Source organism: Pedococcus bigeumensis (genome assembly GCF_039531795.1).
Classification (GTDB): domain Bacteria; phylum Actinomycetota; class Actinomycetes; order Actinomycetales; family Dermatophilaceae; genus Pedococcus; species Pedococcus bigeumensis.
This window is the reverse complement of the sequence record NZ_BAAAQS010000003.1, coordinates 565,951-623,621: the sequence shown is the minus strand read 5'-3', so window position 1 is coordinate 623,621 and position 57,671 is coordinate 565,951. Positions and strand designations below refer to the sequence as shown.

The 57,671-nt window shown below is 71.6% G+C and carries 42 protein-coding genes (1 of these 42 running past the window's edge); 11 read left to right on the top strand and 31 right to left on the bottom strand.

Annotation, left to right across the window (positions count from 1 at the left end; translation table 11 throughout):
• Nucleotides 1-143 precede the first annotated feature (143 nt).
• On the bottom strand, nucleotides 144-713 hold the full coding sequence (locus ABD262_RS13515) for a hypothetical protein (protein WP_344136991.1): 570 nt from the start codon (nucleotides 711-713) through the stop codon (nucleotides 144-146).
• 113 nt (nucleotides 714-826) lie between these two features.
• On the bottom strand, nucleotides 827-1,855 hold the full coding sequence (locus ABD262_RS13510; RefSeq protein ID WP_344136987.1) for a nuclease-related domain-containing protein: 1,029 nt from the start codon (nucleotides 1,853-1,855) through the stop codon (nucleotides 827-829).
• Nucleotides 1,856-2,060: 205 nt separating this feature from the next.
• On the opposite strand from ABD262_RS13510, the gene ABD262_RS13505 reads away from it, so the two are divergent.
• Complete coding sequence (locus tag ABD262_RS13505; protein ID WP_344136985.1) at nucleotides 2,061-2,375, top strand: hypothetical protein; 315 nt, start codon at nucleotides 2,061-2,063, stop codon at nucleotides 2,373-2,375.
• 224 nt (nucleotides 2,376-2,599) lie between these two features.
• On the opposite strand, the gene ABD262_RS13500 is transcribed toward ABD262_RS13505, so the two are convergent.
• The gene (locus tag ABD262_RS13500) at nucleotides 2,600-6,496 is read right to left on the bottom strand and encodes a replicative DNA helicase (protein ID WP_425564871.1); all 3,897 of its coding nucleotides are present in this window, start codon (nucleotides 6,494-6,496) and stop codon (nucleotides 2,600-2,602) included.
• A gap of 401 nt (nucleotides 6,497-6,897) precedes the next feature.
• Here ABD262_RS13500 and ABD262_RS13495 point away from each other — a divergent pair, with 401 nt between their 5' ends.
• From ABD262_RS13495 to ABD262_RS13480, 4 genes are all read left to right on the top strand, one after another.
• Nucleotides 6,898-7,170, top strand: a complete 273-nt coding sequence (locus ABD262_RS13495) for a DUF2277 domain-containing protein (protein ID WP_056921413.1) — start codon at nucleotides 6,898-6,900, stop codon at nucleotides 7,168-7,170.
• A 181-nt stretch (nucleotides 7,171-7,351) separates the two neighbouring features.
• Nucleotides 7,352-8,098 (top strand): hypothetical protein, encoded by a 747-nt coding sequence (locus tag ABD262_RS13490; RefSeq protein ID WP_344136981.1) that lies wholly within the window; start codon nucleotides 7,352-7,354, stop codon nucleotides 8,096-8,098.
• 87 nt (nucleotides 8,099-8,185) lie between these two features.
• Nucleotides 8,186-9,793 (top strand): DHA2 family efflux MFS transporter permease subunit, encoded by a 1,608-nt coding sequence (locus ABD262_RS13485; protein ID WP_344136978.1) that lies wholly within the window; start codon nucleotides 8,186-8,188, stop codon nucleotides 9,791-9,793.
• 118 nt (nucleotides 9,794-9,911) lie between these two features.
• Nucleotides 9,912-10,601 (top strand): DNA alkylation repair protein, encoded by a 690-nt coding sequence (locus ABD262_RS13480; protein WP_344136975.1) that lies wholly within the window; start codon nucleotides 9,912-9,914, stop codon nucleotides 10,599-10,601.
• On the opposite strand, the gene ABD262_RS13475 is transcribed toward ABD262_RS13480, so the two are convergent.
• Nucleotides 10,588-11,787, bottom strand: a complete 1,200-nt coding sequence (locus tag ABD262_RS13475) for an MFS transporter (RefSeq protein WP_344136972.1) — start codon at nucleotides 11,785-11,787, stop codon at nucleotides 10,588-10,590. The genes ABD262_RS13480 and ABD262_RS13475 overlap by 14 nt on opposite strands.
• Nucleotides 11,780-12,592, bottom strand: coding sequence for a PIG-L family deacetylase (locus ABD262_RS13470; RefSeq protein WP_344136969.1), 813 nt, complete (start codon nucleotides 12,590-12,592; stop codon nucleotides 11,780-11,782). Before ABD262_RS13470 ends, ABD262_RS13475 begins: the two co-directional genes overlap by 8 nt.
• A 109-nt stretch (nucleotides 12,593-12,701) precedes the next feature.
• Here ABD262_RS13470 and ABD262_RS13465 point away from each other — a divergent pair, with 109 nt between their 5' ends.
• The 3 genes from ABD262_RS13465 to ABD262_RS13455 are packed head-to-tail and all read left to right on the top strand — an operon-like array spanning nucleotide 12,702 to nucleotide 17,237.
• A complete protein-coding gene (locus tag ABD262_RS13465; RefSeq protein WP_344136966.1) occupies nucleotides 12,702-15,200 on the top strand; it encodes a beta-glucosidase family protein in 2,499 nt (832 codons plus the stop codon).
• Nucleotides 15,197-15,847: a TetR/AcrR family transcriptional regulator gene (locus ABD262_RS13460; protein ID WP_344136963.1), complete on the top strand. Its 651-nt coding sequence runs from the start codon at nucleotides 15,197-15,199 to the stop codon at nucleotides 15,845-15,847. The genes ABD262_RS13465 and ABD262_RS13460 overlap by 4 nt, the downstream gene beginning before the upstream one ends.
• Nucleotides 15,848-15,881: 34 nt before the next feature.
• Nucleotides 15,882-17,237, top strand: a complete 1,356-nt coding sequence (locus tag ABD262_RS13455) for an MATE family efflux transporter (RefSeq protein WP_344136960.1) — start codon at nucleotides 15,882-15,884, stop codon at nucleotides 17,235-17,237.
• Here the strand turns inward: ABD262_RS13455 and ABD262_RS13450 are convergent.
• The 8 genes from ABD262_RS13450 to ABD262_RS13415 all read right to left on the bottom strand — a co-directional run bounded on the left by ABD262_RS13450 (nucleotide 17,234) and on the right by ABD262_RS13415 (nucleotide 26,267).
• The gene (locus ABD262_RS13450) at nucleotides 17,234-17,710 is read right to left on the bottom strand and encodes a hypothetical protein (protein ID WP_344136957.1); all 477 of its coding nucleotides are present in this window, start codon (nucleotides 17,708-17,710) and stop codon (nucleotides 17,234-17,236) included. The two genes, ABD262_RS13455 and ABD262_RS13450, sit on opposite strands and share 4 nt — an antisense overlap.
• Nucleotides 17,711-17,958: 248 nt before the next feature.
• Nucleotides 17,959-19,482 carry a gamma-glutamyltransferase gene (locus tag ABD262_RS13445; RefSeq protein WP_344136954.1) on the bottom strand — a complete coding sequence of 508 codons (1,524 nt, stop codon included), beginning with the start codon at nucleotides 19,480-19,482 and terminating at the stop codon, nucleotides 17,959-17,961.
• A 54-nt stretch (nucleotides 19,483-19,536) separates the two neighbouring features.
• On the bottom strand, nucleotides 19,537-21,483 hold the full coding sequence (iolD, locus tag ABD262_RS13440; protein ID WP_344136951.1) for a 3D-(3,5/4)-trihydroxycyclohexane-1,2-dione acylhydrolase (decyclizing): 1,947 nt from the start codon (nucleotides 21,481-21,483) through the stop codon (nucleotides 19,537-19,539).
• A gap of 10 nt (nucleotides 21,484-21,493) precedes the next feature.
• Nucleotides 21,494-22,414: a 5-deoxy-glucuronate isomerase gene (gene iolB / locus ABD262_RS13435; RefSeq protein WP_344136948.1), complete on the bottom strand. Its 921-nt coding sequence runs from the start codon at nucleotides 22,412-22,414 to the stop codon at nucleotides 21,494-21,496.
• The gene (locus tag ABD262_RS13430; protein WP_344136945.1) at nucleotides 22,411-23,334 is read right to left on the bottom strand and encodes a Cgl0159 family (beta/alpha)8-fold protein; all 924 of its coding nucleotides are present in this window, start codon (nucleotides 23,332-23,334) and stop codon (nucleotides 22,411-22,413) included. The genes iolB and ABD262_RS13430 overlap by 4 nt, the downstream gene beginning before the upstream one ends.
• Nucleotides 23,331-24,269 (bottom strand): 5-dehydro-2-deoxygluconokinase, encoded by a 939-nt coding sequence (iolC, locus tag ABD262_RS13425; RefSeq protein WP_425564885.1) that lies wholly within the window; start codon nucleotides 24,267-24,269, stop codon nucleotides 23,331-23,333. The genes ABD262_RS13430 and iolC overlap by 4 nt, the downstream gene beginning before the upstream one ends.
• Nucleotides 24,270-24,348: 79 nt before the next feature.
• Nucleotides 24,349-25,260, bottom strand: a complete 912-nt coding sequence (locus tag ABD262_RS13420; protein ID WP_344136940.1) for a sugar phosphate isomerase/epimerase family protein — start codon at nucleotides 25,258-25,260, stop codon at nucleotides 24,349-24,351.
• Nucleotides 25,261-25,262: 2 nt separating this feature from the next.
• A complete protein-coding gene (locus tag ABD262_RS13415; protein ID WP_344136937.1) occupies nucleotides 25,263-26,267 on the bottom strand; it encodes a Gfo/Idh/MocA family protein in 1,005 nt (334 codons plus the stop codon).
• Nucleotides 26,268-26,486: 219 nt separating this feature from the next.
• On the opposite strand from ABD262_RS13415, the gene ABD262_RS13410 reads away from it, so the two are divergent.
• Entirely contained in the window at nucleotides 26,487-27,224 is a 738-nt protein-coding gene (locus ABD262_RS13410; protein ID WP_344136934.1) for a GntR family transcriptional regulator, read from the top strand.
• Between the two features lie 86 nt (nucleotides 27,225-27,310).
• Here ABD262_RS13410 and ABD262_RS13405 read toward each other — a convergent pair whose 3' ends face one another.
• From ABD262_RS13405 to ABD262_RS13375, 7 genes are all read right to left on the bottom strand, one after another.
• Nucleotides 27,311-28,915: a DUF3352 domain-containing protein gene (locus ABD262_RS13405; protein ID WP_344136931.1), complete on the bottom strand. Its 1,605-nt coding sequence runs from the start codon at nucleotides 28,913-28,915 to the stop codon at nucleotides 27,311-27,313.
• A 183-nt stretch (nucleotides 28,916-29,098) separates the two neighbouring features.
• Nucleotides 29,099-29,545: a 50S ribosomal protein L9 gene (gene rplI / locus ABD262_RS13400; RefSeq protein ID WP_056921398.1), complete on the bottom strand. Its 447-nt coding sequence runs from the start codon at nucleotides 29,543-29,545 to the stop codon at nucleotides 29,099-29,101.
• 26 nt (nucleotides 29,546-29,571) lie between these two features.
• Nucleotides 29,572-29,808, bottom strand: coding sequence for a 30S ribosomal protein S18 (rpsR, locus tag ABD262_RS13395; RefSeq protein WP_056884210.1), 237 nt, complete (start codon nucleotides 29,806-29,808; stop codon nucleotides 29,572-29,574).
• Nucleotides 29,809-29,965: 157 nt separating this feature from the next.
• On the bottom strand, nucleotides 29,966-30,514 hold the full coding sequence (locus tag ABD262_RS13390; protein WP_344136923.1) for a single-stranded DNA-binding protein: 549 nt from the start codon (nucleotides 30,512-30,514) through the stop codon (nucleotides 29,966-29,968).
• Nucleotides 30,515-30,581: 67 nt separating this feature from the next.
• Nucleotides 30,582-30,869: a 30S ribosomal protein S6 gene (gene rpsF, locus ABD262_RS13385; RefSeq protein ID WP_056921396.1), complete on the bottom strand. Its 288-nt coding sequence runs from the start codon at nucleotides 30,867-30,869 to the stop codon at nucleotides 30,582-30,584.
• A gap of 159 nt (nucleotides 30,870-31,028) precedes the next feature.
• Nucleotides 31,029-32,414, bottom strand: coding sequence for a glycosyltransferase 87 family protein (locus ABD262_RS13380; RefSeq protein WP_344136919.1), 1,386 nt, complete (start codon nucleotides 32,412-32,414; stop codon nucleotides 31,029-31,031).
• Nucleotides 32,411-34,708, bottom strand: a complete 2,298-nt coding sequence (locus ABD262_RS13375) for a transglycosylase domain-containing protein (RefSeq protein ID WP_344136917.1) — start codon at nucleotides 34,706-34,708, stop codon at nucleotides 32,411-32,413. Before ABD262_RS13375 ends, ABD262_RS13380 begins: the two co-directional genes overlap by 4 nt.
• 278 nt (nucleotides 34,709-34,986) lie before the next feature.
• On the opposite strand from ABD262_RS13375, the gene ABD262_RS13370 reads away from it, so the two are divergent.
• Both ABD262_RS13370 and ABD262_RS13365 read left to right on the top strand, forming a co-directional pair.
• Nucleotides 34,987-35,634, top strand: coding sequence for a PadR family transcriptional regulator (locus tag ABD262_RS13370; protein ID WP_344136914.1), 648 nt, complete (start codon nucleotides 34,987-34,989; stop codon nucleotides 35,632-35,634).
• 11 nt (nucleotides 35,635-35,645) lie between these two features.
• Nucleotides 35,646-36,737 (top strand): inositol-3-phosphate synthase, encoded by a 1,092-nt coding sequence (locus ABD262_RS13365; RefSeq protein WP_344136911.1) that lies wholly within the window; start codon nucleotides 35,646-35,648, stop codon nucleotides 36,735-36,737.
• A 452-nt stretch (nucleotides 36,738-37,189) separates the two neighbouring features.
• On the opposite strand, the gene ABD262_RS13360 is transcribed toward ABD262_RS13365, so the two are convergent.
• From ABD262_RS13360 to ABD262_RS13310, 11 genes are all read right to left on the bottom strand, one after another.
• Nucleotides 37,190-37,666 carry a hypothetical protein gene (locus ABD262_RS13360; RefSeq protein WP_344136908.1) on the bottom strand — a complete coding sequence of 159 codons (477 nt, stop codon included), beginning with the start codon at nucleotides 37,664-37,666 and terminating at the stop codon, nucleotides 37,190-37,192.
• Between the two features lie 140 nt (nucleotides 37,667-37,806).
• Nucleotides 37,807-39,054: a hypothetical protein gene (locus ABD262_RS13355; RefSeq protein WP_344136905.1), complete on the bottom strand. Its 1,248-nt coding sequence runs from the start codon at nucleotides 39,052-39,054 to the stop codon at nucleotides 37,807-37,809.
• A 111-nt stretch (nucleotides 39,055-39,165) separates the two neighbouring features.
• The gene (locus ABD262_RS13350) at nucleotides 39,166-39,465 is read right to left on the bottom strand and encodes a WXG100 family type VII secretion target (protein WP_344136903.1); all 300 of its coding nucleotides are present in this window, start codon (nucleotides 39,463-39,465) and stop codon (nucleotides 39,166-39,168) included.
• Between the two features lie 135 nt (nucleotides 39,466-39,600).
• The gene (locus ABD262_RS13345; protein WP_344136901.1) at nucleotides 39,601-39,870 is read right to left on the bottom strand and encodes a WXG100 family type VII secretion target; all 270 of its coding nucleotides are present in this window, start codon (nucleotides 39,868-39,870) and stop codon (nucleotides 39,601-39,603) included.
• Nucleotides 39,871-40,088: 218 nt separating this feature from the next.
• Entirely contained in the window at nucleotides 40,089-44,576 is a 4,488-nt protein-coding gene (locus ABD262_RS13340) for a type VII secretion EssC family protein (RefSeq protein WP_344136898.1), read from the bottom strand.
• Nucleotides 44,573-47,002: a transglutaminaseTgpA domain-containing protein gene (locus ABD262_RS13335; protein ID WP_344136895.1), complete on the bottom strand. Its 2,430-nt coding sequence runs from the start codon at nucleotides 47,000-47,002 to the stop codon at nucleotides 44,573-44,575. Before ABD262_RS13335 ends, ABD262_RS13340 begins: the two co-directional genes overlap by 4 nt.
• Nucleotides 46,999-48,522 carry a DUF58 domain-containing protein gene (locus tag ABD262_RS13330; RefSeq protein WP_344136892.1) on the bottom strand — a complete coding sequence of 508 codons (1,524 nt, stop codon included), beginning with the start codon at nucleotides 48,520-48,522 and terminating at the stop codon, nucleotides 46,999-47,001. The genes ABD262_RS13335 and ABD262_RS13330 overlap by 4 nt, the downstream gene beginning before the upstream one ends.
• Nucleotides 48,523-48,538: 16 nt before the next feature.
• Nucleotides 48,539-49,507, bottom strand: a complete 969-nt coding sequence (locus tag ABD262_RS13325) for an AAA family ATPase (protein WP_344136889.1) — start codon at nucleotides 49,505-49,507, stop codon at nucleotides 48,539-48,541.
• Between the two features lie 109 nt (nucleotides 49,508-49,616).
• Nucleotides 49,617-55,916, bottom strand: a complete 6,300-nt coding sequence (locus ABD262_RS13320; protein ID WP_344138215.1) for an Ig-like domain-containing protein — start codon at nucleotides 55,914-55,916, stop codon at nucleotides 49,617-49,619.
• Nucleotides 55,917-55,932: 16 nt separating this feature from the next.
• On the bottom strand, nucleotides 55,933-56,649 hold the full coding sequence (locus ABD262_RS13315) for a hypothetical protein (protein WP_344136886.1): 717 nt from the start codon (nucleotides 56,647-56,649) through the stop codon (nucleotides 55,933-55,935).
• 2 nt (nucleotides 56,650-56,651) lie between these two features.
• A protein-coding gene (locus ABD262_RS13310) for a serine/threonine-protein kinase (protein ID WP_344136883.1) crosses the window boundary here: on the bottom strand, nucleotides 56,652-57,671 show its 3' portion. It continues 612 nt past the right edge of the window; only the last 1,020 of its 1,632 coding nucleotides appear in the window; its start codon lies off the right edge, out of view — the gene reads right to left on this strand; its stop codon occupies nucleotides 56,652-56,654.

Below are 57,671 nucleotides of genomic sequence, written 5' to 3'. Positions count from 1 at the left end.
GGCCATGGAACCCACGACAAGGAAGCAGGCTGCGACGCCGATGCCTTCGCGTGCTCCAGTACGTGCGGACCGTATGGCCGGGTGCCAGGACGCTGCCACACAGAGGCAGAACAGGGCGACGACCCACCAAGGCACTCGGTCGATCACGTCTCCCATGAGTGCCCACTCGACTGGTGCTGCTTGCGGCGGCGGATCCTGCGCTGGGCTCGGTGCACTCCCCAGGCCTCTTTCACACAGGCAAGCACGGCGGCGATCACGGTCGTGACGAGCCCGACGATCCCTGCCATGCCGAGCCATTGCCCGGCGCTCTCGATCGGGTCGATGTAGATGTCGTCCTGCCCGAGCCCGGTGCGGCGGACCTCGACGAGGTCTCCGGGATGGTCGTCCCAGTCGGGGCAGTGGTTGATTCTGAACTCTGCAGGTAGCCCAGTGGGCGGGTCCGTCGAGCGGTAGGTCGTCTGTTCGCCGGGGGTGTCCGGCGTGAGGGCGCGGGGCCCGCACGTCTCCTTGGTGCCGGACGGCCCCTGCGAGATCACGACGGCGCGCTCTGTGGGTTTGTCGCGCACAGCGAAGTAGTCGAACCCCATGAACACCGCGGCGATGAGGAATGCACCGAGACCGAACAGCAGGCCCATCGCCATGGATGCCGACGCCAGCCCTCGGTAAGGAGGGTCGTTGTGGCTGGCCGCACGCTTACCCGATGCGGCACTCATGCGACCACGTGCTGTCCAGACCGCAGCCCGACCGCCCGCCTGACAGGCTCGTCTCGATCGGAGTCATGCACGCATCCTGACAGGCGAACTGGACTGGTCCGAGCACACAAGGTCTACCGCCACGTGGTGGATCGTCGAGCGACCTCGTAGATCGCCTCCATGGTGTCCGTGGAGAGGATGTCCCCGTGCCGCAGAAGCCATCTGGCGACCTGCATGCGCGGCGTGACGGAGACGCCCTCGGGCTGGCTCTTGATCACGACATCGCAGGCGTTAACCGTGACGATGACACCTTCGACGTGGACGGGGAACCCGCACATGTCGGTGAGGATGCTGGCGGCCCGCTGGGCTTCGTGCCGGGCGTTGCGGATGTAGGGCTGCTTCGTGCCGTTGACCATGAAGGTGTTGCCGCCGACCCAGATCTTGGCGTTGGGGTGGTGCTTGGCGTTTGCGGTGAAGACGCCGCCGGGGCCGATGATGATGTGGTCGATGTCCGAGCCGCGGTTGCCGACGGGAACGGCGTGCAGGAAGCGCCATCGCGGGTCTTTCTTGGCGACCTTCGCGAGTTGGGCGGCGACCTTCTCTTCGCCGTCCGCGCCGATACGCCAGGCCCGCTCGTTGGTGTGGACGCCGAGGACGCGCGCGAGCACGGCTTTGACGGGGGCTGAGTCGCGGGCGGCTTGGGCTCGCTCGCGGGCTTCGGCTCCGGCGGTGTTGGTGGCCAGGTCGACCCAAGGGCGCACCAGTTCACCTGCCGGGACGGGTACGGGCGCGTCCACAACGAGGGTCGGAACCGGTTGGGCGAGGTCGCTGCCGTCCTTCTGCTCGTCAGCAGGTGCGCTCAGGACGGCCGGGTCGCCGTCTGGCATGTCGGCGTCGGGGATGCGGGGTGACTCTGGTTCATCGCCATCCTCGGCGGCGAGCGTCGGCGCCGAAGCGGTGGCGCCTTCCACCACCAGCGCGACGGCCTCGGAACCGTTGTCCCCAAGGCATGCCGACGACTTCCAGTTGGCGATGGTCGCCAGCAGGGTCTGTTCGCACTCGGGCGACTCGGGGTGGGCCGTCTCCGTAACGAGGTCCCAGACCCGACCTTGGTCCCGTCCGGGGTTTCGACGTAGAGGCGGTCCTTGCCGTACCGGCGCCACCTGGTCACCACGAGGTCCTGACCGCTCACGCACAGATCATCGACGGGTGCACCGGATCGCTGCAGGGATTTCGCCACATTACGGCACGGACTAGTGGGCCGAGGCCCCTGCCCGGCGGGTATCGCCGTGCCCACTTTTCTGGGCACGTCTGCACTTTTTCTGCACACCGGGAGCGGCGCCGGGACCGGCACGGCACCAGTCGAAGGTGGTGCAGTGCGCGTCCCGCATACCCGTAGCCGGCGCGAAGGTCGTCGCGGGCTTGCAAGATCAGTCGGAAAGCGCGGCCATCGTCGCCGAGGGCCAGGGCGTCGTTGACGAGCCGGGCTGTGTCGTCTGGAGTCATGCGACCGGCGTGGCGCGCGGCGCCTACCAAGCCATGACAGGAGCCGACGTCCTACCCCGCCGCGTCGGCCACCGACGCCACCTCGTCATAGGACGGCTGGCCAACCTCGGCATCGTCACCGGCCACAAAGCAACCCCGACCCTGACCGAAGCGGCGAAAGAGGCCTTCCCCACCTAAGCTGCGACCGAATCAGCAAACGCCTCGACCCACCTTGGGTCGGGGCGTTCTTGCTGCCCGCTGTGGACAAACGACACGAGGTGTCACCGGTGACACTCCATGTCACTTATCCACAATCACCGGTGACACTCATACGTCGCGACAAGCGACACTTCCGTGTCGTCAGCGGTGACACTCGATGTCGCGAGTGGTGACACTGCGGTGTCGCTACACAACGCGATCGGTCAGAAGCCGTCGCGGGCCATGTTGGCGAAGCGCGAGTAGTGGCCCTGGAAGGCCAGCACGATGTCCTTGGTCGGACCGTTACGGTGCTTGGCCACGATCACGTCGGCCTCGCCCTCGCGACCGGGGTCGGCCTTGTCGCGGTGGAGCAGGATGACCATGTCGGCGTCCTGCTCGATCGAGTTGTGCACGGCGATGCCATTGGCGATGAAGTTGTGACAGTCGAGCACCGTCGCGTCGTAGACCTCCTCGACACCATCCAGCTCGACGGAGACGACGCTGTCCCAGAAGACGTCGTTCACAGCCATCAGCTCGAGGTCGGCGTCTCCGAGCACCTCCGCCACCCGGGACAGCCGCTCCCGCGACGGAGCACTCGCGTAGAGAGCCGAGCCGCAATAGGTGGTGCCCAGCCCCGCCTGGAACGCGCGGGTGGTGACGCCAGCCTCCGACATCGACGCTCGGACCTCGTTCCACACCTGCTTCGGCACGGTGTCCACGTTGGTGTTGGCCTTGGTGGTGCGGACGATCTCCAGCAGACGCGCAGCGGCCACGCCGCGCTCGCCGTGGACGCCGATCTCCTGGAGGAACCTGCGCTGGCTGTCGACTCCTGAGATGTCAATGGTGTAGCCGTTGCGGTATCCCGCCTTCTTCGTCACGCGGGTGCGGGTCTGGATGCCGAAACGCAGCAAGAGGCGTGACACGTCGTCCACCAGGCGCCGCGACGTGGAGGCGTAGTAGATCCGACCACCACGGTCGTCCTTGCGCACGGTGACCGAACCGTCCGTTGCCCACAGGTGCCGGAGGAACAGCGCGATCTGCTCCTTGCTCACCGAGAAGATGTCCTCCGGAACGAACTTCTCGTGCGACCGCAGGCCGAAGAGCCCCAGGCCGTCGAGCCACTCGGCGATCGGGTTGCGCTTGCCGTGCGTGAGGTGGAATGGCGACCGCAGGCGCAGGGTCGTGCACCGCGCCGCCGCGTGGTCGTCTCGAACCGCAGCCACCCCGAACGTCAGGGCAGCCTTGGTCACTGCGTCGAGGTTGGCTTCGTCGATGCTGGCGTACCGGAGCGGCTGACGCTTGACGAACGAACCGTCGCCGATCAGGTGGGCAAGCAGGATCACCTGCGGGTTGGTCCACTCGGCCAGCTGACGCGGTGACGGAACGTGACGCGGCACAGCGACGCGGTCACCGGTGCGCAGCGACGCCAACGGCTCCCAGCCGGCATACGTGAGGAAGGGATGGTTCTCGGTGGCACGCACGGTCTTGCCCGACGCCAAGGTGAGCCGGAAGACGGGCGCCATCCCCGTGGAGAAGGCGTGCGTCATCAGGCGCTTCGTGTAGCGGAGCCCGTCATCGAGCGACCAGACCTCGATGTCGCGGACGTTGTCCGCCGCGAGCTGACCGATCGTCGTCTCCGCCCCGGTGTCGGCGCGGAGGATCCGGGTCTCGGCCGGCAGGCAGCCCGACTCACGCAGGTCGGACATCTGCGGCCGCTTGTCGGTGCGCTGCTCGGGCCCACGGTTCAGCTGGCTGATCGCGATGACCGGGACCTCGAGCTCCTTGGCGAGCAGCTTGAGCGCACGCGAGAACTCCGAGACCTCCTGCTGGCGCGACTCGACCTTCTTGCCCGAGCTCATCAGCTGGAGGTAGTCGATGACGACGAGCTTGAGGTTGTGCTGCTGTTTGAGGCGCCGGCACTTGGCGCGGATCTCCATGAGCGACATGTTGGGTGAGTCGTCGATGAACAGCGGGGAGTCGGTGATCTGACCCATGATGCGCGCGAGCTTCTTCCAGCCCGCGTCGCCGATCGTGCCCTTGCGCAGGTCCTGGAGCTGGATCTGGGCCTCGGCGGACAGCACACGCATGGTGATCTCGGAGCGGCTCATCTCGAGCGAGAAGACGGCGGTGGCCATCTTGTGCTTGATCGCGGCGGCTCGGGCGATGTCGAGACCCATCGTGGAGTTGTGGGTCGCGATCATCGACTCGCCCGCGAGGAAGAGGTGGTCCTCATTGTCGACCTGGATGCACCTCACCGGCACCGACTCGATCGGGCGCACGCTCGTCACGAACCGTGCGTTCCGCCGGTGGAACTGTCGCTGACGCAGTTCCTTGTGCCGCATCTTCTTGCGCGCCAAGCCGAAAACATCCTCGTCAGCGCTGAAAGTCAGGATGATGGCAGTCGAGCTCTGCGGTGAGCGACCCGCCACGACCTTGCGACTCCGGCCGCACCGGTAGCCAAGGCTCACGATCAGCTCGTAGACATCGCGCCCAAGGACCTCGTTCGTCGTCGTGAACTGTGCGCAGCCGCCCGTGGTCACGGTGCCGTCAGTGTCGAGCAGGCCTGCCAGCAGGGCGCGTCGCTGTCGCTCGCTACCTCGCAGGTACTCCGTCGGAATGTGCTTGTTCCCCAGGACCCCGATCTGGCGCAGCAAGGCGCGCACCGTGCCGTGGTCGTTGTGGCATTCCTGACAGCGTCGAAGGCCCACCGACGGACGCCCGCAGTCAGGACAGGTCGGAGCCGGCATTGGCTCGCTGCACTTGGCGCGGCCACCGCAGGACCGACCGCAGCTCTTGACCTGGCTGGTGGCCGGCGTGAACTCCACACCGCAGACGACGCAGAGCCGGCTGGCGATCCCTTCGGACGGTAGGCGGAGGGAATAGCGGTACTTGCCCGACGTCGGCGTGACCGTCAGTCCCTCCGCCTCGAGGAGCACGACCATCTCCGTGTCCGCACTGGTCAACACGGCGGCGTCGGCTGACCCATCGCCGAGCCATGCGCCCAGGACGTACGGCGGCAGGACGAAAGGCCGCTCGGGCAGCCGCAGCGGAGCCGCCAGACGGATCGAGTGGTTGAGGCGCTGCTCTGCGGTGTCAGTCCGCAATGTCGCGGCGATCTCCATGGTGGTTCGCACAGCCGGGAGCGACCGCTGGGTCCTCGTGCCGTTCCGCTGATCACGGGCGGCCTGCTCGGACTTGCGCGACGCGCGGGTGTCGGTCAGCCACTGGTGCTCGGCGTCAGCGACGATCACCGAGCCGTCGGAGAACTCGACCTCGAAGCACGGCCTCCCCGACATCACCTCCGTCGCAGCGGTCACGAGGGTCGGGCGACCCTGAGCATCGAGGAGCGCGTCGCCGACACGGATGTCGCCCATCGTCGTCCAGCCGCGGGGGGTGGGGAGCGGCGTGTCGAGCGCCAAGGCCTTGCCGACGGCCGGTCGGGCGGCGAGGACGATCATCTGGCCGGGGTGCAGGCCGTGGGTGAGCTCGTCGAGCTCGATGAAGCCGGTCGGCACCCCGATCATCTCGTCGGTGCGCCCGGCGGCCACCTCGATCTCGTTGAGGGTCTCCTCGAGGATGTCGCCGAGGACGTGGTAGTCCTCACCGCCGCGCTTGTCGGCGACCGCATAGACCTCGGCCTGGGCCGCGTTGACGATGTCCTCGACGTCGCCGTTGCCCTGCTGGTAGCCGAGCTGCACGATGCGCGTGCCGGCCTCGACCAGCCGCCGCAGCACGGCCCGCTCGCTGACGATCTCGGCGTAGTAGCCGGCGTTCGCGGCCGTGGGGACGGCCTGGATGAGGGTGTGCAGGTAGGCCTGGCCGCCCACCCGCTGCAGGTCGCCGCGCTTGGACAGCTCGTCGGAGACGGTGATCGCGTCGGCGGGCTCACCGCGACCGTAGAGGTCGAGGATCGCGTCGTAGATGAGCTCGTGGGCCGGGCGGTAGAAGTCGGTGCCGCGCAGGCCCTCGACGCAGTCGGCGATGGCGTCCTTGGACAGCAGCATGCCGCCGAGGACGGACTGCTCGGCGTGCACGTCCTGCGGCGGAACCCGCTCGTCACTCGGCGGCGGACCATCGCCACCGGTGCCGAACGCGCTCGTGCTCAGCTCCGCAAGAGACACTCGGGCAACTCCCCTGTCACAACTCACCGACGCCACCTGCGCCGTCCGACGGCCACCGGCGACGAACTCCACCTGTGTGATTCGAGTACACCAGTCGGCACCGACAGAACTGCGCCGACACCACGGGACCCGTGCTCGGCACAACGTATGGCTGCCGGACCCCCAGCTCAAACCAGCCCTGTGGAAAGGCTGGGGACAAGGTGTGCGCAACGCCCGGATGCCTTGTGCACAGTCGGGGGATAACCCTGTGGATTTCGCGACGGTCCGTCCGACATCAGCACCCTGACCTGCGGTTTCTTGATCCACGGGGTGTGGACCCAAGAAAGTTCCGGGCGTGTCCGCGACGGCGGTCTTCCACATGACGCAGGACACACTCGAGCCCTGCGACGTAGCCTGAGGGCATGTGCCGCAACATTCGCCAACTGCACAACTTCGAGCCCGCCGCCACCTCGGACGAGGTCCGCGCCGCCGCCCTCCAGTACGTCCGCAAGGTCAGCGGCAGCACCAAGCCGAGCGCAGCCAACCAGGCGGCCTTCGACGAGGCGGTGGCCGAGGTCGCCCACGCGACCCAGCACCTGCTCGACCACCTCACCACGAGCGCGCCGCCCAAGGACCGCGAGACCGAGGCGGCGAAGGCGCGCGCCCGCGCGCAGGCGCGCTACGGCGCAGCCTGACCCGCCCGACCGGTCCCTGACCCGAGCCGCCCCTGCTCGAGCTGCCCCTGCCGGAGCCGCCCTGACCCGGGCGGCGCGGCATCCGGTCGCTGTATGCCGCCGGTGCGGGTCTCGCACGCCCGTCGAGTGGGGCTGTGGATATCCGGGAGGCGCGTGGCCGGCGCGCTGCCATCGTGGGGCCATGCGCTCAGCCAGCACCGACCCGGCCACCCGCCGCCCTCGCATCACCCACCTCGTCCTGGTCGACGGGCTGCCGGCCGACCACTGGGTGGAGGAGGGGGTGGACGTCGCCCGGTCCTTCCCTGCGCCCCTGACGAGCGGCCGGGCCAGGCGCACCGGCGCGCCGACCACCGACGGCGAGCAGCGTGCAGCCGAGGTGCGCTGGCTGGAGGTGCTCGTCGGTGGACGCGCCGCTCTGCTCGCCCTCGACGCCCGCCCCCTCGAGCAGCACCCGCTGGCGGTGCCCGACCTGGGTCCGGAGCACACCGACCGGGCCCGGGCGATCGGTGCGGAGTGCGACCGGCTCGCGGTCGACGTCTTCGACGACGAGGAGCTGGCGGTCGCGCTGCGTCGCCTGTGGGAGGCAGTGCTGGCCGCCGACCCGGGGATGCTCGCGCGGAGCACCCGCGACGACACGGCTGTGGGAGCGCTGGTCTGGGCGGCCGCCCGGGCCAACGGGCTGGTGGGACCGGAGGGGCGGATGCTGGCCCGCGACCTGTGGCCGCGGCTCGGGGTGCCGGCCTCCGCTGCAGGTCGCGGGTCGGCGCTGCTCGAGCGACTGGCCCCCGGCGCCGACCTGCTGGTGGCTCCCCCGGGTGCGCCCCGGCTGCGCCCGACCGGACGCCCCGACGTCCTCCTGGCCTCGACCCGGGAGCTCCTCGTGACCCGGCGCGACGGGCTTCGTGAGCTGCTCGCGATGAGTTCCTGAGCGGGCCGGGGTCAGTAGGGGTGAAGCCGGTTTCAGAGGACCGCAGCCAGCAGACCCCCAGGGGCACCACACCACGGAGGACATCCCATGAGTGACACCACGTGCACCACCGACGCCGACACCGACCGCACCGACCGCACCGGCAGAACCGCGAGCACCGACCGCACGAGCCGCGCCGACCGCACCCACACCGCAGCCACCACCGGCGCCCCCACCACGGGAGTCCCCACCACCGCCAACGCCACCACCGCCACCGCCACCACCGCGGCGAGTGCGACCAGCGCGGCCAACGTCACCCTGGTGATGCGGATCCTGACGCTCTCGACGTTCGTGGTCATCCTCAACGAGACGATCATGGTCAACGCGATCCCGCGGCTGATGCGCGACTTCGCCGTCCCGGCCACGAGTGCCCAGTGGCTGTCGACCGCATTCATGCTGACGATGGCGGTCGTCATCCCCGCCACCGGCTGGTACCTCCAGCGGGTGACCACCCGCACGGCCTACGCGCTGGCGATGGGACTGTTCCTCGCCGGCACCGCGGCCGCCACCCTGGCGCCGAGCTTCGCCGTCCTGCTGGTCGCGCGCGTGGTGCAGGCCAGCGGCACCGCCGTGATGATGCCGCTGCTGATGACGACCATGATGACGCTGGTCCCGCCGGCCGAGCGCGGCAAGGTGATGGGCAACGTCACCCTCGTCATGTCCGTCGCCCCGGCACTCGGGCCGGCCGTGTCCGGCCTCGTGCTGGAGCTCGGGTCGTGGCGGCTCATCTTCGCGGTCGTCCTGCCCATCGCGGGGGTCGTGGGCACGGTGGGGCTACGCGCGCTGGTCAACATCGGCGAGCCCACCAGCACCCGCATCGACCTGCCCAGCGTCGCGTTGTCGGCGATCGGCTTCGGCGCGCTGGTCTGCGGGCTGAGCGGACTCGGTGAGGGGGCGCGCGCCACGCACACGATCCCCCCGGCCGTGGTCACGGTGGTCGGCGTCCTCGCCCTCGTCGCGTTCGTCCGCCGCCAGGTCGTGCTGCAGCGCGCAGGCGGTGCACTGCTCGACCTCCGGACCCTGACCTTCCGCCCCTTCGCCGTCTCCCTCGGCGTGATGTGCTTGGCCTTCATGGCGATGATGGGCGCGATGATCCTGCTGCCCCTCTACCTCCAGGACGTGCTCCACCTCAGCACCCTGATGACCGGGCTCCTGCTGATGCCCGGCGGGCTGGTGATGGGGCTGCTCGGTCCGGTGGTCGGCCGCGCCTACGACCGGGTCGGCGCGGCGCGGCTCGTGGTCCCCGGCGCGGTCGTCATGGCGGCGACGCTCGCCCTCTTCACCCGCGTCGGCACGGACACCTCGCCCTGGCTGCTCCTGGTCGACTACGTCGCACTGATGGCGTCGCTGGGGCTGGTCTTCACCCCGGTCTTCACGTCCGGGCTGTCGGTGCTGCCACCGCACCTCTACGCCCACGGCAGCGCGGTGCTCGGGTCGCTCCAGCAGGTCGCCGCCGCGGCCGGCACGGCCATCGTCGTCAGCGTGATGGCCGGCCGGGCCGCCACCGCCACCGCGGGCGGGTCTGCTCCCCTCGACGCGCTCAGCACCGGCGTGCGCTGGGGCTTCGGGGTCGGTGCGTGCCTCGCCCTCGCAGTCGTGGCGGTCTCCCTCGCCGTCCGCACCCCGGCCGGCGAGCACGCTCCGGCACACCACTGACCACTCGTCCGAAGCCCTGACCGTGCGCGGTCAGGGCTTCGCCGGGCAGCACCCGTGCCCAGACGTCGGGGGTCGACCGGCGACGACAGCGTGGCGCGGCAGCAGGCATGCTGGCTCCGTGACACACCCCGTCGTCGCGGCGATCCGGACCGCTCTCGCAGCCGTCGGAGACCCCGAGCGCGCCGCCGCCCAGCAGGCGTACATGAAGTCGCAGATGCCCTACCGCGGCATCACCTCGCCCGAGCTCAAGGCGCTGCTGCGCCCGATCCTGGCCGACCCGGCATACCGGATCGCCGAGCGCGGCGAGTGGGAGCGGGCGGTGCGCGACCTCTGGGACGGCGCCACCCACCGCGAGGAGCGGTATGCCGCGACCGCCCTCACGGGGCACCGCACCTACCGCGCGTGGCAGGACCCGGACACCATCCCGCTCTATCGGCACCAGGTCGTCACGGGCGCATGGTGGGACCTCGTCGACGAGGTGGCGAGCAACCGGATCGGGCCGATCCTGTTGGCGCACAAGCCGGAGGTCACCCCTGTCGTCGAGCAGTGGATCGAGGACGAGGACCTGTGGCTCCGGCGGACCGCGATCATCTGCCAGCTGACCTTCAAGGAGCGCACCGACCTCGGCCTGCTGCGAGCCGCCATCGAGCCCAACCTCGAGGACCCCAGCTTCTGGATCCGGAAGGCGATCGGGTGGGCCCTGCGGCAGTACGCCCGGACCGACCCCGACTGGGTGCGTGCGACGGTCGCCGAGTATGACGGCAGGCTGAGCGGGCTGAGCCGGCGCGAGGCGCTCAAGCACCTCTGAGCGAGGGCTCGTCGGCCCTGCGGCCGACCACGGCGCGGGCGATCGCGAGGGCGGCGAGCGAGGCGGCCGCCGCCACCAGGAAGGCGCCACCGATGTGGTCGGCGTCGGACAGCCAACCCGCCGCCGCGGCCCCGACCGACGAGCCGACGAGGAACGCCGAGATCAGCCAGGCGAAGGCCTCGGTCGTCGTCCCGAGCGGCGCGAACCGGTCGACGAGCTGGAAGACACAGGTCAGCACCGGCGGCAGCCCGAGTCCGCTGGCGACGGTGAGGAGCCCCATCACCCAGGCGTTCGACGGGACCACAGCCAGCGCGGCATACGTGCCGACGAGGAGACCGAGCCCGAGCAGGAGGTCGCGGCGCGGATCGCGGTGGGGCGCGCGCGGGCTGTAGGCGACGCCACCGACCAACGCACCCAGGGCGTTGGCGGCCACCAGCCAGGGCGCCAGCCCACGGTTGCCGAGCGACTCGGCGTAGGCGACCAGGGCGACCGCGGGCACCCCGACGGTCAGCCCCACCATGACGATGGAGGAGTAGAGCACGCACAACCGGCGCGAGCGCAGTGGGCCCAGCCAGTGCCGGTCCTCGTGGGCCGGGGGCGTCCACGCGCCGGACGCCCGGGACCCGACGAACCACAGCGTGCCGAGCAGCCCGACCACCCCGGCAGCCACCAACCCACCGCCGTCGCCACCGGTCTGGGCGAGCAGCACCGCGAGCGGGCCCAGCACGAAGATCAGCTCCTGGGCCGCGGCGTCGAGCGCGAACGCCGAGGGCACCTGGCGCGGCGACAGCACCGACGGCCAGAGGGTGCGCAGCGCCGGCTCGAGCGGCGGGGTCGCCAGCCCGGCGACGAGGGCCACGACCAGCGCGCCGCCGGGCGGCACCCATGGCAGCACCGCCAGGGCCAGGGACGAGACCATCCCACCGAGGACCAGGGCCGGGCGCTGCCCGCGCAGGTCCATGACCCGCGACAGGGCCGGTCCGCCCAGGCAGCAGCCGAGCGAGTAGGCCGCGGTGAGCAGGCCCGCTCGCCCGTAGCCGCTGCCGGTGTCGCGGGCGAACAGCACGAGGGCCAGCGGCACCATGCCGTTGGGGAGTCGCCCGACCAGGGCGGAGCAGAGCAGGCGGGCGACCTGCGGCAGTCGCAGCAACGCGCCGGGGCGCAGCGACGGCGCGGGGTCAGTCACCGAACGGCCACCCGACCTGCATGGTGGGGTGCTCGCCGCGGTCGAGGCCCGGCTCGATGTAGTGCTCCTTGCCGAAGAAGGTGGCGAAGAACTCGTCGGGCATCGAGAGCATCCCCTCGATGTCCGTGGCCTGGCTGCGGTGCGCCTCGAGCGACGCGCGCCGCTGGGCGAGGTAGTCGGTGGCGTCGACCTGCCAGGTGATCTCGGCCTCGGGGGTGCCGAGCGGGTTGCCGTCGTCCATCGGGGTGTCGGGGTCGAAGGCCTGGTCGCCGGCACCGGCGGCCACGGCGGCCTGGAACACCGCGCGCACGATGTCGCGGTTCATCGTGGACTCGAGCAGCCGGGGACGCCTGGCGGCGAGGTCGGCCGCCCGGTGCACGACCGCGTGGACCTTGACGTGGTCGGGGTGGCCGTAGCCGCCGTGCCAGTCGTAGCCCACCAGGACGTCGGCGTCCTCCTCGTCGAGGATCGCTGCCAGTCGCCCGGCCGCCTCGTCGACGTCGGCGCCGTGGAAGGCGTTGTCGTGGGCGTTCTGGTCCCAGCCGCGCATCCCCGAGTCGGCATAGCCCAGCCACGCGATCCGCTGCACGCCCAGGGCGTCGGCACTGGCCTGGGCCTCGCGGCGACGCCAGTGGACCAGCGTCTCCCCCTCGGGCAGTCCGGCGGCGGGGAGCTCGCCGTGGTCGCCGTTGGTGGCGAACACGGTGACGACGCGGTGGCCCTCGGCGACGGCGCGGGCCATCGCGCCGGCCGTCTGCGAGGCCTCGTCGTCGGGGTGGGCGTGGAGGAAGACGATCGTGGACACGAGGCCATCATGCCAACGCCCCCCGACGTACCCCGCCGTCCTGTCTCAGTCTTCGAAATAGTTTGCGCTAACTATTTACGTGGACACCCGTCGCCCGGACACTGGCCGGGTGACCACCACGACTGACCTCTCCACCCTCGTCGCCCGGCTCGACCTCGAGACCAAGGTCCGGCTGCTGACCGGCGCCACGTCGTTCACCCTCCACGGGGAGGACGAGATCGGCCTGGCGCCGATGGCCTTCTCCGACGGCCCCACCGGGGTCCGTGGGCTGAAGTTCGTCGGCGGCGACCACGTGGCCCTCTTCCCCAACGCCACCCTGCTCGCGAGCGCCTGGAGCGAGGAGACCGCCCGCGAGGTCGGCGAGCTGCTGGCCGAGGAGGCCGAGCGCCAGCAGATCCACGTCGTGCTCGGGCCGACCATCAACCTGCACCGGTCGCCGCTCGGCGGCCGGCTCTTCGAGGCCTACTCCGAGGACCCGCTGCTCACCGGGCGGCTCGCCGCGGCATACGTGCAGGGCTTGCAGGGCAAGGGGATCGGCGCGTGCCTCAAGCACCTCGTGGCCAACGAGTCCGAGACGCTGCGCAACTACATGAACTCGGTCGTGGCGGAGGACGCGCTGCGCGAGGTCTACCTGCTGCCCTTCGAGATCGCGGTCGAGGAGTCGCAGCCGTGGTCGATCATGGCGGCCTACAACGACGTCAACGGGGTGCCCGCGACCGAGCAGGTCCACGTCAACACCGAGGTCGTGAAGGACGAGTGGGGCTGGGACGGCCTCCTCATGAGCGACTGGTTCGCGACCAAGACCTCCGCCCCGGCCGCGCTCGGCGGTCTCGACCTCGTCATGCCCGGTCCGGACGGACCGTGGGGCGAGGCCCTGGTGGCCGACGTGCGCTCTGGTGCCGTGGACGAGTCCGTCATCGACGAGCACGTATGCCGTCTGCTCCTGCTCGCGCAGCGCGTGGGCGCGCTCGCCGCACCGGGCTCGACCGACGGACACCGCCGCTGGCCGACCGACTCGCTGGCCGCGGACGCACCGGAGCGCCGGGCCCAGCTCCGGCGCCTGGCGACGGACGGCATGGTGGTCCTGCGCAACGCCTCCGGGGTCCTTCCCCTGGCCGCCGGCCCGACCGGCGGGACGGTCGCGCTCGTCGGTCGCCACGCCGTCGAGACGGTCTGCATGGGCGGCGGCTCGGCCCAGGTCAACCCTCCCCACCAGGTCTCCATCGCCGAGGGGCTGCGCACGCAGCTCGGCGACGGGCTCGTCGTCGTCGACGGCGTCGACGTCCGCGAGAGCCCGCTGCCCGCCGCGCTCGACGCCATCCGCGACCCGTCCACGGGCGAGCCGGGGATGCGGGCCGAGCACGTGGACGCCGAGGGCGTCGTCATGCTCGAGGAGCACGTCGACGGGGCGGAGGTCACGACGGGCTGGGACGACACCCTGCCCCGGCAGACCGAGCAGGTGCGGCTCAGTGCGCGGCTGGCCACGGGTGGGCGGGTGCGCCTGGGGGTCAAGGGAGCAGGTGCCTGGCGGATTCGCCTCGACGGCACCGAGATCGGCCGCGCCGACCTCGTGTCCACCGGGGCCGACCCGGGCGAGGCGATGTTCAAGCCGCCGGTCTGGACGGCCGACCTCGAGGCCGACGCCGGCGCGCTGGTCGAGGCCGAGCTCACCGTGGTCCGCTCCGAGCCGCAGCCCGGCCCCGACGGCACGATGAGCACCCTGTCGCACATCCTCGCCTCGGGCATGGGCGCCAAGACCCTCGTGGTCGCACCCGTGCCGGCCCCGGTCGACCAGACCCTCGCAGCGGCGGTCGCCGCGGCGCAGGGGGCGGACGTCGCCGTCGTGGTCGTCGGCCTGACGCCCGAGCAGGAGACCGAGGGCAGCGACAAGACCACGCTCGTCCTGCCGGGTGAACAGGACGCGATGGTCCGCGCCGTCGCTGCGGTGGCCCCGCGCACGGTCGTCGTCGTCAACGCGGCGACCCCGGTGCTGATGCCCTGGGCCGACGAGGTCGACGCCGTCCTCGTCGTGGGACTGCCCGGCCAGGAGGGCGGCGATGCGGTCGCCGACGCGCTGCTCGGCGTCCGGGAGCCCGCGGGCCGACTGGTCACGACCTGGCCGGCGGCCGACGGGGCGGCACCCGCCTGGACCGTCGAGCCGACTGACCTGCAGCTCGACTACGCGGACGGCACCTTCGTCGGGTACCGCGGTTTCCATGCCGGCCGCGCGCCTGCGCCGGCCCACTGGCTGGGCGAGGGCGAGGGCTACGGGGCGTGGGAGTACACCGCGGCGTCGCTGGCCGAGCCTGGCGCGGACGGCTCACCCAGGGTGTCGGTGACGGTGCGCAACACGGCCGATCGCGACTCCCGTGAGGTGGTGCAGGTCTACCTCCAGCCGCACGAGACCGACCAGCCCGTGCGGCTCGTCGGGTGGTCCACCGTCGACGTCGCGGCCGGCGGTTCGGCCACGGTCGAGGTCACCACCGACGCCCGGCTGTGGCGTCGCTGGGACACCGCCGCCGACGCCTGGGCGAGCCTCGCCGACGGCGGCGAGCTGCTCGTCGCCCGCGGTCTCGGTGACATCCGGTCCCGGCTGCCGCTCGCGTGACCACCCGGCATACCGACGCGCCGGCTCGCCGGGGACGCGGTCGACCCCGGGGTCCGGGCGGCGAGGCGACGGCCGCCACGCGGGAGCGGATCGTCGCCGCGGCCGCCGAGCTCTTCGCCGAGCGCGGGTTCCACGCGACCCCGATGACCGCAGTCGCCGAGGCGTCCGGCCTGTCGCAGAGCGGGCTGCTCCACCACTTCCCCACCAAGGACGGGCTGCTCGCCGAGGTGCTGCGCGAGCGCGACGTCCGCGACCTGGCCATGCTCGCCACCGCCCGCGACCACGCTCCTCGCGGCTGGGAGGTGTGGGACGACATGACGCGACTGGTGCGGCTGAACAGTGACCGCGCGGCCATCGTCCGGTTGTTCACCAGCCTCGCGGGCGAAGCCGTCGACCCCGACCACCCGGGCCACGGCTGGCTCGGTGAGCACCACCGCAGTGCCGTCGACGCCCTCGCCCGCGCCCTGCACGACGCCGTCGCGGACGGCACGGCCGACCCGGCCGTCCCCGCCGAGAGCCTGGCCCGGCAGGCGGTCGCCCTCATGGACGGCCTGCAGGTGCAGTGGTTGATGCGGCCCGCCGAGGTCGACATGGCCGGCGACTTCGCCTCCTTCGTCGACGCCGTCCGCACCCGCTGGACGCCCTGACCCCCGCCCGGATGGTCGCGGCTACCGTGGCGCGGTGAGCAGCAGCCCCAGCGACCCGGTCCGGACGCAGAGCCGCGAGATCCTGCGGCTGGCCGTCCCCGCCTTCCTCGCCCTGGTCGCCGAGCCGCTCTTCCTGCTGGCCGACTCCGCGATCATCGGCCACCTCGGCACGGCCCAGCTGGCCGGGCTGGGGGTGGCCAGCGCGACCCTCATCACCGCGGCGAACATCTTCGTCTTCCTCGCCTACGGCACCACCTCGATCGTGGCCCGCCAGATCGGGGCGGGCAGCGAGCGCGGCGCCCTCGAGGCCGGCATCGACGGCACCTGGCTGGCCGTCGGGCTCGGCGCCCTCACCTCCGTCGGGGTCGCCGTCGCCGCCGAGCCGTTGTGCCGGCTCTTCGGCGCCTCCCCCGACGCGATCGGGTATGCCGCGACGTACCTTCGCATCTCGGCCCTCGGCATCCCCGCGATGCTCGTGGCGCTCGCCGCCACCGGCGTGCTGCGCGGGCTGCAGGACACCCGGACCCCGCTGGTCGCCTCGGTCGCCGGCTTCTCGGCCAACGTGGTCCTGAACCTCGTCTTCGTCTACGGGTTCGGCTGGGGCATCGCGGGCTCGGCGTGGGGCACCGTCATCGCCCAGACGGCCATGGCCGCGGGCCTGGCGACCGTCATGGTCCGGCACGCCCGGCGCGCGGGGGCCGCCCTGCACGCCCACCCCGGACGCGTGCTGCGGGCCGGGCTCACCGGCATACCCCTGCTCGTGCGCACGCTCGCGCTGCGCGCGATCATCCTGCTCACCACCTGGGTCGCCGCAGGGCTCGGCGACGTGCCGCTGGCCTCGCACCAGGTCGCTGCGACGGTGTGGACCTTCCTGGCCTTCGCCCTCGACGCGCTGGCCATCGCGGCCCAGGCGATCACCGGCCGGGCGCTGGGCGCCGGTGACGTCGGCGCGGCCCGCGCGGCGACGACCACCATGCTCCGGTGGGGCGTCTGGGGTGGCGCCGGTCTCGGGGCGCTCGTCCTGGCGGTCCACTCACTCCTGCCCGCGCTCTTCACCACCGACCCCGCGGTCCGGTCCGCGCTCTCGGCGGCACTGGTCGTCGTGGCCCTCGGCCAGCCCCTCGCGGGCTTCGTCTTCGTGGTCGACGGGGTGCTGATCGGCGCGGGCGACGGCCGGTGGCTCGCCAAGGCCATGGCCGCCACGCTCATGCTCTACCTGCCGCTGGCCCTGTGGGTGCACGCCGGCGGAGACGACCTCGTGGCCGTCGGCGCCCCGCGGGCGGTGACCGTGCTGTGGGTCGTGTTCACGGCGTTCATGGCCATCCGGGCGGCCTTCTTCTGGTGGCGCATCCGTGGCGACGCCTGGGTCGTCACCGGCGCCGCCCGCTAGGCAGCGGAGTCGAGCAGCGGCAGCAGCCCGGACAGTCGCGCCCACGTCGCCGGGAAGACCGTGTGGGCCACGTGGACGGCGATCAACGGCGCCGACCCGCCGGTGAGCCGGACCCGTGGGTTGATGCCGACCGGGTGGAGGTCGAGGTGCCAGTGCCCGTCGGCCCGCCGAAGCTGGAGGTTCTCGACGTCGACGTGCCACAGGCTGGTCCCGCCCCGCCAGTCATGGTTGACGACGATGCGGCGGTTGGTGACGAGGACCTGCGCCGGGGAGACCTCGCCCCACACCGGCTCGGGACCGCCCGCGCGCCACTGGTCGAAGCGCGCCCTGGTGTCGAGCGTGGCCAGCTCGCCGATCCGCAGGTCGCGCCGATCGAGGGTGGGCAACGACTGGCCCAGCTGCAGTCGCCCCGCCTGCGCGACGGCAGCGCTCCAGCCCGGGTCGACCGCTGCTGCGCTGGTGTGCTGTGCCATGACTGCTCGACTCCTCCCCCAAGGTCTACGTCGAGGAGTGAGACCAGGCACTCCCTGATCCATGACGCCACCGATCCAGCCCCCCACCGGACCCCCACCGGACCCCCGCCGGACCTCCACCGGACCCGATCCGGGCCGCCCGTCAGCCCCCACCCGTTGCGGACCGGTGGTCACCCGACACCGGTCTCGCGGAGCTCATGACGACCTGGGCGCAACACGTGCAGGAGCGCGTGGCGGCTGGGGCGACCTCAGGAGACGCGGGTCGCGGCCGCGCGGCGGGGGTCTCCCGCTGCATCGAGCGAACCGTCGGGCAGTCGGCGGGCCGCGCCGACCCCGCCGAAGAACATCGAGGTCGCGCCGTGCGAGAACGACTGCAGCCCAAGGCTTTCGATGGCGCCCGAGATCTCCGGGTCGTCCTCGTGGTCGACCCGCGGCGTGCCGTCGTCGAGGATGCGCACGTGCACGCGGGGTGCGTCGATGGCCTCCTGCACCGGGGTGCCGATGAGGCAGTGCCGGCCGAGCACCTGCATCAGTGCCGTGGTGATGCGGTCTGCGCCGGGGCTCCCGATCGCCAGCACCGACCCCGCCGACGACCTCGCGACGGAGGGCGCCATGTTGGAGGCGAGTCGCGTGCCGGGGGCCAGCGCGTGCAGCCCCAGCCGGTTGAGCTCGGGCTCGCCGAGGCAGTTGTTGAGCATCAGGCCCGTGCCGGGAACCGTTGCGCCGGAACCGTATCCGCTCGACGCAGTGATCGCGCAGACGGTGCCGTCGCTGTCGACCGCCGACACGTGCGCGGTCGAGGACGAGGTCGGCAGGCCGGCCAGCCCGTTGCGGTCGATCGACTCCAGGAGGGCGTAGCCGTCCTCCTCCAGGTCGGTCGAGAGGTCGTGCACCTGGTGACGGAACGACAGGACCCGTCGCTGGATGTCGATGATCCGCGACCAGTCCCAGCCCCCCGCGGCCAGCTCGCGGAGCATCACCGCCAGCATCGGGCCACCCACCGAGGGCGGCGGGTTGAGCGCGAGGTCCCACTCGCCGAGTGCCAGCCGGAGCGGTGTGCGGACCACCGCCCGGTAGGCCGCGAGGTCGTCGGCCGTGACCAGTCCACCGCGGGCGTCGCTGTCCGCCGCGATCCGCACCGCGAGGTCGCCGGTGTAGAGCGACCGCGCGCCCTCCACCGCGATCTGCTCCAGGGTGTCGGCCAGGTCGGGGTTGGTCACCTCCTGACCAGCGGTCACGATCGCCCCGTCGGCCCCCCTGACCAGGGGACGGGTGTGCTCGTCCCAGCCGAAGACCGAGTCGCCGGTGATCGCGAGGTAGCTCGCGGCGGCCCCGCCGATGGCGTAGCCACCGCGGGCCGCGTCGATGCTGGGCGCCAGGACCTCGCGCCAGGGCGCCGACCCGTGCCGGTCGTGGGCGACCCCCAGGGCGGCGAAGGCACCGGGCGTCGCGACCGAGCCGTGCCCGGCATACAGGGTGAGACCGCCCCCGTAGGACGTGCGCACCTCGCGCAGGCCGGCCCCGAAGCGGTCGGGGTCCTGACCGCGGCCGGGCATCTCGACGTTGCCGTCGATGAGCTCGGGCTCCCCGCCTGCCGGCCAGATGCTGACGAACGCGCCCCCCGCGGCTGACACGATGCCGGGCTCGGTGGTCATCGCCGACACCATCGCCGCGATGGCGACGTCGACGGCGTTGCCCCCGGCGGCAGCCGCGGCCAGGCCGGCCTCAGCAGACGCGGGACCGGTCGCCGCGATCGCCACGCGTCTGTCCATGCGCTCGATTCTGTCCCATGCCCCCTGCGGGTGCCACGGCTGCCGGCTACGCGGCTAGCTGGTGGATCCTTCCGAGGGCGCCACGAGGGCGCGCTGCTCACGCTTGTGCGCGAGGTATGCCGCGTGGGCCGCCTGCGTGCTCTCCAGCTCGCTCACCTCGGCGACGGGCACGTCCCACCACGAGCCGCTGTCGGGCGAGTGCACGGTCGGGTCGGTCTGTACGTGGATGACGACGGGGCCGGGGAAGCTCGAGGCTTTCGCCTGCCCCACCGCGTCAGCGAGCTCGGCCCGGGAGTGCACCTCGATGACGTGGGCACCGAGACTGCGCGCGTTGGCCGCCAGGTCGACAGGGAGGGGAGCGCCGTCCAGCCGTCCGGAGATGTCGTCGCGGTAGCGGTAGCGGGTGCCGAACCGCTGGGAGCCCAGGCTCTCCGAGAGCGACCCGATCGAGTGGAAGCCGTGGTTCTGCACCAGCACCACGATCACCTTGACCCGCTCCTGGACCGCGGTGACGAGCTCGGTCGGCATCATCAGGTAGCCGCCGTCGCCCACCATGGCGAACACGTCCCGCGTCTCGTCGGCGAGCCGCGCGCCGATCGCGGCCGGGATCTCGTAGCCCATGCAGGAGTAGCCGTACTCCACGTGGTAGCCCTTGCGGTCGCGCACCCGCCAGAGCTTGTGCAGGTCTCCGGGCATCGAGCCGGCCGCGCAGAGGACGACGTCGCGGGGGTCGGCCAGCTCGTTCACGACCCCCAGCACCTCCCCCTGGGTGAGCAGCCCGTCCGCGAGCGCGCTGGTGACGGTCGCGGTCGGGTGGTAGGTCGCCTCCACCTGGTCGTCCCACGCCGACCACAGCTCGGCCTGCAGGGCCCGGTAGGAGTCGGCCACCTCGTGCCCCGCGAGGGCAGCAGTCAACGCGGACAGGGCCTCGCGGGCGTCGGCGACCACCGACAGGCTGCCCTGCTTGACAGCATCCACGGGGGCCACGTTGAGGTTGACGAAGCGGACGCCGTGGTGCCGAAAGGCACTTCGCGACGCCGTCGTGAAGTCGGACCACCGGGTGCCGACCCCGATGACGACGTCAGCGTCGGCGGCGAGGGCGTTGGCGGCGGTCGTGCCGGTGGAGCCGATGGCGCCCACGAGCTGCGGGTGGCCGTGCAGCAGGGAGCCCTTCCCCGCCTGCGTCTCGGCCACCGGGATCCCGGTCGCCTCACACAGGGCCGCGAGGGCGTCCTCGGCCCCCGAGTAGTGGACGCCTCCCCCGGCGACGAGCAACGGGCGACGGGCCGATCTGACCACCTCGGCGGCGGCGGCGATCCGCGACGCCTCGGCGGGCGGCCGCGCGATGTGCCAGGTGCGCTCGGCGAACAGCTCGACCGGCCAGTCGAAGGCCTCCGCCTGGACGTCCTGCGGCAGGGCGATCGTCACGGCGCCGGTCTCCACCGGGTCGGTGAGCGTGCGCATCGCGCCGAGCAGCGCGGAGGGCAGCTGCTCGGGTCGGTTCACCCGGTCGAAGAACCTCGACAGCGGCCGGAAGGCGTCGTTGACGGTGACGTCCGCGGCATACGGCTGCTCGAGCTCCTGCAGCACCGGTGCGGACACCCGCGTCGCGAAGGTGCCCGAGGGCAGCAGCAGCACGGGAATCCGGTTGATCGTCGCGAGCGCGGCACCCGTGAGCATGTTCGTCGAGCCGGGGCCGACCGACGCGGTGCAGACCCAGGTCTGCAGGCGGTCGCGCTGCCGGGCATAGCCGACGGCGGTGTGCACCATGGCCTGCTCGTTGCGGGCCAGCACGTAGGGCAGCGGGTTGTCGCCCTCGCGACCCTCGAAGGCGAGCTCCTGCTGGAGCAGCGCCTGCCCGACCCCGGCGACGTTGCCGTGGCCGAAGATGCCGAGGCAGCCGGCGAACAGCCGCTGCCGCTCGCCGTCGCGCTCGCTCCACTGCTGGCCGAGGAACCGCACCACCGCCTGGCCGACCGTCAACCGCACCGTCTCGCTCATCTGTCGTCGCTCATGTGTCGTCTCCGAACGGAAGTCGCGGGTCCACGGCCTGGGTCGCCCAGGTGTCGCGCACCCAGGTGTGGGCCGGGTCGTCACAGATCATCCAGGCCCGCTCGGGTCCCGGGCCAGCCATCACGTTGAGGTAGTAGAGGTGGGCGGTCGGCGGAGCCATCGACGGACCGTGCCAGCCGTGCGGCACGAGGACGACGTCACCGGTGCGGACCTCGGCCAGGACGTCGATCGGTCGGTCGTCGGTGCCGTAGACCCGTTGGTAGCCCACCGGATCCGCAACTTCCGGGGCGCTGTCGACGGCGCGCACCTCGAAGTAGTAGATCTCCTCGAGCTCGGTCTCCACCCCGGGCCGTCGCTCGTCGTGCTTGTGCGGCGGGTACGAGCTCCAGTTGCCGGCCGGCGTCACCACCTCGCAGGCGATGATCGCGTCGGCGTCCAGCACGCCGGGCACACCGAAGTTGCGCACTTCGCGGCTGGCCGCCCCGGCGCCCCGCAGCTCGACCGGCACCTGCGCGGCTCGGACCACCGTGACCGGAGGGGTATGCCGGGTGCGCGCCTTCGCGCCGCACACCGCCACCCGCGCCGGGCCGCCCTCGGCGATGACGGTGAAACCGACGTCGCGGGAGACGTGGGCGATGTCGGTCGGGCCGGCGAACACGTGCGCACGCCCGGCCAGGACGAGGTCGTCGTGGCTGTCGGGACGCACCCGCACCGACCCGCTCAGCGGGACCACCACGTGCTCCCACTCCCCGGCGGCGACGGCGCGCTCTTCATCCTCCGCGAGCTCCGTGACAGCCAGGCTGGTGTGCTGCCACCCAGCCACGGTGTCGTCGACGGCGACCTGCCACCCGTCGGCCGACGCGGCCCCGTGCGGGAGGACCCAGCGGGTGTTGTCGGCGCCGCTCCCCAGCGGGTTCACCGGCGCGTCCCGTGCACGAGCTGCCCGGCGATGTCGACGGCGGCCGCGACGTCTCCGTCCGGCGGGTAGAGCAGCGCCCGGCCCACCACCAGACCGCGGACCGGCGGCAGGGTCAGCGCCCGCCCCCAGGACGCGTAGGTGTCCTCCGGGTCGCCCTGCGGGTCACCGCCCAGGAGCAGCGTCGGGAGGGTGGTGGCCGCCATCACCCGCTCGAGCTCGTCGACCACCGGCAGCTTGAGCCAGGTGTGGGCGCTCGAGCCACCCAGCCCCGAGGCGATGTGGATCGAGCGGATCGTCGAGTCCGGGTCGAGGAGGTTGACCACCCGTCCCTCACGACGCTCGCTGAGGAACGGCTCGACCATCGCCATCAACCCCCGCGCGGCGAGCTCGTTGACGGCGTGGGCGGTCGCCTCGAGCGTCGCGACCGTGCCGGGGTCGTCGTAGCAGATGCGGGTCAGCGTCTTGCCGCCGTCGAGGCCGCATGCCTCGATGTCCTCCGCGCGGTAGGCCGTGAAGCGGTCGTCGAGCTCGAAGCTCGCGCCCTGGAGCCCGCCACGGTTCATCGAGCCGACCACGACCTTGTCCTCGAGGGCGCCGAGCAGGAGGAGGTCGTCGAGGATGTCGGGAGTGCCCAGCACGCCGTCGACCCCGGGGCGCGACACCGCAGTGACCAGGCGCTCGAGCAGGTCGTGCCGGCTGGCCATCGCCCACGGGTCGGCGCGCACCCCGAGCGAGCCGCGCGCCGGGTGGTCCGCGGCCACGAGGAGCAGGCGGCCGTCCGCCCGCAGGAGGTCGCGCCGGGTCCGTGAGGCCCACCCCCGGGCGATGGCCGCCGGGTCGGTGGCCCGCAGCTCGGTCAGCTGGGCCACGTCGACCGAGTGCGTCGGCCGCGCCGTCGGGCTGCTGGTCCGGCCGGTCATCGCAGCGCGTCCTGTCGTCCCGCCCCGGCCAGCTGGGCCAGCACCTCGGCCGTCGTCGGCATCGCGCTGGAGCACTCGAGGTGGGAGGCGACGATCGCGCCGGCCACGTTGGCGAACTCGATGACCCGACGCAGCCCCCAGCCCTCCAGCAGCCCGTGCACGAGCGCGCCCCCGAAGGCGTCGCCGGCACCGAGACCGTTGACCACCGCCACGGGGAACGGCGCCACCTCGACGCGCTCGTCGCGGGTGGCGGCGAGCACGCCCTTGGGGCCCTGCTTCACCACGGCCAGCTCGACGCCTCGCTCGAGGAGGGCGTCGGCCGCGCGCTGCGGGTCGGTCTCACCCACCGCCACCTCGCACTCCTCGCGGTTGCCCACCGCCACGGTCACGTGTCCCAGGGCGCGGTCCACCTGGGCACTCGCCTCGGCGGGATCCGCCCAGAACATCGGCCGGTAGTCGAGGTCGAGCACGGTGTGCCGTCGCCGGGCGCGCGCCTCCCAGGCGGCGAAGTGGGCCGCTCGACTCGGCTCCTGCGAGAGGCCGGTGACGGTCGACCAGTAGACCCGGGCGGTCCGGATCGCCTCGAGCGGCAGGTGCTGCGGCTCGATCAGCAGGTCGGGGGCGGTCGGGTAGCGGTAGAAGTAGAGCGGGAAGTCGTCCGGCGGGAAGACCTCGCAGAACGTGACCGGCGTCGGTGGCCCGTCGACCGGGGCGACGAACCGGTCGTCGACCCCGAACCCGCGCAACGCCTGGTGGATGTAGCGCCCGAACGCGTCGGCGCCGGTGCGGGTGACCAGGGCGACCCGGCGACCGTGGCGGGCCGCGGCGACGGAGACGTTCGTGGCGGTGCCGCCGAGGAACTTCTGGAAGGTCTCGACGTCCTCGAGCCCGACGCCGAACTGGAGCGGGTAGATGTCGACCCCGGTGCGTCCCATCGCGACCAGGTCGAAAGCCCCATCCACGGCACCGTCGTGAGAACCGTCGGGCACGGCGTCGCTGGTGGCGTCGGTCATCTCAGATCCCCACGCCGGAGTGCTGGGCCGCGAGGCCGAGCAGGTAGAAGTAGCTCGCCTCGACGTCGGCCACGGGTCCGTCGCCTTCGGGGACGCCCGCCAGGATGGTGTCCTGCTCGAGGACGTACCACCCGGCATACCCGCTGTCCTCCAGGGCCTGCACGATGGCGGCGATGTCGACGTCACCCTGTCCGAGGGGGACGTACATGCCCGCGGCGACCGCGTCGGTGTAGGTCGTCTCGCCGGCCTGCACCTGGCGGGCGAGGTCGAGCCGGACGTCCTTGAGGTGGGTGTGCGCGATCCGGTCGGGGTGCTCGCGGGCGACCCGCACCGGGTCGCCGCCCCCGATGAGCAGGTGGCCGGTGTCGAGGCAGAGGCCGATCCGGCTCCCGGCGAGCACGCGGTCGGTCTCCTCGCCGGTCTCCACCATGGTGCCGACGTGCGGGTGCAGCGTGGCGGTGAGCCCGCGCGCAGCCGCCGCGGCAGCGAGCCGGTCGAGGTTCGCCAGCAGGGTCGCCCAGCCCTGGTCGTCGAGCTGCGGGCGGTCGTCGTAGCCGTCCGCGCCCGTGGCGGCCGCGATGACCACCGTGGAGGCGCCGGCGGCCACCAGGTCGACCATCGCGGTCTCGAGGTCGGGGAGCGGGTCGTGGCCGGCGTCGTGCAGGACCAACGGCACGAACTGGCCGATGGCGGCGAGCCCGTGGCTGCGCAGGGTCGCGACCTTGTCCTGGGCCGACTCGGGCAGGAAGCCGTCGGGACCGAACTCGGTGGCGGCCAGGCCCAGGGCGGACATCTCGGCCAGCACCACCTCGGGGGGCAGCTGGTGACCCCACCCGGGCACCTCGCAGACGCCCCACGAGATGGGTGCGCCGGCGATGCGGTCGGCGAGGGCCTCGGACGGGACACCGGCCACGGTCAGGCCCCCTTGATCTCGGTGAGGTCGACGACGCGGCGCTCGGCCCGCGAGACCTCGCAGGCCTCGGCGACGCGGAAGGCCTGGAGCGCGTCCTCGAGGGTGCAGGGGCTCGGCACCCGTCGCGCCGCGACGTCGAAGAAGGCGGTCAGCTCGGCGCGGTAGGCGGGCAGGAAGCGCTCCATGAACGACATCGTCACCGGGCCGTGCGGGAAGTCGACACCGTCCTCGACCGACCGCAGGGCCAGCGAGTCGTCCAGCCCGACGGCGACGGCACCGCGTTCGCCCAGGACCTCCATCCGGACGTCGTGGCCGGCCCCGTTGTAGCGGGTGGAGGAGACCTGGGCCAGCGTGCCGTCGTCGAGGGTGAGCAGGGCAGCGCCGGTGTCGACGTCGCCCGCGTCGGAGAAGAAGCTGGCGCCCTTGTTCGAGCCGGTCGCGTAGACCGAGCCGACCTCGCGGCCCGTGACGAAGCGGATGATGTCGAAGTCGTGCACGTTGCAGTCGCGGAAGATGCCGCCGCTGGTCGGCACGTAGGCGGCGTGGGGTGGCGCGCTGTCACGGGTGTTGGCCACGATGGTGTGCACGAAGCCGAGCTCGCCGGAGGCCACCACCTCCCGCGCCCGCCGGTAGCCCCGGTCGAACCGTCGCTGGAAGCCGACGTGGACCGGCACGTCCGACTCGGCCACCAGTCGGGTCAGCTCGATCGTCTCGTCGAGGGTCGAGGCGACCGGCTTCTCGCAGAAGGTCGCGAGGCCCTTGGCCACCCCGGCCCGCAACAGTGGGGCGTGCCCGGGCGTCGCGGTGGCGATGACCAGCGCGTCGAGGCCCGCGTCGAGCAGCTCCTCGGTGGTGGCCACCCACTCCAGCCCGCGCTCGGCCGCGACCTGCTGGGCGCGCGCCACGTCGACGTCGGCGACGACGAGCTGGTCGACGGCGTCGAGGCTGCGGAGGGTGTCGGCGTGGAAGGCGCCGATCCGGCCGACGCCGGCGAGTCCGATGCGCATGTGCGGGTTCCGTTCACGGGTCTGGGTGTCGGGGCCGGCGGACCGGTCGGGAGGACGACCATGGGGAGGCGGCCCAGAAGGCGAGCAGGGCAGGGCAGGGCGCCGGGGTGCTCGACGACAAGCCTGCCGTCGTGGGCGGAGAGGTGTCAAGCGTTTGTTAGGACATTCTGACGTCATGAGATTCTCATCTCTGCGGCAGACACGGGCTAGAGTGCAGCCGTGGCCACCCAGCTCGACATCCGGATCGACCGGTCCTCCCCAGTGCCGCTCTACCACCAGCTCGCCGAACAGCTCGCCGCTGCCATCGACGGCGGGGCCCTGCACCCCGGCGACGCGTTCGAGAACGAGGTCGCGATGGGGCTGCGGCTCGGCCTCTCCCGCCCCACGGTGCGTCGGGCCATCGCCGAGCTCGCCGCACGCGGGCTGCTGGTGCGCCGCCGCGGCGTGGGCACCACCGTCGCCAACCGCACGGTGCACCGCCGGGCCGAGCTCACCAGCCTCTACGACGACCTCACCAGGGCCGGCGCCCACCCCACGACCACCGTGCTGTCGCTCGAGGTCGTGCAGGACGAGCGGGTCGCCCTGGCCCTCGACCTCGCCCCCGACAGCGAGCTGCTCGCCATCGTGCGACTGCGCCTCTCCGACACCGAACCGCTGGCCGTGCTGCGCAACTGGCTCCCGCCGGCACACCTCGACGTCACCACCGAGGAGCTCGAGGCCGAGGGCCTGTATGCCGTGCTGCGCCGCCGCGGCGTGCGCCCCGTCGTGGCGCGCCAACGGATCGGGGCCCGGCCACCCAGCCCGAGCGAGCGCCGCCACCTGCGGATGCGCGGCAACGAGCCGGTGCTCACGATGACCCGCAGCGCGTTCGACGAGGTGGGTCACCCCGTCGAGTACGGCGACCACTGCTACCGCGCGTCGACGTACACCATCGAGGTGATGGTCGACGAGCGCTGAGCTCGGGTCGAGAGTGCACAACACGCTGGTGACACCGGTCCGGCTTCGGCGTGTCGCGCACTCTCGACCTGTTCCGCAGGAGCGGGTTACTGGGTCGTCAGGCGCAGGCTGAAGTCGGCGCTGTTGCCCTCACCGGTGACGGTGAAGCCCAGGGCGGACAGGCCCGCGAGGTTGCTGGTCTCGTCCTTGCCCAGCTCGTCCTTGAACTCGGTCAGCAACCCGGCGATGTCGACGAAACCGGCGACCCGCGCCGAGTCGGCTCCCTTGACCGCATCCTTGAACCGGTCCGTGTCGCCCAGCCCGTGCTGCGTGCCGAGCTCGTCGGCGTAGTTCTCGGACAGCGACAGCACGGTCGTCCCGCCCGATGCCTTGAGCGTCAGCGGGTCGGACCCCACCCCCTGGCCCGCGTCGGCGATCTTCTGGAGCACCTCCTGGTCGCCATCGGTGACCGCGGCGATGCGCAGGTCGCTGTGGTCCGGGCCCAGGCCCCCGAAGACCAAGGAGAACTGGCTGCCCAGCGCGGCATACAGGTCGTCGGGCACGGAGATGCCCAGCTCGCTCTCGACCGCCGCGACACCGTCGGCGAAGTCCTGCTCGCCGACCGTGTCGGTGACGGCCTTCTGCAACGCCGGCCAGCCCGCCTTCAGCTGCTCGCCGGCGTTGGCGACGCTGACCGCCGCGAGGGTGGTGTCGGGCAGCTCGGCGAGACCGGTGCCCTCCCGTGAGCCGGCGAAGCTCACGCTGGCCCCGTTGGTGTGGCCGGCGAGCTCGAGGTGCGGCCCGTCGAACCGCAGGGCCAGCGCGACCCGCCCGGTCTGCGAGGTGGCCGGGCCCCCGCTGACCCCGGGGATCATGCTGGTCAGGTCGAGCGACTGGGTGGCCTTCCCCAACGCCTGCGCGTCGAACCACGCGGCGGCGACGCCGTCCTCACCGAGGTCGGCCATGTCCTTGCTGAAGTGGGCGGAGTCGGCGAGGGTGCCCTTGCCGGCGGCCGCGGCCACGGCGGCAACCTTGCCGGTGCCGTCGGTGCAGAGCGCGAACTCCTCGACCAGCTGGCACTCGGCCTCGTTGGCCTTGGCGATCGCGGGCAGGCTGGCCTTCGCCTTGTCGGCGTCGGTCACGGCGAGGGCGACCACGACGGTCGGCTCGGTGTCTGCGGTCGCGCCCGGCAGGAGCCCGACACCGATGCGCTGGCCGAGCCACGGCTCGACGTCCTTGGCGTAGTCCACGCCCTTGAGCTGGCCCTCGGCCTGGAGGCGCTTGAAGACGACCTTGCGCAGGTCGGAGTCCTCCTTCACCTCGGCGCGGGCGTCGGGGAACTTGCGGATGAAGCGGATGCCGTCGAGCTTCTGGCCCGCAGAGGGATCCAGGTCGATCTTGGCGAAGGCGATGGTGCTCGCGGGCAGCGCCGACTCGGGCTGGGCACCGCCGCCACCGACCTGCTGGAACGCGAACGCGCCACCGGCCCCCACCGCGACGATCGCGAGGATCCCGCCGACCAGGGCGATGGTGCGGCCGCGACCGGGTCGGCCCGTCGCCGGCTGGCCGAACGGGTCGGTCCCAGTGGGCTGGCCGAACGGGTCGGTCCCAGTGGGCTGGCCGAACGGGTCGGTCCCAGTGGGCTGGCCGAACGGTGCCGATCCGGCCGGCTGGCCGGGCTGCGGTACGTGCTCGAACGGGTTGCTGCTCATGACGTCGATCCCCCCTGCGTGGTGCTGACGACAGCGGTGCCCCTGCAGCGCTGCCTTCGTCCGTGGTCGCTCGCCGCACGTGGTTGCTCGGCGGCTGGGCCGCAGAATAGAACAGGCCCGGTCCGCCCCGAGGGGCGAACCGGGCCAATCCGTCTCAGATCGTTATCTGGGACTCAACCGTTCTCAGCCGGCGACGACGTCGAGCGTCACCTTCGCCTGCACCTCGGGGTGCAGGCGGATGAGCGCCTCGTGGCTGCCGACCGACTTGATCGGGGTCGTGATCTCGATCTTGCGCTTGTCGAGCTCCGGGCCACCGGCTGCCTTCACCGCGGCAGCGATGTCGGCAGTGGACACGGCCCCGAACAGGCGCCCGGAGGCCCCTGCGTGCGCCGCGACCTTGACGGCCTTGTTCTCGAGGTTGCCCTTGATCGACTTGGCCTCCTCGAGGGAGTTGATCGCCCGGACCTCGCGGCCCTTGTTGATCGAGTCGACCTGCTTCTGCCCGCCCTTGGTCCACGCGGTGGCCAGGCCACGGCGGAACAGGAAGTTGCGGGCGTAGCCGTCCTTGACGTCGACGACGTCACCGGCGGTGCCGAGGCTGGAGACCTCGTGGGTCAGAATCACCTTCATGGTTCAGATCCTCCTAGCGCCCGAGCTCAGCGGGACGAGCTCGAGTAGGGCAGGAGCGCCATCTCGCGGGCGTTCTTGACCGCGGTGGCGATGAGTCGCTGCTCCTGGACGGACACACCGGTCACCCGACGCGCGCGGATCTTGCCGCGGTCGGAGATGAACTTGCGCAGCAGCGCAGTGTCCTTGTAGTCGATGTTCTCGACCTTCGCCGCCTTCAGCGGGTTGGCCTTCTTCTTGGGCTTGCGCACAACGGGCTTGGCCATCGTGGTGCTCTCCTTCTGCTGAGGAACTCAGCGGATGAGCCCTGGTCTCCCAGGGATGGTGTTCTTCGAGTGGTTCTGTTCTCGTGCCTTGGGTGTATGCCGCCTGGCTGGCTCCCGGGGAAGCCCACCACTCGGCATACCGAGTGATCCGGACCCGCTAGAAGGGGGGCTCGTCGTAGGACGGCGCTCCGCCGCCCCACCCGCCACCCTGCTGGCCACCGGACTGGGGAGCCGAGGCAGGAGCGGACGACGGGCCGGTGGCCCAGGGGTCCTCCTGCTGGCCACTCTGTCCGCCGCCCTGCTGCCCACCGCCGGAGAAGCCTCCGCCGCCGCCGGTGCCCCGCTGGGTCTTGTTGACCTTCGCGGTGGCGTAGCGGAGCGAGGGGCCGACCTCGTCGACCTCCATCTCCATGACGGTGCGCTTCTCGCCCTCTTTGGTGTCGTACGAGCGCGACTTCAGCCGGCCGGAGACGATGACGCGAGTGCCCCGCTGGAGCGACTCGGCGACGTTCTCCGCCGCGTCACGCCACACCGAGCAGCGCATGAACAGGGTCTCCCCGTCCTTCCACTCGTTGGACTGCCGGTCGAACTGCCGCGGCGTGGAGGCCACGGTGAAGTTCGCGACGGCAGCACCCGAGGGGGTGAAGCGCAGCTCGGGGTCGCCGGTGATGTTGCCGATGACGGTGATGACGGTGTCGCCAGCCATGAAGCGTGTCCCCTGTTCGTTTGGGTCAGGTGGTGGTGCCGGTGGTGCAGATCAGATCAGGTGCAGCTCAGGCGCCGGGGCGCAGGAGCTTGGTGCGCATGACCGACTCGTTCAGGCCGAGCTGGCGGTCCAGCTCCTTGGCCGTGGCCGGCTCTGCGGTGAAGTTGACGACGGCGTAGATGCCTTCGGCCTTCTTCTTGATCTCGAACGCCAAGCGACGGCGGCCCCAGATGTCGATGTTGTCGACGGTGCCCTTGTCCTTGGTGACGACGGTGAGGAACTTGTCGAGCGACGGCGCGACGGTCCGGTCGTCGAGCTCGGGGTCGAGGATGACCATGAGTTCGTACTGACGCATGCTAGTAACCCGCCTCCTTTGGTCTATGGCGGTCACGGTCTCTCCGTGACAGGAGGGTTGCAGTGCGATCTCCGTGGACACGCCGTCGAGGCGTGCTGCGGGAGAACCTGACAAAGCGTACCGGCCAGCGAGGACATCGCCGAATCCTCGTCCACAGGCTCAGGCGAGGCGCACCAGCAGCCGGTCGGGGGCGCCGGTGAAGTCGCCGGCCAGCTCATCCGGCTCCTCGTCGTCCGGAAGATCCGCCGGGTGCCGGTCCGGTGCATCGTCCGAACCATCCTCGGGGAGCGGCTCCCGCGCTGCTGCGGTGTGCCAGACCCGCCAGACCAGGTAGCCGACGGCGGCGAACCGGAGGGTGAGGAACACGGCATACCAGCCGGGCGGCAGCCCTCGGTCGGGCTTGGAGAGGCCCCCGACGTAGAGCCACACGGTGACGAAGTGCAGCGCCTCGGCCCCGGCCCAGAGCAGGTGGTCGCGCCAGCGCAGCCCGCACAGCGCGAGCAGCGGCAGGAGCCACAGCGAGGCCTGCACCGGGAAGGCCTTGCCGGTGAGCAGCGCCAGTGCCACCAGCACGAACGCGACCTCGGCCACGCTCGGCCGTCGGGGCGTGCTGAGCGCGAACACCGCGCCGACGGCGCAGGCGACCAGCAGGCCGGCCACGGCCAGCAGCGTGGTCGCCCCGGTCGGCAGGGGGTGGCCGAGCAGCTGGGGGACCATCCACGGCGAGCCCAGTCCCGCGGCGCTGTCCCACCAGACCTGGGTGGAGCGCAGGATCGCGCCCGGGTTCGACAGCAGGAAGGGCAGCAGCACGACGACGACCGCGCCGGCCGCGGCGCCCAGCGTGGTGCGGACCGCCCGGAGCCGGCCGCTGCGCAGGCCGAGGACCACCAGCGCCAGCAGGATCAGCAGCGGATAGGTGCGCGCCGTCACCCCGAGGCCCAGCAGCACCCCGGCCGCGACCGGTCGGCGACGGCTCCAGGCCCAGATGCCGGCGCTGGCCAGCGCGACCCCGAACAGGTCGGGCGACAGCATCGCGGTGAGGAGCAGCACCGGGCTGAACGCCACGTGGGCGGCGTCGGTGACGTGCAGCGGGCGCGACGCGGCCGTGAGGTAGACGACGGCGATCGCGAGCGCGGTGCCCAGCAGGGCCCAGAGCGCGAAGTACCACCGGGTCTGGTCGAGGAAGGCGCCGTCCGGCACCAGGCCGCCGACCCAGGCCATCACCGCGCCGGTGAGCACCGGGTGGTCGGCGCGGACGCCCTCACCGGCGACGTAGGCCGCCAGGCCGTTGTCGAGGTTGCCGAGCTGGTAGAGCGCGGGGAGGTCGGAGAAGCAGGCGTGCCAGAACTGGTCGGAGCCGACCCAGCCCTTCTGGATGCAGTGCGACCGCTCCGCGACCGACAGCGCCATGGTGGCCGCGGTGGCGACGACCAGGGGCACGACCGCCGCGACCCACGACACGGCGCGCGCCGAGACGTGGCGGCCGAGCGGCCCGCCGGCCACCGCCAGCGAGCCACTCGGCAGCAGATCCCCTCGTCGGGTCACTGCGTCGTGGAGCTCGTCGCCGGTGCCCCGCCGAGGGTGATCGTCGGGGGCGGCGGTGCAGTCGTCTTGGTCGGCTTCGTCTTCGTGGTCGGCGGCGGCGTCGTGGTCGTGGTGGGCGGCGCCGTCGTCGTGGTGGTGGTGGTCGTGGTGGTGGTGCTGGTGCTGCTGGGCGGCGGCGGGGGCGGCGTGTACACCTGGTCGTCACCGACTCCGGCGCGCGCCGGGAAGTCGACCACCTTGCTGCCCTTCAGGGCGGACTCCATGTAGTCGGTCCAGATGTGCAGCGGCACGGTGGCGCCGGTGAGCTCGCCGACGCCCGGCACGTCGTTCATCGACAGCTCCTCGCCCTTCTTGCCGGTGCTGTAGATGCCGACCGCCGTGGCCAGCTGCGGCGTGAAGCCGTTGAACCAGGCCGCCTTGTTGTCGGTCGTGGTGCCGGTCTTACCGGCCGCGGGACGGCCGAGGTTCTGCGCGAAGGTCGCCGTGCCGCTCTTGACGACCTGCTCCATGGCGTCGACCGTGTCGGCCGTGACGTCCTTGTCGAAGGCGGCCTTCCTGGTCACCTTGACCTTGTAGTCGAGGTCGCCGGGGCCGCCCTTGACGCTGCGGATGAAGTACGGGGTGACCCGCGATCCCTGCGCGGCGATCGTCGCGTAGGCGTTGGCCATGTCCATGACCGTCACGTGCGACGTGCCGAGCACGTTGGCGTAGTTGGTGCCCAGCGGGGCGATCTGGCGCGCCTTGGCCTGGGCGTCGCTCGGGAGCCCGGCCGCGATCGCGGCGGCCTTGGTGGCCTCCGGCCCGACCTTGATGTTGAGCTGGGCATAGACCGTGTTGACCGAGTGGCCGGTCGCCGTGCGCAGGTCGATGTTGCCGAACGGCTCTCCGGGGAAGGGGCCGAAGTTGCGCACCCCACCCCGCCGCAGGAAGTCCGTCTTCGCCGCAGGGTCCTCGAACTCCTTGAAGTACTGCGGAGTCCGGCCGTCGAACTTCGTCTTCGTGCTGATCGGCTTGTCCTGCGACAGCGCCGCGAGCAAGGTGAAGATCTTGAACGTCGAGCCGGCCTGCATGGTCGCCATCGTCGCGGTGTTGAACTGGTTCTTCTGGTAGTCCGCACCGCCGTACTGCGCCACGACCGCGCCGTCACCCGGCTTGATCGAGGTGAGCCCGACCCGCAGGGTCGAGGTCCCCTTGCCCGTGGGCATCCGGCCCTTCACAGCGGCCACCGCGGCGTCCTGGGTGCGCTTGTCGATCGTCGAGACGATCTTGTAGCCGCCCTTGTCGATGTCGGCGTCGGTGAGCTTGAGCTTCGACTTGAGCTCGCGCTTGACCTGGTCGACCAGGTAGCCGGTCGGTCCGGACGCTCCGGTGGTCTTCCGCGGCTTCTGCAGGGTCGGGAACTTGGCGGCGGAGCGCTGCTCCGGGGTCAACCAGCCCTCGCTGACCATGCCGTCCATCACGTAGGTCCAGCGCGCCTCGGCGTTGGCCTTCTGTGCCGCACCCAGGGACGGGTCGTAGAACGACGGGCCCCGGATGACCGAGGCGAGGAAGGCGCCTTCGGACGGCGAGAGCTTGGAGACGTCCTTGTTGAAGTACGCCTTCGAGGCGGTCTGGATGCCGTACGCGCCGCGGCCGTAGTAGATCGTGTTGAGGTAGTTCTCGAGGATCTGGTCCTTGGACTCCTGCTTCGCGATCTTGATCGAGATGATGATCTCCCGGCCCTTGCGCGTCAGCGTCTGGTCCTGCGTCAGGAAGTAGTTCTTCACGTACTGCTGGGTGATCGTCGAGCCACCCTGGGTCGCGCCGCCCCTCAGGCCGACCCACACGGCGCGGGCGATGCCGGTCGGGCTGATCCCGGAGTTCTGGTAGAAGTTGCGGTCCTCGGCGGCCAGGTGGGCCTCCTGCACCGCCTTGGGCACCTGCGCCAGCTTGACCGACTCGCGGTTGACCTCGCTGATCCGGTCCATCTCGGTCTTGCCGTCGGCGTAGTAGATGATCGACGCCTGCGCGTTGGCCAGGTCGTTCGGCTTCGGGGTGTCGATGAGGGAGTAGGCGACGAAGAACGCGACGACCGCCAGCAGGAAGCCGGCCAGCGCGGCGATGCCGAGCCCCTTGGCCCAGCGCTTCTTCCGGCTCGTGGTGGGCCGGCCACCCTTGCCGCCACCCTTGCCGCCACCCTTGCCGGCGCCGCTGGTCGAGCCGCGGCCTCCGGAGGCGCCGTTGCCGGCACCGCCCTTGGCAGCGCGTTGCGCCGCCTTCGCCTGGGCGCGCGTCTTCGGACGTGAGGTGCTCATCTGACCTTCCCGATCGGCATACAACAGGCACGGTCCCGGCCCTCGTGGCCATGGTTCCGCACCGTCAACTGACGCTCAGTATGACTGGCGACCTTGGAAATCGTGCATTCGCCCGACCCCTCCTCAACGAACCCTCAGGCGAAAGGTCACGAATCCCAAGATATATCGCCTCGATATATCTGGTGTACGCTTCCCTCGTCGAACCAACCGGTGAACCGCACGGACCAGCTCCGTGCCGGGCGATCCGGGTCCACCACGTGAGGGAGGTGCAGCCAGTCATGAGCCGTCGCTCAGAGCTGCTCGAGTTCGCGGTCCTCGGACTGCTGCACGAGAGCCCCATGCACGGGTACGAGCTGCGCAAGCGGCTCAACGCCGCGCTCGGCGTCTTCCGCGCGTTGTCCTACGGCACGCTCTACCCCTGCCTGCGTGGCCTGCTCGACCAGGGCCTGATCGCCGAGGCGAGCGGCGCCCCGCACGCGGCGGCGACGTCGGGCTCCAAGCGCGCCCGCATCGTCTACGAGCTCACCGCCGACGGCAAGGAGCAGTTCCAGGAGCTGCTCAAGGAGGCCGGGCCCACCGCCTGGGAGGACGACACCTTCGACGTCCACTTCGCCTTCTTCGCCCGCACCGAGGCCGAGGTCCGACTGCGCATCCTCGAGGGACGCCGCAGCCGGCTCGAGGAGCGGCTGGACACCATCCGCACCAGCTCGGCCAAGAACCGCGAGCGCTTCGACACCTACACCGCCGCCCTCGAGCGGCACGGCCTCGACTCCGCCGAGCGCGAGGTCCGCTGGCTCAACGAGCTGATCACGGCCGAGCGGAACATCCCGTCCCCGGCCTCCCCGAGCACCACCCGCACCACCCCTCGCACCACCCCTCGCACCACCCCTCGCACCACCCCCAACACCATCACCACCAACAACTGAGGAGTCTTCCCATGGGATCCGTTCGCGTCGCCATCGTTGGCGTCGGCAACTGCGCCAGCTCGCTGGTCCAGGGTGTCGAGTACTACAAGGACGCCGACCCGGCAGGCAACGTCCCCGGGCTCATGCACGTCCAGTTCGGTGAGTACCACGTGAAGGACGTCGAGTTCGTCGCCGCCTTCGACGTGGACGCCAAGAAGGTCGGCTTCGACCTGGCCGAGGCGATCGGCAACTCCGAGAACAACACCATCAAGATCGCCGACGTGCCCCCGACCGGGGTCACCGTCCAGCGCGGCCACACCTACGACGGCATCGGCAAGTACTACGCCCAGACCATCGAGCAGTCCGACGCCGAGCCCGTGGACATCGTCCAGGTGCTCAAGGACACCAAGGCCGACGTGCTGGTCTCCTACCTCCCGGTGGGCTCCGAGGTCGCCGACAAGTTCTACGCCCAGTGCGCGATCGACGCCGGCGTGGCCTTCGTCAACGCCCTCCCCGTCTTCATCGCCTCCGACCCCGAGTGGGCCGCGAAGTTCGAGGCGGCCGGCGTGCCGGTCATCGGTGACGACATCAAGTCGCAGGTCGGCGCCACCATCACGCACCGCGTGATGGCCAAGCTGTTCGAGGACCGCGGTGTCACGCTCGACCGCACCTACCAGCTCAACGTCGGCGGCAACATGGACTTCAAGAACATGCTCGAGCGCGAGCGCCTGGAGTCCAAGAAGGTCTCCAAGACCCAGGCCGTCACCTCGAACCTGACCGGCGCCCTCGCCGGCCTGACCGACAGCCGCAACGTGCACATCGGCCCGTCCGACTACGTCGCATGGCTCGACGACCGCAAGTGGGCCTACGTGCGCCTCGAGGGTCGCGCGTTCGGCGACGTGCCGCTGAACCTCGAGTACAAGCTCGAGGTCTGGGACTCCCCCAACTCGGCCGGCATCATCATCGACGCCATCCGTGCGGCGAAGATCGCCAAGGACCGCGGCATCGGCGGCGCGCTGATCAGCGCCTCGTCCTACCTGATGAAGTCCCCGCCCGTGCAGCGCGAGGACACCGAGGGCCGCACCAAGCTCGAGGCCTTCATCGCGGGCACCGAGGAGCGCTGAACGTAGGACGCATGCGGAGGTTGGTGGCGAGGTACGAGCCGCCGGCCGAAGCGGAGTCCGAGGAAGCGCGTCCGGTGAACCCGGAGCGCTGAGGGTTCAGCACAGCTGCCGCACGGCATACGACAGGGGCACCTTCCGCATCGCGCGGGAGGTGCCCCTTTTCGCATGCCCCTGCCGACCCGCGACATGTTGCGCGCAGGACGTCACCAGACCCCCACATCGCCACACCCGTGACCACCAGACCGCAACAGGTCACCCGACTCCGCGACATGTTGCGCCCAGGACGTCACCAGGCCCCCGGATCGCCACACCCGTGACCACCAGACCGCAACAGGTGCGCGAGGGGATGGGGTATGCCGCGCATGGGGATGCGGGTATGCCGGCTGACTGGGTCGGGCGGGTGAGGTCGCCGCGGGTGGAGTGGGTCAGCCGGTGGTGGAGGTGGAGTTGGGTCAGCGGGTGATGCGGGTGCTCGCGATGACCTGCTCCACGACGGGGACGTCGGCGTCGACCCCGGCGCCGCCGGCCGAACCGGTCACGTGGACGAAGTCCTGCAGGGCGTCCTGCCGGGGCAGGCTGGCGAAGGCGTGGATCTGCCGGATCGTGCCGAACTGAGGGTCGACCCACGACACGTCGACCCGGTGGAACTCCTGGTCGTTGATCTGGACCGTCCTGATCTCGCCGACCTCGGCCTGGGGGCGCGAGTTCAGCGAGCCGCGCAGCTCCATCAGGGCGTCGGCGGGCTGGTCGTTCTCGGGGCGGGTGCCGAGCCGGACGATGACGTTGGGCGTGAAGTCGGCGTTGACCTCGGTCTGCTTCGCGGCCAGGGCGACGGCCGGCGCGGACACCGGCTCCCAGGTGTCGGGCACGTCGATGCTCACCGACGGCGGCGCGGGGAAGCGTTCGGAGGGGAAGCTGAGGGTGCTCAAGGTGCTGGCCTTTCATCTGTGCTGCATGGGTGCTGCGTGGGGGTGCTGCCGATCGTGCGGACGAGGGTGCTCGAGTCGGAGGGTGTCACGGCCGAGGCGGTCGCGATCGCGGGCTGGGCCGGTGCGGCCCGGTCAGCGGGCTACCAGGGCGGGTCGAACCCGATGTCGAACTTGATGCCGCCACCGATGCCGAGCGTGGCACCGACATCGACCGAGACGCCGATGTTGTCGCTGCTGATCTCCGCGTCGGCCTCGGCATGCGCGCCGATCCCGTAGGAGATCTCGCCACCCACGCCGACGTCCACCGGACCGAGGTCCTGGCTGATCTCGCCCTCGGCCTTGCCGCCGGCGAACACCTCGCCGCCGAGGTTGGCCTTGGCGCCGTCGAGGCCGATCTTGACGCCGGCGTCGGCGTTGGCCTGCGCCCCGACGTAGGCCTCACCCTGGGCCTGCGTCCCGTAGCTGTTGGAGTAGGCGCCGCTCACCTTGGCGACGTAGGCACCGGCCATCACGCCCCCGGAGGCCACGAGGCCGTCCTGGGAGATGCCGACCTCGTAGTCGGCCTTGCCCTCGGTGCCGAGCAGCTCGGCGGAGACGTGGTTGCCGTCCTCGTCGCCCCACGTGTGGTCGATGGCCGACGCGTCCCACAGCTGCTTCTCGCCGTCGGCGAGGGTCATGCCGACGTTGAGCTCGGGCTGGTCGAACGGCGAGTCAGCAGCGTGCTCCGGGTCGTCCTCGTCGGGGATGCCGTCGTTGTCGTCGTCGCCGTCCTCGACGTCGGGGATCCCGTCCTGGTCGTCGTCGAGGGGGTCCTCGTCGCCGTCCGGGATGCCGTCCTCGTCATGGTCGTTGTCGGAGTGGTCGTCGACGTCGTCGGGGATGCCGTCGTTGTCGTCGTCCTCGTCGCTGTTGTCGTCGACGCCGTCGTCGTCCTGGTCGTCGTCGTCCTCGGGGTCGTCGTCGCGGTCGTCGGGGACGCCGTTGTTGTCGTCGTCCTTGTCCTGGTCGTCCGGCGTGCCGTCGTTGTCGTCATCCTGGTCGGAGCCGTCGGGCGTGCCGTCGCCGTCGTTGTCGCCGTTGCCCCCGCTGCCGTCACCACCGTCACCACCGGTCACGCCGGAGGTGAGCTCCTGGTCGCCGATCTCCTCGGCCAGCCGCTTGGTCAGCTCCTCGACGCCGCTCGAGCTGGAGTCCAGCGTGGCGCGGGTGGCCGGCCACGCGCTGAAGAAGGAGGTGGCGTCCTCCCCCACCCAGACGCCGCGGAGCTGGCGCACGGCCTTCTCCGCGTGGGTGGTGGCGTCGGTCAGGTCACGTCGCACCCGGGACAGCTGTTCGGCGATGGAGCGAACCTTCTGGTTCTCCATGCCCTTCTTGTCGGTGCCGCCCATGGCGCTCTGCTTTCACAACAGGTGCCGCGGAGGGCACGGGGTGGGTCTGGATGGTCGAGGTCACGCCGGTGGCCACCCGTGACGATCCGGCGGCCACCGGCGTGGGTGGCCTCAGTTCGAGGTGGCCTTCTGCTCGGACAGCTCGGCCTGCAGACGCTTGTGCATCTCCGTCACGTCGAGGACGGTCTGGTCGATGTGGTTCGCGTCGTTCTTCCACTGGGACTGGAAGCGGGTCGAGTCCGGGCCGTGCCACGCGCTGACCAGCTTGTGCGCTGCCTGGTCGGCGTCCTGCTTGGCGTGCTGGAGGTCGGCCTTGGCCTTGCCGAGGCGAGAGATGACGTCCTGGACCTTGGCCGGGTCCATACCCTTCTTGTCGCCGCCGCCGCCGCCACCTTCGGGAGTGGGAAGCATGGTTGTCTCCTTGTCTGCGTGAAAGTTGTCTGGGTGAAGTTCGTGGGTCTGACTGGATGTGGTGCGTGGTGCCTGCTGCTCGGTGCCTGCTGCTCGGGGTGAGGTGCTCGGGTGCCGAGCGTCTCGTGGGCCCGCTCAGTTCGAGGTCTGGTCCTGCTGCTTGGCCTCGGTGCGGATCTGGTCCGCGGCCTTGGTCAGGCCGGTCGCGGCCTTGGTGAGGTCCGCGGCGTACTGCCCGTTCCACTTGGTCTCGAACTTCTTCTGGTCCTCACCCCACCAGCTGTTCTTCAGCTGACCGATCAGGTCGTCGATCTCCGACTTCGCCTTCTTGATCTTCTGGGCGGAGTCGTCCAGGACGCCGGCCTGGGTCCGGGCGATGCCGGTCTTCATGGAAAGTTCAGCCATGACGGTTCCCCTCTTTCATGTCGTGAGCGCCGTTGGTGGCACTCGCTGTTGTCGATCTGGACAAGACGTGGTGTCGTCGTGCTTGCTGTGTGAAACCTATGGGCGGGCCGGTGATGCCTCAATGGGGAGCACTCCCCACCGCGCCACCACCGAGCCCTGCAGCGACACCCTGCTGCGACGCCCCGCTGCGACACCGGCCACGGCCGGCGTCGCCCTCTCTAGCTCGGTCCGTCTCCACCCCCCGCTGGGCTCGTGGACAGCGGCAGAGCCACTTGGAGAAGCTCGGGGTTGCCCCGACGCACCAGGAAGCCACGACCCTCGAGGAGCTGGTCCCGGCTGACGCCGCGGTAGTCGGCGGCGAAGGCCGAGGCCTCGTCGCCGCTGGGCTGCAACGACACTCCGGAGCGCGAAGACCGCAGCGCGCCGGACATCCCGTAGTTCGAGTTGAAGAAGGCCGAATCCCCTTCGGCCACAATACATTGCTCGGAGTTGACCACGGCCTTGAAGAGCTCGACCAGGTCATCCTCGGCCATCGACCCGTCGAAGTCCTGGACGCGCTCGACGACGACGAGCATGGTCGCGCCGGAGGGCCCGGCCTCCACCATCTCGTCCTTGAGCCGCTTGGCCAGGGCCCGGCAGTCGTCGACCCCGACGGCGCTCTCGGTCCACACGCCGGTGGCGCGGGTGAGGACCGAGCGGCGCGGGCTGAACAGCCAGCAGCGCAGACCCGGCGTGGCACGCAGGGCGGCCTGGGCCATGGTCAGGACCGCGGTCGTCCGCCCACTGCCCGACGGACCGAGGACGATCTGGCTGCCCCGCAGGTCGAAGCCGATCGGGCGCATGGTCGCCGACGAGAGCCCGATCGCCGGCCGCCCGGAGGCGTCCGTGGCGGCGAGCGAGGCGAGCGACACCGACTCGGGCAACGACCGGATCGGCGGCGCCTCGGGCACCCCTGCCCGCCGCACGCCCTCGGCGAAGCCGTGGATGGCCCGGGCCTGCACCGTGGAGTCGGACGAACCACCGAGCACGGCGACCTGCACCTCCCGGTCGTGCACGATCGCCCGTCCCGGAGGCGAGCCGAGCGACAGCACGTCGGCGTCGACATCGAGGGACAGGTAGTCGTCGACGGTGGCCATCCGCAGCACCACGCGGTTCTGGATGGCGGAGGACAGCCCGCCCCACAACCCGTTGCGCTGGTCGGCGGTGACGACGAAGTGGACTCCCACCGGCCGGCCGTCGCCGGCCAGCGAGGTGAAGAGGTCGAGCCAGCGCTGCCCGGCGTGGCTGTCGTAGGCCGCCTGGAAGCTGGTCAGCCCGTCGACCAGCACGATGATCCGCGGCTCGTCGGGCGCGTCAGCCAGCCGCCGGAAGTCGGTGATCGTGGCGGCGTTCACGGCGGAGTAGCGCAGGGCCCGCTCGTCGATCGTCTCGCGGAGCATCGTGAGCAGCCGGACGACCCGCTCGTGGTCGCTGGCGTAGATGATGCTGCCGACGTGCGGCAGGGGCTCGAGCATGGCCAGGCCGCGGTTGCCGAAGTCGAGCCCATAGACGTGGCACGGTCCGCCGCGGACGGTGAAGCCCGCCGCGACGGCGATGGTGCGCAGGAACGCGCTCTTGCCGGCGCCCGAGGCCCCGAACACCGCGAGGTTGCCCTCGATGTCGGGGCGGAAGCTGATCGGCGGCTGGGTCTGGCTGTCGGGGTCGTCGCTGATGCCGATGACGAGCTCGTCGTCGCGACGCCTGGTCGGCAGGTCGGCGAGCTCGTAGACGGACGCCATCTCGGGCAGCCACGGCTTGCGCGGGTCGGGGATCTCGGCGGCCTGCTGGGCCGCCCCGATCTGGGTGACGACGCGCTGGATGTCGGTGGGGCCGAGGTCCTCCTGCACGACGTCGTGGGACTCCTCGGCGACGGGCAGCTCCCACGCGGTGCCGACCCCGAAGCCGAGGGTCTCGACGTCGAGCGAGGCGGGGGGCGCCTCGCCGGTGGACCACCCACCGGCATACCCGGTCTGGAAGGGGGTGAGTCGGCCGGGACCGGCCTTGGACACCGCGCGGCCCGGCAGGGCCGGGTCGAAGTAAGCCGCCACCGGCGTGCCGAGCACGTCGTCGCTGTCCGCCTCGTCGGCCATCCGCAGGGCCATCCGCAGGTTGGTGTTGGCGCGCAGGTTGTCCTTGATGACCCCGGCCGGACGCTGCGTCGCGAGGATGAGGTGGAGCCCGAGGGAGCGGCCGCGCTGCGCGACGTTGACGACGCCGTCGACGAACTCGGGCACCTCCTGCACGAGCGCGGCGAACTCGTCGACCACGATCACCAGGCTCGGCGGGGCGGCCACCTCGCCCCGGCGCTCCAGCTCGACCAGGTCCTTCGCCTTGTGCTGGGCGAGGATGTGCTCGCGGTGCTTGAGCTCGGCCGACAGGGACGCGAGCGCCCGGCGCACGAGGTGGGGCGAGAGGTCGGTCACGAGGCCGACGGTGTGGGGCAGGTTCACGCAGTCGCGGAAGGCCGAGCCGCCCTTGTAGTCCACCAGCAGGAAGGTCAGGCGCTGCGGGGAGTGCGCCACGGCCATGCCGAGGATCCAGGCCTGCAGCAGCTCGGACTTGCCCGCGCCGGTGGTGCCGCCGACCAGGGCGTGCGGACCGTCGGCCCGCAGGTCGATGGAGAAGGTGCCGGCGGCGGACTGCCCGATCACGGCGCGCAGGTTGCCCGGCTTGGGCCGGGCCACCGGTCCGGCGGCGTAGGGGCCGGTGAGGATCGAGCGGTTCTCACCCCAGCGCTCGATGACCGGGCCGGGTGCCTCGGCGAGCTCGGCCCCCACGAGGTTGACGAACGACACCGACCGCGGCAGGTCGCTCTCGTCCTCGACGGGCACGCCGGAGTCGACCAGCGGCGCCAGCTGTCGGCTGAGCCGCTCGACCTCGGGCGCCTCGACGTGGTCGGCGTCGACCGGCATCCGGACGACCGCCTCACCGACGTAGCCGACGACGGCGTCGCCCTGCTGCGGCCCCTGCTCGACGAAGGTGCGGCAGGCCGCGGGGAGGGTCGCGGTGGTCGGCGACACCCACAGCACGATGATGCCGTAGCGCCAGCCGCGCTCGGCCAGCTGGACCAGCCGGCTGCGCTCGACCGGGGCGTCGTCCTCGACGACGAGCAGGACGACCGGGCGGCCCGCAGGCAGCCGAGGCGGCTTGAACGCGCCCTGCACCGGGCCGGTGGAGTCGTCGGGGAGGTCCGCGGAGGGCGCCCCGTTGGTGATGAGCTCCTCGAGCTCGGTGACCAGGGAGAGGCTGGCCGGACCGGTGTTGGCCAGGTGGCGGGCGTCGATCGGGCTGTGCGGTGACGCCGTGTGCGGCACCCACTTCAGCCAGTCCCAGTCGCGCGCGCTGGCCGGCGACCCGACCGCCGCGACGACGAGGTCGGCGGGCGAGTGCAGGGCGACGGCCTGCACGACGACGGCCCGCGCGGCCTCGAGCGCGCGCTGGCGCGGGCCGGAGATGCCGATCGCGCCGCTGCGCAGCGGTTCGGCGACCACGGGGACGGGGTCGACCGTGCCCATCCCGTCGACGGCCCGCGAGGCCTCGAGCCAGGCCTCCGCCCGGGACCGCCCGAGCTCGGGCAGCTTGAGGGTGTTGCGCGACGGGAGCTCACCGAGCCCGAGCCGGAACTCGCAGAAGCCGGGGTCACCCGGGCGACGGGTCCACAGCAGGCTGGAGGCGCTGCCGGCCGCCTCGACGGCCTCGGAGCTCGCGGGGTGCTCGGCCTGGCGACCGACCACCTCACGGCCCTGTTCCTCCTCGAGCTGCTCGACCATGACGGCGAGGTCCTCGCGGAACTCGACGAGCGCCTGCTCGTAGTCCTTGCGGGCGTTGCGTCGCGACTCGAAGTAGTGCCCGAACAGCATGGCGGGCGTCAGGAGGATGAACAGCAGGAACATCGGGTTGTTGAGCGCGAGGGCCAGGCCGACACCCATGACCATCGGCACCGCCGCCGCGATCCACGGCGGCCGCTCGGGCTTGGGCCGCTCGGGCAGGGCCGGCACGGGGAACTCGCGCCCCGCGTACAGCGGAGCGATCCGCGGGGACCGCGAGAACGGCAGCGAGGTGCCGCGAGCCGCGGCGAGCCCGGTGTTGCCCCCCGCGACCCGCACCTCGATCTCGGTCTCGCCGATCCGGAACCGGTCGCCGCTCTTGAGCACGGCGCGGTCGACCTGCTGGCCCTGCACCTGGATGCCGTTGGACGAGCCGAGGTCGATGACCTCCAGGATGTCGGTCACGAGCAGGCGGGCGTGCCGGCGCGAGACCTGCGCGTCGCTGAGCTGGATCTCGCAACCGCGACCGCGGCCGAGGTATGCCGTGCCCGCACCGAGCGGGACCTCGCGCCCGGTGTCGGGGCCGGCGACGACGACGGCGGTCGCCACGGACTGGCCGCGGTCGGCGTACCCCTCCGTGCGGCGCGTGACCGCGACGTGCACGCCGGAGCGCAGGCCGCTCTCGGCGATGGTGGCCCGCGGGTCGACGGCGCGAAAGCCCTCGGCCACGTGGGACAGGGTGAAGTCGCCCAGGCCGGGCTGGACGGGGGCCACGCCCCGCGCCGGGTCGGCGAGGACGAGGTACTCCGCGAGCTGCCCGACGGTGGTGGTGCCGTCGACCGTGGCGACGAGGTCGGTGTCGACGTCGCCGGAGGATCGCAGGGTGAACTTCAGCTTCACGAGGTAGCAGTCCTCCGGGTCAGGGTGGCGAGGGTGGGGCGGGAGCGGCGGCGCCGCCCCGGGGTGGCCGGTCCGCGGGCGAAGAGCGGCCGCGGGTCGACGTCCGAGCGCAGCCGGCGCCAGAAGTCACAGTTGGCCCGCAGGTCGCCGCGTGCCTCGTTGGTGGCCGTCCAGAACGCCGTGGCGTCGTCCACCTCGGGCGTGCCCGGCCCGAAGATGAGCGCATTCGCCTGCGCCGCAAGGGCCTTGGCGCCTTCGAGTCGTCCGAGCGCCTCTGCCTGCTCGAGCCGGGTGGCCCGGCGGGGCAGGGTGTGACCGAACGACCGGGCGCTGGTCATCAGGTCCTCCCAGGCCCACGCGACCCGAGCTGTCGCCGTGCCCCGGGTGGCGTGCCGCCGGCGGCGCCAGGCCTTCGCGCCGCGGATCAGCCAGTAGACCGCGACGAGCACGAGCAGCGGGAGGAGGACGTAGAACACCAGCCAGCGCAGCCAGCTCGGCCAGGCCGACGGGTCGAAGAGCTTCTTCGGGGGCTTCTTGAGGTTGACGGCGTTCTGGGCCTGGTCGGGTCCCTGCAGGACGCTCGGCGGGTTGGTGCCTGCCGGCGGCGGCACGAGCGCACCGATCTTCTGCTCGTCGGTCTTGGACTGGAGCCGGTTGGGCTTCTGGTTGCGGTCGGGCAGGAAGGTGTCGGCAAGCAACGGGACCCACGTGCCGGTCTCGTCCTGCACCTCCACCCACGCGTGCACGTCCTTGCCCTTGACCACGCCGCCCTCGGGCAGCTCGGCCCCCATGACGACGCGGGTCGGGATGTCGAGGCGGTTCGCGACGAGGGCCAGCGTCGCGGCGTACTGCTCGTCGTTGCCCGCCAGCTGGGTGGCGCCGACGAAGCGGGCCAGGCGTCCGCGGGAGTGCCCGGCGAGGTAGTAGCTCTCGACGGAGTTCTTGGTGCCACCGTCGGTGTAGGCGCCGTCACCCTTCATGGCCGCCGCCGCCGCGCGCAGCTGGGCCCACGGGCCCCCGGCGTCCTGGCTCCACGCATCGACCCGCTGGTCGAGGAAGCCGAGCTCCTGGCTCTGGGCGAGGTTGCCCGTCGCGGTGGACAGCGAGGTCGGCAGCTTGTCGCGCACCACCTTCGTCGGGAGCAGCACCGTCATCGTGTAGCGGTCGCCGGCCGAGACCCGGTCGGGCACGATCGCCGTGCTCGTGTCGGTGTTCAGCCACAGCCGCGAGGCGAGCTGGTCGGCGCGGGCCCCGGCGAACCGCACCCCCGTCACCTGCCCCACCGTCGGCAGCCACACGTCGGAGTAGCCACCCTCGGGGATGCTGACCTGGAGGGTGGCCGGCCGGCCGTCGCCGGTCGCGCTCACGCGCTCGCCGACCTGCTGGAACGCCGTGCCCGGTCGGGCCGAGTCCTGGCCCGCCCGCGAGCCGGCGCCCCAGACGCCACCGTCGTAGTAGTCGAGGGTCGCGAACCGCAGCGGCGTGCCGGCCGGGGCCCCCGTCACGCGCAGCAGCTCGGTGTCGTAGAGCTTCGCGTCGTTGGGCTCGGTGTACTTGCGGAACCCGGCCAGTGGGCTCGGGAACTGCGCGATGTCGAACGGCGGCACGATCTCGGTGCGCGCCACCCGCCGCTGGTCGCCGTCAGCGCCCGGGAGGTGCGGCCCGACCACGAGGCCGGCGACCGCGGCCAGGGCCAGCAGCGCGGTCCCGATGCCGGCCCGCGCGCCTCGGCCGGCGCCGTTCTGGAGCGGCGGGCGCGCGCGGGTGCTGCGCACGATCATCCAGCCGACGGCGGCCAGGCCGAAGACGACGCCCTGCGCGAGCAGCGAGGCCGGCTCGAGCGTGCCGAGCACGATCGTGAGGGCGAGCGCGGCCAGGGGGGGCACCACCACGGCATACCCGGTCGGGCGGCGGCGCGCCACGGTGTAGGTGGCGGCCCCGGTGACGAGCCCGACGATGAGGGGCAGGGCGAGGAGGGTGACGGTCGCGTCGACCGGGGGCAGCAGCGTGAGCAACCGCTTCCACCCGTGCACCGCGGTCGAGGCGAGGTCGTCGATGGTGCGGCCGCTGGGGAAGACCCCGGCGGCCAGGCGGTCACGGACCGCCAGCGGTCCGCCGAACGCGAGGTATGCCGCGGCGAGACCGAGCATCGTCACCACCGAGGGGAGCCGGAACGCGGTCACCAGGTGGGCGACCAGCAGCCCCAGCAGCAGGCCGCCGACGGCGGCGACGATCCACTCCCAGCCGAAGAAGACGGTGCGGAAGCCCCAGAGCGACAGCCCGACCAGCAGGGCGGTGAAGCCGAGGTCGACCAGGTCGTCGCGGGAGGGCAGCAGGCGCGAGCGCAGGCTCGCGGCACGGTCGGCGCGGGAGCGCTCGGTCGGCAGCATCGACTCGCGCGGCGGCGCGAGGGGGCTGGCGCTCACGTGGCCGTCACCCCCGACAGCACCGCTCGCAGGTCGCCGATCCCGTGCAGGTTCATCAGGGTGAGGCCTCCGACGTTCTTGACCCCGACCCGCTGGTCGCGGTCGATGGTGAGGGCCACCCGCAGCACCTCCGACCCGAACCGGCCGAGCGCGCGCTGCACCTGGATGAAGGGGGTGGCCGAGCCGGTGACGAGCACCGCCATCGAGGTGTCGGGGGCGAGCGAGAGTCCCTCGCCGGCCATCGCATAGAGGTCGCTGGGCCCGAGCTCGACCTTGGCCAGGGCGTCCATCGCCAGGGGGGCGCTGGTGCGCGAGGCGGTCGAGTCGCGACAGACGATGGTGAAGTCCTGCTCGTCCAGGTGGGCCCGCTTGCCCACCGAGGCGGCGACCGAGATCGCGGTCTCGGCGTCCTCCTCGCCCCCGGCGTACTGGTCGGGGTCGGCGTCCACGAGCACGGTCAGGTGCGAGCGCCGCGTGTCGAGGAACTGCCGCACCAGCAGCCGGCCGGCCTTCGCCGAGGACCGCCAGTGGATGTAGCGGCGGTCGTCACCCGGCTGGTACTCCCGCAGGGCGTGGAAGGCGAGGTCGGACATCGACATCTCCTGGGTGGTCTCACCCTCGAGGTCGCGCAGCAGCCCGGCTCCCAGGCTCTCCAGCGAGACCGTGCGCGGGTGGACGAACAGCTCGGTGACGTCGGTCCAGCGCAGGGTGCGGCGCACGATGCCGAGCGGGTCGCCCTGCACGGTGGAGGCGGGGCCGACGGCGATGACGCCACGGCGCTCGGTCGGCACGACGAACAGCTCCTCGTGCGCCTTGCCGGACCCGAGCGGCGGCAGGGTGAACCGCGCCGCCGTGATCCCGACCGGCAGCTCGACCAGCAGCGGGAGCATGCCCCGGCGGGACTCGTTGGTGACCGAGATCCGGCCGGTGGCCGGCTCGCCCACGGTCACGCGAAGGGGGTCGACCTCGGTGTCGATCCGCACCCGGGTGCGACCCACGGCCAGCAGGGCACAGCCCAGCACCAGGGCGATCGCGCCGGCGCCGATCATGGCCCACTCGTCCCAGTGGGCCACGGCGGCGACCAGCCAGCACGCTCCGCCGAGCACGAGGACGCTCCAGCCGAGCGGTGAGACCCAGCGCAGGAACGCGGCGACCGGGCCCCAGACGGGGCGGGTCGCCGCCCTGAGGCCCTCGGTGCGCTCGGCGAGCACCCCGGTGGTCTGCTGGCCGGCCCGGGCGATGAAGGTGGGCAGCTTCGGGCGGGTGACCGTGATGGTCGGCAGCGCCGGGAGGCGACGCGGCCGGGTGGAGCTGGCACCGGCGGCGCGGGCCCCGCCCCCTGCACGAGCGCCGCCACCGGGACCCGGCGACCCGGCATACAGAGGAGCGGCCAGCGGCGTCGAGGAGTCCCCGGAGGCGCGCCGGGACCGCCGACCCCCCTTCTTGAGGTCGGCTCGGCGGGTGGTCTGGCCCACGTCCTCGGCCTGCTGGCTGGGACCCTGCCCCGTGTCCGTGGTCATCGTGCGAGGGCCATGCTCAGGCGACTCGCTCGGCAGGCGGGGCGACCTCGGAGAGGATCTGGTTGATGACCTGGTCGACGGTGATGTTGGCGAACTGGGCCTCGGCCGTGAGGAGCAGCCGGTGGCACAGGATGGGGTTGCTGATCAGCTTCACGTCGTCGGGGATGACGTGGGTGCGACCCTGGCTGGCCGCCCAGGTCTTCGCGCACCGGACGAACGCCAGGCACCCGCGCACCGACAGCCCGAGCTTGATCGAGACGTGCCGGCGGGACTCCTCGGCGATGCGGGAGATGTAGGCCAGGATCGCCGGGTCGACGTGGACCTCGTCGGCGAGCGCGGCCATCTCCGTGACGACGTTGCTGGTGACGACCGGCTCGAGGGCCTTGGTGCGGTCGCGCGTCTTGGCGTCGGCGAGGACCGCGACGGTCGCCTCGTGGTCGGGGTACCCGAGGCTGGTCTTCATGAGGAACCGGTCCAGCTGGGCCTCGGGGAGCCGGTAGGTGCCGGCCTGCTCGATCGGGTTCTGGGTGGCGATGACCATGAACGGCTCGCCCACCGGGTGGGGCACGCCGTCGACGGTGACCCGGCCCTCCTCCATGACCTCGAGGAGGGCGGACTGCGTCTTCGGTGAGGCCCGGTTGATCTCGTCGGCGAGCACGATGTTCGCGAAGATCGGGCCCGGGTGGAAGTCGAAGGTCTGCTTGGCCGGGTCGTAGATGGTCACGCCGGTGACGTCGCTGGGGAGCAGGTCGGGGGTGAACTGCACGCGGCTGTTGGTGCCCTGCACGGTGCTGGCCATCGCGCGGGCCAGCTGGGTCTTGCCGGTGCCCGGGAAGTCCTCGAGGAGCAGGTGGCCCTCGGAGAGCATGCAGGTCAGCGCGAGGCGGATGACGTGCTGCTTCCCCAGGACGGCCTTGTCGACGTTGTCGACCATCTGGGTGAACGCCTGGGCGAACCACTGGGCCTGGTCGGTGGTGACGGTCATGGGTGTCGCTTTCCCTTGTCTTCGTTGATGGTTCGTGTTTGCTGGTATGCCGCGTTGGCAGGTCTGATCGGCGCGCCGGTAGGTCGTGGAACCGGTCCGGCTGCCCGGCTCACCATTGGAGCGAGTCGGACACGCCGTCACACGTGGCTGTGACTGTCTGTCCGGTCATCCCGAAGAAGTTGTCACTCTCGGCTCGGTCGGTGCCTCCCATGGACAGGTTGCGCCACCCGTTCACGGCTTGTCCGTTTGCGCGGAAGCTGCACGTCACTCCCCCGTTGAAGTTGGCAGTCCTGACCGCGATCCAGTAGCAGTTGGAGCTGGTGCAGGAGCCGTTGCCGGTGTTGCACGAGCGTTGCGCGCAGGAGTTGCCCTTCAGGACGGTGACCTTGGGGTCGTTGGGGATGCTTTGCGCATCCGGACCCACCCAGCCGGACCAGCCCGCGGCACTGTGGGCGCGGACCTCGAGCTTGTAGGTGTTGCCCGGGGTGCCGGTGAAGGACACCTGCTCGCGGTTGGAGCTCCAGGTCCGGTCCACGGCTCCACGCACTTGAACCTGGTCGATCGGGCGACCGTTGGTGGACGTGTTCCACTGCCAGGTGATGGTGTCGCCGCTGCGGCTCGAACGCAGGTTCGTCGGGTTCGGCGTGGGGCCGTAGGGCCGGTAGCTGTTGCTCGCCGGCGACCACTGCGACCAGTTGGTGCCGTTGTAGGCGCGCACCTCGAGGGTCTGTGAGGTGTTGCCCATGTTGGCGATCGTCCACTGTCTGATCGACCCCTCGGGACATCCGCAGCTGACCGTGCCGGTGCGGCCGTTGGTGTTTCGCCACTGGAGCTGGGTGAACGAGCCCGAGCGGGAGTCACCCACCGAGACCCGCACGGTGGCCGACAGGTCGGGGTTCGGCGTGGTGACGCTCGGTCGTCCCGGCACCTCGGGGATGCCGACCGAGCTGAACGAGGTCGGGTTGGCCTGCGGGCTGGTCTTGTTCGCGCCGTTCGTCGCGGTGACGACGTAGCGGTAGCCCGCGCCGTCGTACACCGTGGTGTGCCCCAACGAGCGCTGGTCGGGCGACCTGGTGCCGATCACGGTCCACGGGCCGTTGTTCCGGCTCTCGTACACCGTGTACTGGGTGAGCGGCGGCCCGTTGGGGCGCACCGCGTCCCACGAGATGGTCAGTCTCGACGAGCCCTCGGCAGGGCCGGTCCCGGCATTGTCGACGCGAGGGGCGGGGACGGCCGGCGGCGTGCCGGCCGACTGCATCCGCACGGCCGACCCGAACGGCCCGTAGCCGAGCTTGTTCTTGGCGCGGACCTGGACGGACTGCTGGTGGTCGTTGGTCAGACCCGTGACCGTCGTCCGCACCGCAGGGGCGGACACGGTGATGGACCGGATCGCCCCGGTGGAGGTGTCGGTGACGCGCACGTCGTACGTCGTGACGTCGCTGCCCTTCTTGGCCGGGGCGTTCCAGGCGATGCTGAGCGACCCGTCACCGCGTCCGGTCATGCGGACCCCGTTCACCGGGTTGGGCAGGGTGTCCGGGACGACGGCGTTGCTCGCGCTGCTCTCGGGACTGCGCCCGATGGCGTTCTGGGCGATCACGGTGAAGGTGTAGGACTCGCCGTTGCGCAGGTCGGTGATCGTGCACGGCGACGCCGAGCAGCTCACCTCGCGCCCGCCTGGCCCCTTGACCACGACGACGTAGCCGGTGATCGGGCTCCCACCGTCGATGGCCGGCGGGAGCCAGCGCACCCGGGCGAAGCCACCACTGACCCGGTCCGCCTCGGCGGCCACGCCGGTCGGGGCGTCGGGCTTGCCGAGGATCTCGACGGTGCCACGGCCGGGGGCGTTGCGGCCCGGACCGTCGGCGACGGACACGTCGACGAACGCCCGCCCGCGAGCGTTCGCGGCTGCCGTGAGGGTCAGGTCGCAGCCCGACCGGGAGACGGTCAGACCGGAACCGGCCGGGACGGTCGCTGCCGAGATGCTGCAGCTGGGGCTCGCCAGCGGTGAGTCGAGGTAGGCCTGCAGGTTGATGGTCCGGGCCGACCCGGCCTCGAGTCCCGACACCGAGAACGGCCGCAGTCGCGGCGGCCCCAGGGAGGGCAGCGGCTTGCCGTTCGCGTCCACCGCGCCGCCGTCGATGCCGAGCACCGACACCGCGATGGTCGACTCCGGGCCGCCGCGCGCCTTGACGACGAGCCGCCCGTTGACGCTGCTGGGCGCCCGGTTCCCGGCCTGCAGCTCGAGGGTCCGGTCACCCGCACCGCTCTTGCGCAGGTCCACGTCCTGGGGCTCGGGCCGCCAGGCGCTCTCGAAGACCACGTCGTCGAGGGTCATCCCGACCGGCAGCCAGGCGTGGCAGAGGGTGGGGATGTCGACGGTCCGCGCGCGGCCGCCGGCGTTGAGCTTGACCGTGTAGCTGGGGCACCGCAGCAACGGGATCTTGGGCCCGATCTGCACGGGGATCGACAGGTAGGCGGTCTTGAAGTCCTTCTGGCTGACCGACTCCTGGTCGCTCACCTCGAGCATCACCGCACCCGGGCCGATGTAGCCGCCGGAGGAGGTGAGGGTGAGTCCCGAACGGCCGTCGGCCTCGACCCGCAACCGCTCCCGGGGTGAGGCGCTGACGTTGTCGGCCGTCGTGATGCTCACGACCCTGGCGCGAGGGGACTTCACGTAGTCCGCCAGCTTGACCGTCTTGGTGGAGTCCTTGTCCATCTCGATCAGCGCACCCGACACCACGAAGGGCAGTCCCGACTCACCCGTCGGGACGTAGATCAGCGCCATGGCGGTGAGGCCGTCCTCGTCGGTGATGACGTAGGGGACCGTGTAGGGGAACGGCTTGACCTTCACCCGCACCTGGCCGTCCTCGACGGTGGCGTCGGGCGACAGGACCGACGTGATCTTGAGCGACTCGCGGGTGCCGTCGATGTCGCGGTCGTTGGCCAGCGCGTCGACCAGCGTGCTCGTCTCACCCTCCTTCGGCTTGGCCGTGTCGTCGACCGCGACCGGGGGGTTCTTGGCCGTCGGGTCGGGGACCACCGAGATGGTCGACCGGGACGGGTCGAACAGGCCGTTGCCGATGCCGTAGGTGAGGTGCTGGACGCCGGCCCCGGGAGCCGGCACCTTCGTCGTGAAGTAGGTGTTGGCCTCGTCGACCTTCCACTTGGCCAGCTCGCCGGCCGGGTTGAGCGGCGCCTTGTACTCCAGGTCGATGCTGTCGCCGCGGGCGATCAGGTCGTTGAGCGTCGCGTCGATCGTGACGGTCTTGCCCGGCTTGGCACGCACCTCGTCCTCGACGGCGACCGGCGGCTGCGGGTCACCGGGCTGGACGACACCGATCCGCACGAAGCCCTGGCTCGTGGCGCCGAAGCGGTCGCGCACCTCGTAGTTGAGGATCTCCGTGCCGGCCGCGGTCGGGTAGGCCTCGTACTTGATGGTCGAGGGCCCGAAGCCGGTCACGCGACCGAACTTCAGGTCGACCGCGCCGCCGTCCGCGCCGACCAGGCCGGCGACGGTCACGCTGTCGCCGTCGGGGTCGACGCCCGAGGACGGCACGGTGATCGTGAGTGGGTCACCCGCGGTGACGCTGGTGGAGAAGCTGCGGGCCACCGGCGCCTGGTTCGGCGTCTGCGGGGTCGGCAGCGGCATGACGGCGATGGTGATCCGGCCGGTCGTGGCCTTCGCCCGCTCGCCGATCGGGTACACGGCATACTCGACCGTCACGGTCTCCTGGACCGTGGGCGCCTGGTTCTTCGGGACGAAGCGCACGACGTTGCCGGAGGCGAAGGCGACGCCCGAGCCGTCGATCACCTTGACGCTGGCCGGGTCGAGGACGAGCGGTATGCCGTCGGCCATGCTGTCGTTGTCCATCACCGGGATCGTGACGGTGTCCTGGGCGCGCACGACCGCCTGGTCGTCACCGACGATCGGCAGGGCGCGGTCGTTGGCCGGGAACTGCGACACGGCCACCTCGCCGGTCGTCGTCTTGACGCCGTCGCTGATCGTGTAGGTCACGGTGCCGGTGCGGGGTCGGCTGCCCTGACCGGCCGGGTCGAGCGCCTCGATGCGCACCCAGCGACCCTGGTAGATCGAGGGGCGCAGCCAGTCGCTGTCGGCGCTGACCGACACCGAACGGGTCACCAGGACGTCGGCCCGGGGGCTGTAGTCGTTGGCCAGCACGTCGGTGAGGACCGGGGTCTGGTCACGCAGGGTGGCCGCGTCCGGGACCGCGACCGGCGGGGCGTCGGGGTCGGGGTCGGAGATCAGGTCCACGCGGACCCGGCCGGCAGAGATCGCGCCACCCACCTGCGCGCCGTAGCTGAGCTCGAAGGTGCCGGCGCTGGATCCGGTCACGGTGACCACGCCGGTGTCGAGGTTGGTGTCGACCGCCAGGGCACCGGTGGACTGCAGCTCGCGGCTGAGTCGCAGCGTGGCGTCCGGCTCGGTCGGGTCGGCGCCCGCGATGTCGTTGCCGAGGGGCTCGAGCTGCAGGGGCTTGCCGACGACACCCCGCACGACGTCGGGCTGGGTCTTCGGCTTGACGAGGGGGTCGTCCTGGCCGAGCACCTTGACGCTCACCGTGCCCTTGGAGCCGACCCGCCCGTCGTTGACGGAGTACTCGACCGCCTGGGTGCCGGGCTTCATCGGGGCCAGGACGTTGAGCCGGCCCAGGCCGTCGACCGACGACCCGTCGGCCGTCGCCTCGAGGCTGAGGGAGTCGCTCTCGGGGTCGCGCCAGTCGCCGATCACCTGCACCGGCAGGAGCTTGCCCCGGATCACGGGATAGACCGTCTTGGTGAGGTTGGCGGTGCCGGGGCGCAGGGTCGGAGGGGAGTTCACCTCGTCGGGCACGAGGGTGACGGTGACCTTGGCCTCCGACTTCTGGGGGGCCTTGCCGTTGTTGATCTTGTACGTGAACGAGAACGACTGGCGCTCGGGCTCGTCGGGCACCGCGACGTCGATGCTCTGGCCGTCGGCGGCGACGCTCGCCGTGACCCCGGACATGTCCGGGCGGCCGAGGTCACCGGGCGCGATCGCGAGCACCGAGCCGGCGGCGTCGGTGTCGTTGTCGAGGACGTGCAGCTTCGAGGTGCGACCGGGTCGGGCCCTGAGGTCGTCCGGCTTGGCCGTCGGGGGCTGGGCCACCGACGTCTCGTCGATGAGGTTCTCGTCCTTCTTCTTGGTGTCCTTGGTCGTCTTCGGCGGGGGGATCAGCGAGTCCCACTCGTCGAGCTTCTTCGGCTTGCTGTCGAGGTCCCAGACCTCGCCGCCGTCGAGGTCGTTGAGGACGACCAGCCCGTGGTTCGTGCGCAGCGAGACGCCCGAGCGCACCGGCTCCGCGGTCTTCCGCTCGATCGAGACGGCGGGAGCGGGCTGGTCGGACCCCCCGCAGTCCTTGCCGTAGTAGTTGTTGACGACGCTGGCCCAGGCCGCGTGGATGCACGCCCCGGTGCGCAGCGGCCGCGACGGCAGCGGAGGGGTCTCGTTGTCACCGATGGTGACCTGGACGCCGCCGGTCCCACCGGCACCATCCACCCCGACCAGCCGCAGCGTCGTGGAGTCCTGGAGACCCACGGAGTCGGCGTCCGGGCCGGGCTGCTGCAACGCGGCATACGCGGGCTTGCCCTCCTCGCGCGTGGTGCCGGCGTCGACGGCCTTGGTGCTGCCCTGGAAGTAGAGCTTGTCGTCACCGGCGCTGTAGACCACCCACCGCGTCCCCACCGCGGTGATGTCGACGACCTTCGCACCCTTGAGCGCGATCGTCTCGGTGACCGGCTTGCCGAAACCGGTCGGGGTCCGGGGGATCGTCACGACCTTGCCGGTCGCGCCGGAGACGACGTGGATGTCGCCCTTGACGTCGACCGCCATCGCGGCGACGGCGCCCACGGTCGCCAGCTCGCGGGCACCGTCGGCGAGACCGGCCAGCGCAGGCAGGCCCACCTTCGGGTCGTAGGTCTGGCCCCACACCTTGCCGGTGGTCGGCGACAGCTTGGCGACCGTGCCACCACGCAGGTCGGCGGTGCCCGGCACGAAGACCCGCTGGTTGGTGGCCACCCGCGGGGGGTTGACGAAGACCCCGCCGGAGTCGGAGAGCCGACCCGACCGGGGCTCGATCGGGGTGAACGACCCCGAGCCGACGACCAGGCCGGCGACCGCGTTGTCGTCCTGGAGGACGTCGATCGACTCGCCCGGGCCACTCGAGGCGACGACTCCCGCGTCGAACTGACCGACCGCCTTGTTGACCCGCGCGAACCGGGCGTCCTTGGCCGACGAGACCCACACCCCGCCGTCGTTGAGCTCGGTCTGGTGCACGGTCTCGCCCTTGGACGTGACCGCGAAGAACGTCAGGCTCGTCGCGGCCAGCGCCACCACGAGACCGGACGCCACCCCCACCCGTCGAGTCGACATCGGACTCACGTGATTCCTACTCCCCTTGGTTGCCATCGGTGATGCTGTCGAGCAGCACCAGGTCAGGCTCGGTCACCAGACGGGTCGACAACGCGTGCTCGACCAGTCGTGCCTTGCGGTTGCTTGCGAGCTTCCCCGGCCCCCCGTGCAGACCACGTGTACCAGCATCAGCGACCTTCTGACATACATTGTCCAGTTTTCGGTTGAACTTCGTGACCTTCCAGCCCAGCCTCGCGGCGGCGTCGGCCGACGACGGGATCTGCGCCACGCCACCCTGGCCGCGGCGCAGGAACGGCTCCGCGAGGGCCACGATCAGCAGCTTCTGGTCGGGCGTGAAGGACACCCGGCCGACGGTCGTCTCGCCGCTGGCGTCGTCCTCCACCACCTCCTCCGTGCCGGTGGAGGTGAAGGCGGGTGAGTCGACGAGGATGTCGAAGTCGTAGGTCGTCGGCCCGGCGGTGAACCACACGGTCAGGCGCTCGAGGGCCAGCGGGATCCGGGCACCGGGGTTGAGCCAGGCCTGGAACAGGCCCTTCTTGTCGGCCACTGTCGCGGTGAGTGTGGTGCCGACGTTGGCCAGCCACCACAGCCCGCCGTCCTCGGCGATCTGGAGGAAGTTGCGGTGCAGGTAGGGGTTGTCGTCGATCTCCACGTCGCCCACCCGACCGATGGTGAGCGGACGCGACCCATCGGCCACGAAGAGCTCTCCACAGAAGTCGACCGTCACGCCCACGGCTACCCCGCCCTCTCGCACTCGGGCTGCGACCAGTTCGACTCGGACCCGCTGCGGATGACGCGGGCCTGGCCGCAGACCTGCGTGCCCTTGGCGACCTTGACCACGCGGGTCGTCGTGGTGGAGCTGACGAAGGTCGCCTTGCTCAGGGCGTCGAGGGAGGGCGCGCTGCGGAACCGGTAGGCGTCGCCCTTCTCGGCCCCCGGGTAGGTCCACGAGAACGCGACCCCACCGGTCGTGCCGCGCGAGGAGATGGTGGGCACCGGGGCGATCGCCACCGGGTCGTCGTCGGTCTGGCTGGCCACCGTCCTGGTCGGGGTCACCGCGGGCGCGCCGTCGCCCCGGCCGAAGACCGCCCACAGCGCGATGGCCGCGAGGAGGGCCACGACGGCAGTCACCCCGGCCAGGAGGGTCGTCGGACTGATCTCGTGGCGCTCGACGTCCGCCGGCTCCTCCGGCGTCGGGGTGGGCGCGACGGCGCGCGCGGCGCCGGCGGCCCGCGACCGGTCGACCCGGATCGTGCCCTCCTCGGCCACGTCGTCGGGCACCCCGTGGGACGCCGTGCCGGGTCGGGGGGAGGCGACGTGAGTCTGAGCCGCTGCCGGGATCGACGTCGACCCGCTCATCGACGGGTATGCCGGCTGGCTGGGGCGCGGTCGCGGCGGCGCCTGGGCGCTGCGCACCGCCTGCGGGCTGCGCACCCGCGTGCGGTCCTCCTCGCCGGCCGGGCCCGGGGTCTGGTCGGCCAGGGTGGTCTGCCCCTGCTCGTCGAGCACGACGATCGCGGTGCGGGGGAAGCGCTGCTCCTGCTCGATCTCCTGCAGGGACCGGGCCAGCGCGAGGGCGGTGGCCGGACGGTTGTCCGGGTCCTTGGCCATCGCCTGCCCGAGGAGGCGCTCGAGCGAGACGGGCACGTCGGCGCGACCGGTGCTCGGGACCGGGTTGGACCGGATCCGCGGCATCAGGGCGTAGGCCGAGTTGTCGCCGCCGCCGACCTCGAAGGGCGAGCGCCCGACGAGCAG

Bases quoted from the DNA above. Each gene is read 5' to 3' on its own strand.
- ABD262_RS13515 (WP_344136991.1), bottom strand. From the start codon at position 713: ATGAGTGCCGCATCGGGTAAGCGTGCGGCCAGCCACAACGACCCTCCT.
- ABD262_RS13495 (WP_056921413.1), top strand. From the start codon at position 6,898: ATGTGCCGCAACATTCGCCAACTGCACAACTTCGAGCCCGCCGCCACC.
- ABD262_RS13490 (WP_344136981.1), top strand. From the start codon at position 7,352: ATGCGCTCAGCCAGCACCGACCCGGCCACCCGCCGCCCTCGCATCACC.
- ABD262_RS13485 (WP_344136978.1), top strand. From the start codon at position 8,186: ATGAGTGACACCACGTGCACCACCGACGCCGACACCGACCGCACCGAC.
- ABD262_RS13450 (WP_344136957.1), bottom strand. From the start codon at position 17,710: ATGGCACAGCACACCAGCGCAGCAGCGGTCGACCCGGGCTGGAGCGCT.
- ABD262_RS13445 (WP_344136954.1), bottom strand. From the start codon at position 19,482: ATGGACAGACGCGTGGCGATCGCGGCGACCGGTCCCGCGTCTGCTGAG.
- iolD (WP_344136951.1), bottom strand. From the start codon at position 21,483: ATGAGCGAGACGGTGCGGTTGACGGTCGGCCAGGCGGTGGTGCGGTTC.
- ABD262_RS13430 (WP_344136945.1), bottom strand. From the start codon at position 23,334: ATGACCGGCCGGACCAGCAGCCCGACGGCGCGGCCGACGCACTCGGTC.
- iolC (WP_425564885.1), bottom strand. From the start codon at position 24,269: ATGGGACGCACCGGGGTCGACATCTACCCGCTCCAGTTCGGCGTCGGG.
- ABD262_RS13415 (WP_344136937.1), bottom strand. From the start codon at position 26,267: ATGCGCATCGGACTCGCCGGCGTCGGCCGGATCGGCGCCTTCCACGCC.
- ABD262_RS13405 (WP_344136931.1), bottom strand. From the start codon at position 28,915: ATGAGCAGCAACCCGTTCGAGCACGTACCGCAGCCCGGCCAGCCGGCC.
- rplI (WP_056921398.1), bottom strand. From the start codon at position 29,545: ATGAAGGTGATTCTGACCCACGAGGTCTCCAGCCTCGGCACCGCCGGT.
- rpsR (WP_056884210.1), bottom strand. From the start codon at position 29,808: ATGGCCAAGCCCGTTGTGCGCAAGCCCAAGAAGAAGGCCAACCCGCTG.
- ABD262_RS13390 (WP_344136923.1), bottom strand. From the start codon at position 30,514: ATGGCTGGCGACACCGTCATCACCGTCATCGGCAACATCACCGGCGAC.
- rpsF (WP_056921396.1), bottom strand. From the start codon at position 30,869: ATGCGTCAGTACGAACTCATGGTCATCCTCGACCCCGAGCTCGACGAC.
- ABD262_RS13375 (WP_344136917.1), bottom strand. From the start codon at position 34,708: ATGAGCACCTCACGTCCGAAGACGCGCGCCCAGGCGAAGGCGGCGCAA.
- ABD262_RS13370 (WP_344136914.1), top strand. From the start codon at position 34,987: ATGAGCCGTCGCTCAGAGCTGCTCGAGTTCGCGGTCCTCGGACTGCTG.
- ABD262_RS13365 (WP_344136911.1), top strand. From the start codon at position 35,646: ATGGGATCCGTTCGCGTCGCCATCGTTGGCGTCGGCAACTGCGCCAGC.
- ABD262_RS13355 (WP_344136905.1), bottom strand. From the start codon at position 39,054: ATGGGCGGCACCGACAAGAAGGGCATGGAGAACCAGAAGGTTCGCTCC.
- ABD262_RS13350 (WP_344136903.1), bottom strand. From the start codon at position 39,465: ATGCTTCCCACTCCCGAAGGTGGCGGCGGCGGCGGCGACAAGAAGGGT.
- ABD262_RS13345 (WP_344136901.1), bottom strand. From the start codon at position 39,870: ATGGCTGAACTTTCCATGAAGACCGGCATCGCCCGGACCCAGGCCGGC.
- ABD262_RS13330 (WP_344136892.1), bottom strand. From the start codon at position 48,522: ATGACCACGGACACGGGGCAGGGTCCCAGCCAGCAGGCCGAGGACGTG.
- ABD262_RS13325 (WP_344136889.1), bottom strand. From the start codon at position 49,507: ATGACCGTCACCACCGACCAGGCCCAGTGGTTCGCCCAGGCGTTCACC.
- ABD262_RS13320 (WP_344138215.1), bottom strand. From the start codon at position 55,916: ATGTCGACTCGACGGGTGGGGGTGGCGTCCGGTCTCGTGGTGGCGCTG.